Here is a 57,671-nt window from a genome sequence, read left to right on the forward strand (position 1 = left end):
CCACTTTAAAATTTCAGAGACTTCTTTATTTTAGTAATCGCAACATAATCTTATTTATCTGACTTCTTAATATATCAAATTCTCCTTCTTTTGTTTTGTTAGACTGGATGACTATAATAGTTTTACCATCATCTGAGCTACGCAAAAACGTATAATAGCCTGCTCCTCCACCATTAGCTTTTTTTATATTATGGGACTTGTCGTTATAAAAGCCACCATTGTAATAAGCTGGTGGAGCAGCTTGATAAAGAAAATTACAACTTGCTTTTGTAAGTAGTTTGCCCGCTAAAATATAATGGACCGTCTTAGCTAAATCATGATTGGACATCACTACTGATCCTGCCCCCAGTTCGTCATGTGCATTATGCAAGGCCTTTTTAAATTTAAAAGTATTATATTGACCATTACGATAAACCATTCCTGGAACTAAGCCACTAGCAACAATTTTGTCCGGCTTTGACCACAAAAATTCCGTTTGTTGCAACTTTAATGGTCTGACATAGGTGTCACGGAATAGCTGCTCATAGCTTTGGCCCGTTATTTTACTCATAATGCCACATAAATAAATATAGTTTAGTGAACGGTAATGCCATTTACCGAGCATTTTAGCATTAAAAACCGTTTTTTTAGCATCACATTGAACATTATCATTATCTGAAATGAAATGTTTTCGCCCTAATCTTGCCCCTGGCTTAAGATCAAGACCTGCCGTCATGTCTAACAGATTTTTCAACTTAACCTTCTTCGCCCCAGCAATTTGCGGATAAAATTTACTCAATTTATCCTGCAGACTTAGCTTGCCCTCCTGCACTAGGTGCATGATAATTGCAGCAGTCATTGATTTTTGTACAGAATTAATTAAATAACTAGTGTTCGTATTATTCTCAGTAGCGTAATCAAGCCAAGTCTTACCATTTTTAATGACTAGAATTGAGCCCTTGATTCCTAAAGCATCAATTTGCTGGCGCACTATTTTCCTTTTTAGTGAATCTGATTTGCTAAAATCATGTAGCTTTTGGTTTATAGTTCTGATTGCGTATGGCTTTTTTTGCCACTTTTTACTATAAAAATAGTTATGAATATTATAGTTATGCGGCACATTTGCTTGCGCCATAAACGGTTTTACTGCCCGGTCGACTGCTACCCAGCCGCGCCAACCTAGGTGAATCGTATCTTCCATGAAGTACTGCTCACCGCCGCGCTTAGACAAATCGGTGACGTTATCAAAGCCCTGGCTGGCCAGCTGGTACTTAATCTTGGAAACGGCCTTTTGGTACATCGTTTGTGACAAGCCCGTATAATTAGACCATTTTTCATTAATCGGCGGGATAATGAACAACACATTGGTATGCTGCTTGGCAAACTGGTGCAACATCAGTTCAAAATCACTGTATTCTACTGATTTAGTGTAGTTAAAGTGTCGTTGACTGCCCTTCAATTTAACCAATAAACGTTTATTCAAACGCCGCTTAAAAAAGCGGTTATTAATGCCAAAGCTATTCGAATTAGTGTTAAGTTCAGCCTGCTCACTTGCCACTTGGTCTAAGGCCTTGACTGAATACGTATTCGGCAATAACTTGGCCTGTTTGTTAATCTTTTTAATGCGATCGCGCAATTGGAAAGTGCTGAAGAACTTATCTTCATTGTTAAGTATGCGCCGCTGGTTCTCCAAGTAGAAACGCTGAAAACCGGTCAGCTTTTCCCCGCGGGCAACTCTTTTCATTCCCAGCTTAATAACGCCTTTTACTTCCGGCATCTGCAAGAAGCGTTTAGCCGCATAGCGGTTTGTCGGTGTATCTTTTTTAATCCCTAACAGAAAATTGCAGGCTTGCAGCGGGGAATAATACAGTGCGAAGGCATCAGGATTTTGCCCCTTCTTGGTAAACCATTGCGGTGAAACAATCACCACGGCTTTTTTGCCCTTAAGCTGTTTTGAGGTGCCCTGCATCTCTAAGAAGTGTGCCAAAGACTGGCTACCTGGCCCACCTAATAAAAACGGCCGGTAATTGCGGTGATATTTTTGCGCAATTACACTCGGGTGCAGCGGGTCAAGCCGTGACAGTTCACTTGAGCCATAAAAAGGCACATAGTCATCTTTAAAGGCATCCTGTTTCATCAAAGAGCCTTTAAAAATAGTCGTGGTCTGGGAATTAGCTGCTTGGTAAATGGCATCTTGAGAAAAAGTTCGCTCCCACGGCAGTAAAAAGATGACCAGTAACAAGATAGCGGCGCAGAGTACTGGGCCAAAAATCTGCCACAGCCGGCCTTTGTTACTCATTTTTACCCTCCTATCCATAATCAAAACTCCTTAGATAAAATTCTTGCTTACTTCCAGCCAAACCATAGTTGACTGAGAAAACCTGAGAATATCAGGAAACTAAAACACACTACATTAAAAGTAACAAAAATTGCCAGCCATTTTGTGTATTTATTAGATGGCAATTTGTCTTTGTGCTTCTTCTTAAACCGCAGCCAGCAATCATTGATGATGATGGCCACAGCATGAAACAACCCATAAACAATATAATACCAGGTTAGTCCATGCCAGAAGCCCATCACTAAGAATAATAACAGATAAGCTGCTTGAGATAGTCTGACCGGATTCTTGAACAGCTTTTTCTTCATTGCAAAGAAGGTAAACCGCATATAGATGTAGTCGCGAAACCAAAAGGACAAAGTCATGTGCCAGCGGTTCCAGAATTCTTTAATATTTTGGGAAATAAACGGCTTATTAAAGTTCATTGGGGTGTGAATACCCATAAAGTAGGAAATTGACACGGCAAATAAAGAATAGCCGGCAAAGTCAAAGAACAAATACATGCTGTAGCAGTACATATAAGCCACTAACCACCAGGAAAGTTTTAAACCGCCATTAGCCGTACCTGTTATCATTGCTGCTCGGGTAATTCGCGGCAGCCAGTAGGTACCAAAGAACCAGCCCAGAACAAATTTATATAAGAATCCTTGAAATAAATAGCGGGTTGCCAGCTCTAAATCGTTTAAATATTGCTCACGCTTTGGCACCGTGTCACATTCTTTGGCAAATCTGCGGTAGCGATCAATTGGCCCCGATGAAATTGTGGGAAAGAACAAGAGAAAGCGCAAATACGTTCCCAGATTAAGTTCTTTAATAGCGCCATCGCGCACTTCCATCACAACCTGAACGGTCTTGAACGTAAGATAGGAAATACCCAGAAAGGCCAAGACCCCCGGAATTTTAGCTTGCGGAAAAGCAGTCTGCACTTTCACTAAAATCAGAGGCACAATTGCTAAAATCACCGCTAGGTAAAAGACCCAGGTTTTATTCTGACTATTTTTACGCCTGCGATAATAGAGATAGCCATAGGAAACCAGGAGCTGAAACAGAATATAGATGATCAGGCTAACGCCCTGTTGCCATTTTTCACCATCAAAAATGAGAAATAAAAAAACTAACGAGAACACAACCTCATATATTTTTAAACGGTGACCCCAATACAGCCCGATGATAATGGGGATTAAGCCAATCATCAAATACACAAAGTAATGCGGATTAGAGTATGGCTGTAAGTTAATGAAATTAGCGTTCACTACTCGTTGACCTCCTTAATTTTGGTTTTACATTAAAGTTAATTTGATACTTGTGCTGTTTTATAACTAAATAGTTTTTAAAAATTAAATCTTGTTATTTCAATAAAGTGCTTGATTAATTTCTTTCATTTGCGTAGCCCATTTAGAATTCATTATAGATAAAATGAACAGATGTTAATCCACTATAGTGATACAAGTAAATCAAGGCTCCAAAAATGGCGCAATAGACAATTGTCATAAAAATAAAACTTACTATTTTCTTCATTTATTACTGTCCATCTCCTAAAAAATCTAATATCATATATTGTATAATATGACTGAAGACAGTATAATACATTTAATAATAAATAAGCAAAATTTTTATTATCAAAAAATTTAAAATCTATTTCATACTATTGTAATCAATATAGCTGAAATTCTGAGCATCAGCTCGTTTAAATTAATGGGGGGGTAACTTTATAATGAAAAAGATTTTTAAAATAATCATTTTTTGCGGCATTGTCGGTCTTCTCGTATTAGCAGGTATCAAAATGAACTATGCTTTACAAAAGCCCCAATTAACAGAAGCTCAAACCAATCAAACTACCAAAAAAGTTTACACAGTTAAAAAATTTGATAAAATCAAATTTTCTTCTTACAGGCCTAATACTGACGTTACTTTAGGTAACAAATACCAAGTCAAAATTAAGGCTAAACGAGGTGGAAATGCACAAAAAATCAAAACCAAAGTTAAAAATAAGCAACTGACTATTTATGATGAACCAGAAAAGCATTTTAATGATGGCTATTATGAAGTCACTGTTACTGTACCAAGTAAAAACGCTTTGAAAAAGGTATCAGGCTATTTACGAGGAGGCTCCGTGTACTTAGAAAAGTTAAATATTCCCGATATTAATCTCAAATCAAACATTGCTTATTTTGCCTTTGATCATGTCTCTTCTCAAAATGTTAAGTTAAAAATAAAACATGAAGTTTCAGACATAATGGATTCTAATTTAAAGAATTGCTCTATTAATATCGGTAAAGGTAATATGACTATTGATGACAGTAAAATCAAAGCTAAAGTGCACATTGATAAGGGTGGCATGACAGTTGTTGATAGCACTTTCCTGGGTGATAGTTCCTTCACTCTTAATAAAGGATTATTTTTGATGACAGATGCTCCTAAAATAAGTTATGACCTGCGCGTTGATCCTAAGCATAAAATTGAAACTGACAATAAAGATTATCATAAACGTCTATCTATTATCGTACCAAACAAGCCAACCGTTAAAGTAACTAGCAAGAATGCAAATATAGAATTTTATAGATAGATTCAGTATGTTTTAATTAGAAATGAAGAAATTAACTATGAAAAGATTATATAAATTAGGCAGCTTTTTAGGAATCGCTGGATTATTGGTACTCATTGGCGCTAAGGCAAATAATTTCCTACAAAATCCTCAGTATCAAGATGACAAAGTCGTTTTTGCCAAAAAGTCAAGATCTCAAAATAAAGTCAACAAAAGTTTTAATGTTAAAGATTTTGATCAAGTCAAACTTAACACTAATAGGCCTGATATCAAATTCGTTGTAGGTAAGACTTTTAGTGTACAAGCCAACGGAACTAACAGAGCTCATATTGAGCTTACCAGAGTCAGCGTTAAAAACAGAAAACTAACTATCTATGACAAACCTACCGGTCATCATAATTATGGCGGATATACAGTTACCATAACGGTTCCTAATAAGAACTCTATAAAAAAGGTTACCGGAAATTGTGATATCAGTGATATCTACTTCAAGGGTTTGAATATTCCAAGTATTGCTGTCAAAACAGGCTATGGCGATGTTATCTTTAATCACGTCAACTCTGAAAATGTTAGTGTCAAGCAAACAAATGGTGACTTAAAAGTCTTAAATTCAACAATTAAAAACAGTACAGTTAAATTAAGCGTTGGAGATTTAACAATTAAAAATAGTAAGTTCAAAACAAAGGCCAATTTAGCTTTAGCACCTGACTTCAAATATAGTAGTGTCAAAATTCAAAATTCCAGCCTTTTAGGAAATAGTTCAATTAATTTGGCTATAGGTGACTTTGTTATGACGGGTGCTCCGAAAATCAGTTATGATTTGACAACTAAACCAAAAGGTAAAATCAAATTTCAAAGCAGACATTACACTCATCAATTTTCTAAGACTGTTCCTAATCAACCACTTCTTAAAGTTAACAGCAGAGGAAATATTAAAATAGATTAATTAAAATGAAGGTAAATTAGAAATGAAAAAGTTTTATCAAATATGTGGCAGTATCGCTACTTTAGCAGCTCTTCTTTTTGTAGTTGGCAAAGCAAACAACAATTTTTCGAAAACTGGAATCGTTGATGCAAAAGCCAGTCAAACTACAAAAACAAATAGCTACAAAGCAGTTGTCACAAAAACAAAGAAAGGCAAAGTCAAGAAAACTTATACTGTTCCCAAATTTAGCCAAATCAAACTTGCTTGTTACAGACCAGATGTGGTCATTGACTTAGGTAAAAAATTTAAAATCACTGTTATAGGAGAAAAAGGAGCCGATGTTAATAAAATTAATACAAAAGTGGACAACAATCAGCTTACTGTTTATGATGAACCCGAATATAAATTCAACGATGGTGACTATCAAATAAATATTACCGTTCCCCACAAAAATAGCGTAAAAGAAATAACTGGTTTCAATTATGAATATGGTGTCATAATAGATAAATTGAATATTCCCAGTATTAATTTAAGCTCAACTGCAGGATCCCTTTTTATTTCAGACGTTAAAGCAAATAATGTGACCTTTACAGTTAAAAACTATGACGCCAAACAAAATCATGACGATGATAATGAATGCATAGATGTCTTTGATTCTAAATTAAAAAGCAGTAATTTCAATGTAAATAAAGGAAACATTTATATTTATAGTAGTAAGCTAAAAACTAATACTTTTATCAATCATGGCAATTTTAATTTTGGCAGCAGTAAAGCTATTGGCCAAAGCACAATCGATCTAAATACCGGTAATTTTAGTATGTTCGATATGTTTGATTTGCCAAAAATCAATTGTGACCTTACAACTGATTCTACACAAAAAATAAAAGTTGGTAAAAAATACTATCCTCATCATTTTTCTACTTCTTCCCAAGCAAACCCATTGCTTAAAGTTACCAGTAAAACTGGCAAAATTTCAATATCTAAGGATTAAGCTATATAGTCTAGCGTCAAAACTCACACAGTAAAATTAGTCAACATAATTTGATATTCTTTGCACCTATTTACAAATTAAATATAAAATAGAATAAAATCATTATTTAGGAGTCCAAATTGATCATAGACACTAAGAAACTGCAAAAAGCAGTCATGGAAAATAAGAAAAAACACGGTTTCAATACCACAGATATTGAGTTTGAATTATTGCGCTTACATGGAGAAGCTAATGAGTTATTTGATGCCTGGCGCAAGAATAATAAGGAAAATATCAATGAAGAATTAGCCGATGTAGGGATATTCTTACTGGGCATTGCAGAAATGCTTGGCAGTGATTTGGGTGAAGACATTGTTAATAAAATGAAAATAAACGAAAAAAGAATATACAAAAATGGCGTTAAACTTGATCCTGCTGATAAAGATAAATAGACCGATAGCTTTAGTTTAATAACAGCATGGTCAAGCTATCAGCTATTTATTCAATTCTTACAAAAGTTTAGGAATAGGCAGATATTTTTTACCTGCGTAGGTTTGGTTTTGCTTTTTACAGCTTTAGTGGAACTTATAGATAACCCGAGAAGTGGTTCAGGTCTTGTTTCTATGGAAGCGGGTCTGTTATGCGTACTATTCCCCCAATGAACATTTAGAAATAGTTATTTCTGAAAAGTGTAATCTTAATTTGACAAAGGTTCCGAAATTTTCTTAATTTCGGGACCTTTTTATAATACAAAAAATGCACCCAATAGCTAACTTTTACTATTAGGTGCATTTAAATTATTTATTTAGTTCTCTTAAAGTAATTTATTTGGCCGTCTTTGGCTTAGCATTTTGCTGTGCTTCTTCTGCAGTATTAATTGGACTTAATTTCACCCCTGCAATAAATCTAACATCACTTGCTTTTACATAGCCGTCACCAACATCAATTGAATCTGGTCCTTTACCACCTGGTAGGTCAGAGGCATAAAACTCATGACCTTTTAAATGGTAAAACAGTTCTGCTTTATTTTCAGCTGGCACCCAAATGTAAAGCAATTTATCTACCTTTAAATTTCCGCCTTGTTTCCTAATTCTTTGTCCTTTGTGATCTTGCTTGGTGCCATCGGCATTATAGACATCTGTATCTTGATAAAATCTAATATAAGAATAGTGCTCATAATCATAGTAATGAGAAGGCAAATCTTTCTTAACTTTAACGTCTAAGCAATACAGCCAATTATTCGTCCCTTTAATACGATAAATAACTGCATTTGGTATAGCCAATTGGCTAATTTCTTCAGCGTATCCTTGTTCTTCAGCACGATCGACTATGAAGGTAGTGCCTTTTTTTGCCTTTTTAATAGTTTTAAGACCATTATTGATCTCATAAATTGGAGCACCACCATCTCTTGTTACTGTTGCGATCGTTTCTTCGGTGTTTGAAGCAGTGATTTTGCCCAAGTTGCTGGCTCTCACATATTGCTTTGAGGGACCACCAATGCGGTAGTAGCGCAAACCATTCTTAAACTTAACGGTACCACCATAAGTTGTAATGGAAGTTCCTTTTCTAATTAAACGATAGTCAGCCCTGCGTGAACTGGTAGCGTAAACATAGGAATTATGCTTAACTTCACGTTTAACACCGTCAATGTTATTAGCTTTGATAAATTGTTTTTTACCGCTAATTCTATAATATGGTGCGTATGGCTCAAAATCTAAGATAACAGGTTTTTTATCAACTTCAATCCGGCGAAAAGCTGGATACTTAGCATCTGCCTTTTGTCCGTTCTCATCATATGCTTGTGACGTATACATAACGGTTCTTATAGTGCTGGGAATCTTTGCTTGAACAGTATGGGATTGCTGATTAAATGTCCAAATTGCAGTAAGTCCTAAAAAACCAGCTGCTAAATAATGAGTAATTTTTTTATTCATATGTTTTAACCTCTCTTCTTCAAAAAATGCTATCTTTATTTTTGATTCTCTAATTTCTGCAATCAAAACAAGAAATTATATAATTTCATTCTGTGCTTTTCTTAACGATTAATGAAGTTAAAAAATGATGGACTTAATTAGCCAAATATCTTAATACAAATAGGAAATAAGTATGTTATGACTTTAACTAATTCCCTGCTCTTTTCTTAGCAGCTTCAATTACTTCTTTGGTCGTTTTTTGCTTAGCAGCTTGACTTGCTTCTTCAGCTGTGTTGATCGGGCTTAGTTTTACGCCGTCAATAAATCTAACATCACTCGCTTTGACATAGCTATCACCAAAATCCACTTCACTACCGCCACTTCCATCTGGCTTATTAGTGGCATAAAACCAATGACCTTTCATATGGTAAAATAGTTCAGCTTTATTTTCGGCTGGCACCCAAATATAAAGCAATTTATCTACCTTTATATTACCTCCCTGTTTCCTGATTCTTTGTCCATTATTATCTTGCTTTGTGCCATCAGCATTATAGACGTCTGTATCTTGATAAAATCTAATATAAGAATAATGCTCAGAGTTATAAAAATGATGCGGAAGCTCTTTTTTAACTTTAACGTCTAGGCAATTGAGCCAATTATTCGTCCCTTTAATGCGATAAATAACTGCATTTGGAATAGCCATATTGGTTATATCGTCAGCATATCCTTCTTCTTGAGCTCGGTCGACTATAAAAGTAGTACCTTTTTTAGCCTTTTTAGTAGTTTTGAGACCGTTATTGATCTCATAAATTGGAGTCCCACCGTCTTTTGTCACTGTTGCGATAGTTTCTTCAGTGTTTGAAGCAGTGATTTTGCCCAAGTTGCCGGCTCTCACATATTGTTTTGCAGGACCACCAATGCGGTAGTAGCGCAAACCATTCTTAAACTTGACGGTACCACCATAAGTTGTAATTGAGGTTCCTTTCCGAATTAGGCGGTAGTCAGCCCTGCGTGAACTGGTAGCGTAAACATAGGAATTATGTTTAACTTCACGTTTAACGCCATCGATGTTATTAGCCTTGATATATTGCTTTTTACCGCTAATTTTATAGTATGGGGCATAGGGCTTGAAAGTTAGGATTAATGGCTTTTTATCAACTTCAATCCGGCGAAAAGCTGGATATTTAGCGTCTACCTTTTGTCCATCCTCATCATATGCTTGTGACGTATACATAACGGTTCTTATAGTGCTGGGAATCTTTGCTTGAACAGTATGGGATTGCTGATTAAATGTCCAAATTGCAGTAAGTCCTAAAAAACCAGCTGCTAAATAATGAGTAATTTTTTTATTCATATGTTTTAACCTCTCTTCTTCAAAAAATGCTATCTTTATTTTTGATTCTCTAATTTCTGCAATCAAAACAAGAAATTATATAATTTCATTCTGTACCTTTCTTAGTGATTAATGAAGGTAAAAAATGGTGAATTAAATTAGGCAAATATCTTAATAAAAAATGCATCCAATAGCTGGCTTTTACTATTAGGTGCATTTTATTGTAAATTTAATTTCTAAAAAATTATTTATTTGACAGTTTTTTGCTTGGCGTTTTGCTGTGCTTCTTCAGCTGTATTGATCGGGCTTAGTTTTACGCCATCAATAAATCTAACATCTTTTTGCTTAACATAGCCATCACCAACATCTATTACAGAGGTTCCTCCTTCTCGTGAGGCAGAGGCGTAAAATTCATGGCCCTTCAAGTGGTAAAATAATTCCGCTTTCTTTTCAGCTGGTACCCAAATATAAAGCAATTTATTTACTTTTAAAAACCCACCTTGTTTTCTGATCTTTTGTCCGTGATGATCTTGCATAGTACCGTCTGCATTGTAAACATCTGTATTTTTATAAAACTTAATGTAAGAATAATGTTCAGAATCATAGTAATGTACAGGCATTTTCTTTTTGGCTTTAACTTCACTGCTCAGTAACCAATATTTTGTACCCTTAATATGATAAGTAAATATTTGGGGATCATCTTCATCCCCTCCATTATTTTCAGCATAGTCTACCGTAAATTTTGTACCCCTTTTGGCTTTCTTGGAATAAGTATCGTCTTTAATAAAATCATAAAGTCCAGCTCCTTCTTTTGCAGTTACTTTTACAGTTGTTTCTTCTGTATTAGAACTAATAATCTTACTTAAGTTGCTGGCTTTCACATATTGCTTTTTTGGTCCACCAATGCGGTAGTAACGTTGCCCGTTCTTAAATTTGAAGGAATTGCCATAAGTTGTTATTGTCTTGCCCTTTTTAAGCAAACGGGAGTCAGCCCTCCGAGAGCTTGTAGCGTAAACATAAGAGTTTCGTTTGACCTTGCGTTTAACACCGTCAATGTTACTTGCCTTGATATATTGCTTTTTACCTTTAATTTGATATGCGGGTGCAAACGGCTTAAAAGAAAATGGAATTGGTTGATCATCTAACTTAACCTGAGTGTAAGCTGCATATTTTCCTTTTACTTTATCACCGTATAAATCATAAGCCTGGGCATCGTGCATTACGGTCGTAACAATACTTTTAGCTTCTACAGTATTGACTTTTTGGTTCATAACAAAAATTGCACAAACGCTTAAAATAGTAGCTGCAACATAATGTAGAAACTGCTTATTCATATATTTTCTCCCTTCTAGACATATTTCAAAAATTATTCAGCTTTCTTATTTGTATCCTGTTTTGCAGCTTGACGCGCTTCTTCTGGTGTATTACTTGGACTTAATTTAAGGCCATCAATAAATTTAACATCTTTTTTCTTAACATAGCCTTGACCGACATTTATTACATCCGAACCACTGCTTCCATCTGGTAAATCTGTAGCATAAAATTGATGGCCTGCTAAATGATAAAACAATTCAGCCTTATTTTTGGATTTTATCCAAATATAAAGCAATTTGTTTACCTTTATAAAACCTCCTTGTTTGATAATTTTTTGCCCATGATGATCTTGCTTTGTACCGTCAGCATTATAAACATCAGTATCTTTATAAAACATTATATAAGTATAATGTTCAAATTTATAATCATGTATTGGTATTTTCTTATCTGCTTTGACATCACGGTACCATATCCAAAAGTCTGTACCTTTTATATGATATTCATATCCATCAGGATCGTCTATATCCATGGAAGAATATTGCGCATAATCAACTTTGAATTTGGTTCCTTTCTTGACTCTCTTTACAATGTCTTCATCGTCACTATCAATATAAGCATAATCAGTAATATCAGCTCCCTTGGTTTTTACAGTTACAGTTGTTTCTTCTGTATTAGAACTAATAATCTTACTTAAGTTGCTGGCTTTCACATATTGCTTTTTTGGTCCACCAATGCGGTAGTACCATAAACCGTTCTTAAATTTGAAGGAATTGCCATAAGTTGTTATTGTCTTGCCTTTTTTAAGCAAGCGAGAATCAGCCCTCCGCGAGCTCGTAGCGTAAACAAAGGAATTATGTTTGACTTTACGTTTAACACCATCTATGTTGCTGGCCTTGATATATTTATTTTTACCGCTAATTTTGTATGCTGGTGCAAACGGTTTAAATCTGAATGAAATTGGGTCATCGTCCACCTTAACTTGAGTATAAGCTGCATATTTTCCTTTGACTTTATCACCATATAAATCACAAGCTTGAGCATCGTGCATTACGGTTTTAATAATACTTTTGGCTTCTACAGTATTAGTTTGTTGGTTAAGCACCAGACTTGCAGAAATGCCCAATATAGCAACTGCTAAATAACGAAAAGGCTTTTTAGTCATATAATTTTTACTCCTTTCTCTTAAGACAGGCACTGTTGTTACTGCATCGCCCTTATTTCATAAAAATGCAAAACAAATGATAGCGCAAACATACTGGCTATAATTAATTCTGAACCTTTTTCAGTAATTAATGAAGGTAAAAAATGGTGGGCTTAATCAGGCAAATATCTTAATATATAGGGGGATACTTAATTCTAAACTTTCTTCGTTGAATTTATATGTATTTATACGTATAATAAGAAACATGGAAGGTTTACTTTGTGGCGAAGACGCCAAGAGAAATTATCAAGATTTTAAAAAAGCAAGGCTTTATGAAAAAGTCTCAAAACGGATCCCATCTGAAATGTATAACCCCATTACAAATGTTACTATTCCTGTTCCCATTCATCCGAAAGAAATGAAAAAAGGACTAGAACAGAGAATTCTAAAAGAAGCTGGATTAAAATGAATTTTTCAGCTAATTTTTACATGTTAGGAGGAATTAATATGTCTAAACTTTTAGTATACCCTGTTATACTTCACCCTGAAGACACTGGCTATACTGTCGAAGTTCCAGATATTACAGGTGGTTTTACTCAGGGCGAAGATTTAACTAATGCTTTGGAAATGGCTTCTGATATGATTGGATTAATGTTGGAAGACACGACTAATTATCCTAAACCATCTAAGTTAGAAAGTATCCATGTTGCTGACAATGATATTAAAACTATTGTTGCCATTGATATGGATGATTATAGACGCAATAATTCCAAGACAATCCGCAAAACAGTAACTGTACCAGAATATCTGGTAAAAATGGGCAAAGAGAAAAATTTAAATTTTTCTACTGTATTAACTAAAGCATTAAAAACAGAATTAAATTTATAACTAGAAAAAATAAATCCTGGAAGTTAATTAACTTTCGGGACCTTTTTACAATTTTTGGACTAATTATTAAATAGCATAATACAAAATAATGCACCTAATAGCTGATTTTTACTATTAGGTTGCATTAAATTATGAATTTTTTCTCTTGATCGTTCTTACTCAGTAGTTATAAACAGATTTATGCTGTACTACTGGGCTAATTAACAAAAAATTCTAAAAGTTAGCTTTCTTTACATATCGCTTCAATCCGGTGATGTAATAATAACGACCTTTCCGTTTTGCTGCACCACCAAATGTTCTAACTTTGCGTCCACGCTTCAGACTGGCATGTCTTATTTTCTTTACTTTTTGATTATAGATCAGAGCCTTGTGCTTTAACTTACGCTTTTGGCCTGTAATATTAGTAGCCTTCACAAACGTATTATTACCTAAAAGATAATACTTCTTACCTTTTATGTTTTCGGTACCATAAGTAATAATTATCTGGCCTGACATAAATTCGCCTGGTTTCCGCTTACCATTAATATCATAAAGATAAGAATTATGCATTACCGTTCTTTCAGTCCCGTTAAAGTTAGCTTTCTTCACGTAGCGGTTCAATCCGATGATATAGTAATAGCGACCTTTTCGCTTTACTGCACCGCCATATGTTGTAACTTTGCGTCCACGTTTCAGAATGGCATGTCTTATTTTCTTTACTTTTTGATTATAGATCAGAGCCCTGTGCTTTAACTTACGCTTTTGGCCTGTAATATTATTGGCCTTCACAAACGTATTATTACCTAAAAAATAATACTTCTTACCGTTTATGTTTTCGGTATCATAGGTAGTAATTATCTGGCCTGACATAAATTCGCCTGGTAACCGCTTACCATCAATATCATAGAGATACGAATTATGCATTACCATTCTTTCAGTCCCTTTAAGGTAAGTAAAAGTTACAGTCTGAGGCTCATAGCTGAAGAAGCCTGTCGCATTATAAGGTCTTGCCTTTAATAGATAACCAGCAAATTTCAGTTCTTGGGTAATGTAGCCATCGCCAACATTACCATTCAAGATTGTATCAGGTGCCAGTTTAAGGCCATTTTTATCTTCATAATGGACTCTGACATCAGCTCCTGCAATCGGCTCTATAGTACCAGATGAATGACTTGGTGGCGTTGGTGTTGGCGTCGGTGGTGTTGGCGGATTGACTGGTGGCTTATCCTCATCAAAGTGTGTACCCTCGCGAACATAAGTATCGGCATCATTAGCTGGATCATAATTTGCTATTAACTCTTTTGAGCTCCACCTATTCTTGCCCTGAGGGTCATTAAGTGTACCACCAGCAACATTGCGCCAAGTGCCATCAGCATCAAATCCTGTACCCTTGACAATATTATCTTTTCCTAGTTTTAACAAGTTTAAACTTTGCAAATCATTTAGCATATCGGAAATGTATATAATTTTGCTCATATCAAAACCGCTAATATCAAGCCTTTGCAACCGAATATCATACTGAAACATGCCGCTCATATTAAAAACATTCGCGGTTTTAAAATTACTGAGATCAAGCTCTGTGATATTCTCACAGTCATTAAACATGTCATTCATTACAGTTACTTTATCAGTATTAAATTTGCTAACATCAATTTTTGTTAATAACTTACATGAAGCAAACATTCCTGACATAGTCGAAACGTTAGCAGTTGAAAAGCCGCTAACATCTAGGTCAGTTAAGACAAAGCAATTGTTAAACATCCCGTTCATATCAGTGACATTATCAGTTTTGAAATCTTTACCAAACTTAATACTTTTTAGTGACCAGCAATTCTGGAACATAGTACTGGTATTAGTCACCTTACTAGTTTTAAAGTTGCTTAAATCAATTGCATTTAAACTTCTGCATTCTTCAAACATGCCACTTAATTCCGAAACATTTTCGGTATTAAAGGAACTGACATCAATATTTTTAAGACTTACGCAAGAATAAAACATGCTTGACATTGTGGTAACATTGGCAGTATTAAAGTTTTTTAGATTAACATCGCTCAAACGATAACATGATGAAAACATGCTTGTCATATCAGTAATTTTACTAGTATCAAGCTTGTCCAAGCCGTCTATATTAGTTAGATAAGTAAAGCCTTTAAATAGATACCTGACTGACCCACTAAGTGTCAAGGGACCCTGAATAACAATATGGTTAACATTTTCAGGATCAAGCCTTACATTATATAAAGCATTTGCCAGCGGTTTCGGGTCATTAAAAGCTGTGGAGTTACCAGGAATAGTTAATGTTTTACTGGTCGAATCATAGCTAAGTGACAGTTCACTATTATCATCAATATCAGTACTGACCCATGGAACTGTCTTAGTTTCTCTTGTTGCAATTTTCGTTTCTTTTGCTGAATTTGCAGGAGGTGAAGCCGATGCAAATATTGTTTGCGGTTTAATAATACTTAAACCTACCACAGTCATAGCAATAATAGCTAAGTACGTTGTAAGTTTAATCCTAAAATGGTGTTTATTCATTATTTGTCTCCTTTAAGCAATATACTTCTACTTAACCAAAGTGTAGCATAAATAACCTTTAATATAAAATATATTTTTAGAAATATATAAATATATATAATTTTTCTTATTGCTTTTTATATACAAAAGCACTAATATTATATAGTAATAAATAAATTATACATATAGCATAAAAGAGCTTAAAAATAAATTTTAGTCTCAAATTTTTACCATAAAGTGACATGCTTTTTCTATGGTCATTCCCTTTCACTACTTTTTGATGATTACTGAAGAAGCCGAATTGAAGTGGCTAAAGAAATTCATGCACCACTTATGCGGTAATCAAAGAGATAGTATCGGAGTAATTCCAACGGATACTTAGAAAGCTTCTATCGCAAAATTAAATAAAGTGAGCATACTGCATTTGGCTGCGCCAACTTCCACAATCTGTTAACTAAAATCAGATTGTCAGAAAATAAGGCAAAATAAAAAGAATCAAGTAGCTAATAAACTGCTTGATTCTTTTTATTTACATCAACGACAATGAGCAATTATTTATTTAATTGTCATTTCTAATTTTGCCAGTTGTCGAACACTTTTATAATTAACAAAGTTATAACCATAGTTAAAATTAACGGAATAATCATTTCCCAAGCCGTCAGAGTTTGTACTTGACTGCTAATCGTAGCTTCCCAAAAAGTGATTAATCTTATTTGCCACGCCCAAGGAATCACGGGCCAGATAAAATCAAAAAGACTGGTAATGCTTAAGCCTGAGATTACAACACCAAAAAAGCCCAGAATCATGGCACCACCAACATTAAGCTTTAATACTATCCATTGTTCTAGTTCGTATTGAATAAGACCGAAAAGTGCAAAAATAAAACTGGTTAGTAAAATTTTAATAAAGGATATATTATTTATCTGAAAAGCAAATCTTAAAATAAAGAAATAAATTAAACTCATTCCGATAATTTCAAAGAAATATAATAACCAATAATAAAATAGCTGCAGCCCAATAGTTAAGCCTTTTTTGCCAGGATTAGCCAACCAATTTTTACAATGACCAGCTTTTTCTTCCCGATCAAAAACCAGACCGATAACAATGCTAATAACTAGCGGAGAAATAAGCGCCAGCAATTCGTAAAAAGTTATTATCATAACGGATGAGTTTACAATGCTTTTTCTTGTACCATAATAAAATCCCATTAATAATGGATAAGCAATTAAAGTTAACAAATGTAAATATAATAAAAAACTCCGCTTAAGTTTAACGTTTTCTGACCGAAAAATATTTTTAAGCATTTTTAATTACCTGCTTCTTAAATGATCTGGCAGCGAGATAACTGAGCAAAATGAAAAGCAGAATAGCTGCTGCTATAATCAAATAATTATTTGAACCTGCCACATTATGACTTAGAGGTAATCCGTTAATATTCATTTTTATTAGCGGTACTGGGAAAAGTTCAGACCAGGTAAATGGCCAAATTTTGCCAAGGAAATAACTATTTACTTCTATGCCGCTAAAAATTCCGGCAAAGGCCAATACAATAGTTACATATATATTAGTAAGGCGACTAAGCCAAATATATAATGGAATTTGCCAAAGATTAACTAACCAAATACCCAAAATTGCTAAAAAACAAGAGATCAACGAGACACTGATTTCAGAAATAACATAAAGCAAACTTACAAAAAGAACTAAGAATAAAGAAGAAACTAATGTTAAAAGTGCAACGTGTAGAATTCTACCTAATTCATAATCAAATAAATTGTAAGGTGAGCTCAAAATCAACTTATAATTCGTGCTATTTTTCTCGTGTCGGTCAATCAGCCCAACAACCAAAGCAAGCAATAAGGGAAACCAAATGGTACTCCACTGATTAATGACACTTTGAATAGCATAACCAGTAGTGGCAAAAAGCACTGTCACTACAATTATTACTAAAAGAGGATAAAGCCACAACAACTGTCTGACTAAAGTTCTTTTTGTTTTTATTATTTCAATAGACAATGAATTAAGCATTCGTTACACCAGCATTCATTAAAGTATCATTAAATAATTGTTCCAGATTTTCTGTATGATCTATAGTTTTTTCAAGCAAAAGCTGGCCTTTACCGATAATACCAATTTTATCGGCTAGACGCTCGACTTCAGAAAGCATATGACTAGAAATGATAATAGTAATGCCTTCTTTCTTAAAGCTAGTAATTAAATTCCGCAATTGCTGAATGCCCAGTGGATCAAGTCCATTTGTCGGTTCATCCAAAATTAACAACTTGGGTTGACCAACTATAGCTAATCCAATTCCAAGTCTTTCTTTCATTCCCAGAGAAAAATTTTTTGTCAGTTTTTTCCCCGTATCGTTAATGCCTACTTTTTCCAGAATTGGTTGTATTTTATTTTCTTCGACCCCTCTTAAACGACAAACTACCTGGAGATTTTCAGCAGCCGTTAAATTTCCATAAAGAGGTGCATTTTCAATCAGGGAACCAATAGCAGATAAATCCGCTCTAGACCAATCGTGACCAGCAAACGTAATAGTACCGCTAGTAGCGGGTATGGTTCCTGTTAAAATCTTCATTAAGGTAGTCTTACCTGCGCCATTAGGTCCTAGCAGACAATAAACCTGATTTTCTGGGACGTGTAGGCTTATTTGATTGAGTACAACTTGATCTTTAAACTTTTTTGTTAGTTTATTTGTTACTATTAAGTCAGACATGTTTTCCCTCTTTTATAATAATTTTTGTTGTTAAAATATACTCAAATAGTTTTTAATGCTAAACTATATAAAAGCAATTTAGCAATATTAAAATTAACTTGTATAACATAATAAAGATGATTATATTATATATAAAAAAGCAGGTCAATATATTTTGTAATAGTAGATATCAACCTCAGTTTTTATAGCAGGTTTGAATTATGTCTCCTTTTGATGATTATATTAAGATCAAAATATTGTTTTTGAAAATTGTTTCTTTTTCGTGAATAACATAGGATCATTCCAACGGATGTTTGGAAAGTTTCAATCTAAAAATTAAACAAATTGGGCACACATCTTTTGGCCACGCCAATTTCAAAAATCTTCTGATGAGGATCAGATTGGAAGAAAAAATGAAAAGAGCCTAGCGATTTATTATATATTTTATTCTTTTCATTTACTCTTTATAAACAAAATTTGACAAAGAACTGTTTTTGCCTTTTCTTTCGGATTTTAAAGCAATAGCAAAAGTTGCAATTTCATTTTGATCTCACATACTTAAATGAACACTTTCCTTTCTCAAATGATATTCTATTTGCACTATTATTTGAGTACTACTTATACTTCTTAGGTTCTTTTTAAATGATTTACTTGGCCGTATTTTACTCATAAATTATCAGCAAATTTGATATTTAGTGAAATTTGCAAAGTCAATTTATACGGTCATAATTTTTTTGTTGTTTTATAAGTTTTAATATATAAACGAATTAGCTATACTAGTGCATCTTTGTATAACTAATCCATTTCTTGTGTTACCATAGAATACAACGAAAGTGCTACAAGCGCTTTCAGATATTGATAAAAAGGGGATTTTCTCAATGAATCAAAAAGTAGTCATCATTGGTGCTTCTCATCCAGGTCATGAAGCAGCCATCGAGTTATTAGACAGATATCAAGATCTTGATGTCACTATTTATGAAGCAAGTGATTTTGTTTCATTTATGTCTTGTGGAATGAAGCTCTTTTTAGAAGAAAAAACTACCGGACAAGACAATGTACGCAATTTTTCACCTTCTGATTTAGAAAAATTAGGTGGTAAAATTGTCAATAATTCGCAAGCAGTTGCCTTAAATCCGGCGAATAAGGAAGTTACAATTAAAAATACCCAAACTGGTCAGACTGAAGAAGTTAATTATGACAAATTAATTTTGTGTCCAGGAGTTGATCCACTCCAATTACCTGTTCCAGGGGCAGATTTAGACTACGTTTATTTAATGCGGGGCTATAGTTGGGCTAAAAAGATCAATGAAGCTCTTCATAATGATGAAGTCAAAAATATAGTTGTTGTAGGTGCTGGTAACGGAATTGCTGCCGTTGAAGCTGGTGTTTTAGCTGGTAAACACATGACTTTGGTTGATGCCAGCAACCATATTTTGGCTAATTATTTTTCAAAAGACTTTACCGATGTTTTTGAACAAGAAATGCGAGACAAGGGTGTCGATTTAAAGCTTGATACAAAAGTTACTGGTTTTACCAATGATCACCTAGTCCAAACTGATCATGGTGACATTAAAGCTGATTTAGTCATTGTTGCTGCAGGCATTGTTGCTAATACAGACTGGCTTAAAGATACTATTAATTTAAACCAACGGGGTTATATTGAAACAGACGAATATTTAAGGACTAATCAAAAAGATGTTTATGCTTTGGGTGATGCTATTTGGCCACTGTCAATCCCGGCTAATAAAAGGATGCCAATTCCATCAGCAGTCGCTGCTCGCCACGAAGCAAATTACTTAGTACAACATTTGTTTGAAGAAAAACCAAGCCGTCCATTCCCAGGCTTAGTTGGCGGACAATTACTAGAATTTGGTGATGTACATGCAGTAGTTAGCGGTCTCCCACAAAAATCTGCTGAATTTGCCGGCATTAATGCTGCAACTAGCATCTACATCGATCATTTGCGTCCAGACTTTATTCCTGCAAATGATAATCCGTTAGGATATATTTCCTTAACTTATAATAAGGACACTCATCAGATTCTTGGAGGTGCAGTTATGTCCAAGCATGATATCACCGCTCAAGGCAATGTCTTAAGTTTAGCAATTGGTCATAAATTAACATTAGAAGATTTAGCTGAGCAAGACTTCTTCTTCTCACCAAGTTTTGATCGGCAATGGAATATTTTAAACTTAGCCGCACAACATGCGCTAGGTTTACACAAGTTTTAATTAATTTTAATAGGTGCCAAACCTTGTGAAATACCCCATTTTAGTGTCTTACTATGTTTAGTAAATTTAATAAAAAAAAGAAGTTTTGTAACTCTTTAAAAATAATTAGCCGCTTGATGTGTGGTTAGTTGATGAAGAAATAAAAGACTGTCCTTAACTACGAAATGAGTCCCGAAAGTTTTCTAACTCTCGGGACTCATTTTAATGATTTTCTTCTTTTTTCTTAACTTGGACTATTTATCATATCACATATTTTTGTAAAAAAAGCTTTGATACAACCCTCTATTTTTAAATAGCCACTTAATTATTTTTTCCCATAACTAAATTATCAGCATTAGCAATCAAAATCCGGTATAATTTTATTCCTGTACTTTTAACTAATTGGGATTAGCTGCTTATCTTCTAATTTGTAAGTATGGGTGAACTTACTTTGCAAATCCTCTGGAATATGGTGATCAATCTCAACCACTGTCAAGTCGGAAGATAAAATCATTTCATGAATTTCATGAGCAGTTTGTGGGTCTAATGATGCGGTACCCTCATCAATCAATAAAAAGTTACGATTATATAAAAGGGCACGCGCAATTTCTATACGTTTCTTTTCCCCACCTGACAAGTTAGTTCCGTCTTCTTGAATTACGGCGTCAAGGCCAATCTTTTGCATTAATGGCGTTAAACCCGCTTCTTGAATGGCATGCTCAATCTCTTGGTCTGAAAAGTCCCGTCCCAAAGTCAGGTTAAAGCGCAAGGTATCATGAAAAATATTCGAATCCTGATTGACTTCTCCAAAGTAATCAGGCTGAGGAGAAACAGCTTTACCATTTGGTTCAACTAATTCCACTGTTCCCTTATTTGGTTGGATAATATTTGCCATTAATCTGAGCAAAGTGCTCTTACCCTGGCCACTGCGACCAGTCAGCAGAATTTTATCACCGCGATTAACCGTCAAGCTGGCATTTTGAATAATAGTCTTATCCTGATAGCCAAAAGTCACATCATTAAGTTGCAAGTCTTTGAAATTTATTGTCGTCATCTCGTCACTGAGAGTAGACTGTGGTAATTCCTTGATATTAGTCAGTTTCGTTAACAAGGGCTTAGCTGAGTTAATCGTTGTCATTGACCTGTTGATGGCCAAGATAGAATTCACGATCCAAGAACTGGAATACTGAACCATAATAAAGGAAGAAAGAGGCAAGCGCTTGTCTAAAACAAATAAAATACCAATCCCAATGGGCAGAAATGATAAGGTATAAGCCAAAATACCAGCCAGTAAATTGCTCATGGCAATCGTATTTTCCCGTTTCTGCTTCGCTTCAGCTGTTTCAGTAATTGCCTTCTTACCTTTCAGTAAAAAGAAAGGCATCGCATTATAATCCAAGATTAGGTCAATGTGCTTGAGATAATCCGACATAAATCCTGTGTATTTGCCAACACTAGCACTCCAGGCTTTAGAACTTTCCATAACCCGTTTGGCCATAATTTTTGGAGCAATTGCTGAAATAACTGAGAAAAGCATAAAAACAAGAGTCAGGATAAAGTTCGCATTGATAGCCATAGCCAAACATAGCAGCAGGTTAACAATAGAAGTGATTAAATTAAATACTTCTTTGACGTAATTATTTTCTACCAACTCTAAATCATTGGTGACAAATGATAACTTATCAGAAACTGGTCCTTGCTGTTTAACAAAATCTGAAGATAGCAGATCACTGCGCACGTTTTTATTGAAGAGGTAGATGTTCCGATTTAGTGTCCTCTCGTAAAAGTAGCGGGCAACAGTTAATAAGAAAATAATCAGAACAATCAAACAGACTTCTAGAACTACTCGTCTTTTATCACCAGCTTCAACCATGGCAAAGATTTGCGAATAAGACCACGTATTAAAAGGAGTAGCAAGACCTACGATCAGGGTCAACAAAAAACATAGGATTATGCTTTTGTTATCAAAATATTTTTTCATAATTATTTTTACCTTTCACTTATATTTAACATATTTTGCTAAAATGGTCTTGTTCCATAGAAGCAATATGATTTATCTTGTTTAAATCTTTTCCGTTGCTGTTTGTTCTTTTAATTTAATCATAATTTTATTTTAAAGTATATATTTATTTTGTAAGAGGTATTTTTTTTAGACTAAGTGGTTATTACTAAAAACTAAAAAGCTTCCGTCATTAAAAATAAATTTAACTAGCAGAAGCAATTAGGAATTGTTTAGTTCAAAAATACTAACGTTTCTACCTTTAGAATTTAAATATTATATTAAAAATCTTGATTCTAATTACCGAGATAATTTAGGCAAAATAATACACTCAAATTTATTCTAAATTTGAGTGTATTATTAAGACCTATAATTCTTTTTTAGTTTAACTTGGTAATTTTTCTGCTACTTAGTTTATAAATATTATCATGTAATGCCGCAATTTTTTTGTCATGCGTGACTGTCAAAATTGCTTTTGCTCACCTGATAGTGTATTTGGTTTCCTTTTTAAAAGAGATTCTATGTTCAAATATTTGTTCAACTTATGCATTCTGCTTTTAATTTCATTCGCCATATTGTCGATCCAACTATTATTCGTATAAATTTCTCTTCTTTCGTACTTTCATCTAAATGATATATATAAAGAAGAGTAATGGCATTAACAAAAATTGGGATGAATATAACAAGGATATCGCTATCAAAAATCAGCTGCAAAATACCATGAATATCCTTCAGAACAAGATCATTTAAAACATATATTGCAATTACAAAGTTATTTAATAATTCAATCAAAAAGCTAAAACAAAAATCTGTTAATTTAAGAACATTTTTAGTCACTAATAAATCAAAACCTTACATATATTATAAATAACCCTAAAAAGAGAATACCGCATTTCATAAAATTAATAATATCCTTGCATTTGTCTCTTCATTAAATTATGACTAATTTTTTCACCTCCTTTAATTATTAGTAGCTGATTCTGCTTGAGCTTGGGCTTCGACTTCTGCTTTTGTGTTACTTGGCTTTAATTTGATACCATAACCATATTTAACATCACTAGCTCTAACATAGGCATCTCCCAGCTCCATTTTTTCGCTTTTATTGGAATAAATCTGATGAATGGTCAGATTGTAAAACAATTCTGCCTTTTGATCAGCTGGCACCCAAAGATATAGTAATTTTTCAACTCTTAAGTAATTGACTTTTTTAGAAATCTTTTGCCCATTATGGTCTTGCATGCTGCCATCTGCATTATAAACATCAATATCTTTATAGAGACTAACATAACTGAAATTTTCTGCATTATAGTCATGGACTGGCAATTTCTTTTTAGCTTTAACATTTGAAAACCATAACCAATGATCTGTTCCCTTAATACGGTAAATTTTAGGCTCAGGCACGAACTGCCCTCTTTGATTCATAATATATGCAGCGGGTGATCCAGTTTCTAAACGATCTACTTTAAATTTAGTACCAGCTTTCGCAATTTTTACTTTTTTAGTACCATAAATCGCTGTACCTAACTGTGCAATTGCCGTCACAGTAGTTTCTTCAGTTGGTGAGCCAATTACTGCTCCAACATTACCAGCCTTTAGGTATTGCTTTATTGGGCCCCCAATTCGGTAGTACCGTTTACCGTTTTTAAAACGTAAAGCACTCCCATAGGTAATTATTGTTCGGCCCTTTCTGATTAAATTTAAACTGGCTTTACGAGTACTAGTGGCATAAACATAGGAGTTATGTTTAACTTTGCGCTTAACCCCATCTATATTGGACGCTTTGAGGTAGCGATTTTTACCTTTAAGCTTGTAGTAAGGCTGTTTTTTAATTATTACCGGCTCATCTTCAACTTTGACAGTTGTAAAGGCACGGTATTTATTTTTAGTACGCTTGCCAGCTTCAGTATAAGCTACCGATTTATGCATAATAGTTTTGGTAAGAGTGTGATTAGCTGCTTGGACAGTTGGTGCTGCTTGACTAGTTATTGTAAAGATTATTGCTGTACTAAACAAGCCAGCGACCAGCAGAGCAGCTATTTTCGTCTTTACTTTCATTTATAAACTCCTTTCTAACTTACTTTTAATATTATTATATCTTCTTTTTGCTTTGTCTTCGGCTTTTGTGTTGCTTGGCTTTGATTTGATACTATGAACAAACTTGACATCATTTGTTTTCGCATAGCCATCGAGTACTTCAATTCATTAAGTATGCATGGTTACCTATAGATACTTTTAACTCTTTCTCTTGCTAATCCTGAGATGTCAACAACATAATTCTAGCCTACTACCAGCCAAATACTGAATAAATCAAAAAAGTACACGCAACAGCGACAATCATATACGAAATACGACAAATAATATATAATCTCTTTACTAATTTTGCCCGTTTTGCATTATAAATATAGGGAATACTTGTATAATGCTTTCTTGCTTTTTAGTTAAATCTGCATTCATATACATTTCTGCTAACACAGTAACAATGAAAATCAAATTTCCTATAAATAGAATAACAACTTCTGATGTAAAAAAAGCCCAGCTTAATAACAGAACAATAGCCGCAATAAACCGGCTGGCATTTATCATCACCACTTCTCTCTCAATTCCAGGCTTTGCTACAAACTCTACTGTAGAAGCTGCGACTTCTTTTCGTGATTCCAAATTAAGCTTATGCCAAGCTTTTAACTTGAGATAAATCATATATAGCGATGTTATAAATACAATAGTAACGAATATTAAAATAATAATCTCGTAAATCAAAACGTAAATCGTAGTATCCATAAAAAGCTCTCCTAGTTTATCATGTTTTGCAAATATTTAAAGGGTTGCGATGTTTTGATTATTTTAGCAGGTTAAATACTGTAAACTTTTTTATTTCATACACTATACACTGCCTTAAGCTTTAGCATATCATTTTTTATTGATATAACAAATACCCATTGAAATAAAATAATTACAAAAAGTCTAAGATCGCTAAAACTTCGAGAAATTTTTTGCTCTGCTACTTCTACAAAAGATAAGTAATATTACTATCTTTAGATTAGACCGTTCTTTAAAGGATTTTTATTCCATATAAAAAGAAGCATCCATGCGAATATATAGAAAGAAATTAATTTCTGCTCTACTTTTAAAATCCATAGAAATTCATTTATACTTTTATGATAGTCATGTAAACAATATTCTTAACTATCATAAGGAGGAAAAATGAATTTCAAAAGGAAAGTGATTAAATTAAATAGTAGCATTGCTTTATCCCTGGCATTACTTAGTTGCGTAGAAGTGGAAACAAACAGTCTTCATACTGTCCAAGCTTCTAGCTACCAGAAAGCAAAGCTTACTCATAATGCTTTTATTTACGATAGCAAAGGAAGAAGAAAAATTGGCTTTATTTTTAAAAAGGGCAAATTAATAAAAGTCTATAATAGGAAAAAAATAAAAGGAAAAAGCTTTGTTAGAATTGGTAAGAATAAGTACATAAAAAAGGTCAATATTAGAAAAATAAAAAAGTGCCTATTTACTATTAACCTCGAAAATTATGTTAGTGCGCACGTTATACCGCAAAAAGACAGTGCATTTGGAAATGATTTTATTGGCAATCAGAAAATATATAAAACACAAAAGGATTCAGATGGTAATCAATGGCTGGCAGTAAATAAGGATAATTGGCTATTAAAAACTGACGTTGAAAATTCAAATAAAAAAGATAAGGATGTTGCGGACCAAGAAAATAGACCTATATTATCAAATAGTCCAAAAAAAACTATTGCTGAAATTACAAATAATAAATACGTAAAAGCTATTGAAGACAGCTTTCTCAACCAGTTAAATACCTTGCGAGAAAGTAAAGGCATTAGACCTTTTAGCTACGATGAGACTTTACACTCATATGCCAAATTACGTGCTAAGGAAACTCTTCGAAACTATAGCCATGTTCGACCTAACGGCGAAAAAACAAAGTTTGGTGAAGTTTTAGCTGGTGGCACAGCGAGTGCTTATGGTTCACCTGAAATAACTGCAAAAGAAATTTTAGATTGTTTTATTTATTATGATGCTGCTTCTAACTGGCAACACCGTGATTTATTGCTTAATCCCAATTATACAAAAATGGGTGTAGGCATAGCATGGGATAAAAACACAGATTATGCTGATGCGGCTGTGGGTTTCAATCTTATCGCAAATTTTTATTAAGTACATTAAGCAGCTGCTATAAATTATTAATGGACAATAAATTTTGAAATTGATTTTAATCATTTGTTTCCATATCAAAATTATTGTTTTAGCCACAGACACATGATCTGCTTTATTCCGTCTTATAAGATTGCCCGCTATTCTATAAATCAGAATGCTATTCTATAAATCAGAATATAGTTTAATAACTTAAGCTGATAATATATAATAAAGGAATACAAAAGATTTTAAACTTATTTTATTCTAATATTTTGGCTATTAAAAAGTATCTATGGGGGTATGTGAGTGAAATATATTTTAAAAAAAGACTCAAAAAGAGTAATAGTTTACTTTATTTTAACAATTATTTTGGCGCTATTAATGGTTTCGAACTCGCTTGTATTAAAGTACATTATGGATGTAGCTTCAAGCAAAGGTTTGAATAAATATGTGTCTTTGGTTATAAATGTATTGTTATTTATTTTGGTTCAGTCTCTGGCATATTATTTGCAGCAGCTAAATTCACAATTTTTAGCAAAAGAAGCTGTTTCGGTCTATCGTAATGTGGTTTTTGAACGTTTGTCAAAGCAAAGACTGCTAACACTTAATTCAAATGAATCCGGTCAATACATTTCATTATTAACTAGCCAAATGGACAATTTAGGACAAAACTACTTTTATACATTTTTTTGGGGTTTATATTTACTACTACAATTTCTTGCTGCTAGTTTGCTATCTTGGATAATAAATCCTGTTATGGCGATTTTTGCTATTATTTTAAGTATTCCTAATATCCTTATCCCGTTAATTTTTAAAACAAAATTACAAATTAAAAAAAGTAAAACAATAGAGGCAACTAATAATTATATCAATGAAACAAATGACTTATTTTCTGGTTTGACAGATTGGAAAGTGAATCGTTCTGAAGCCGCGGTGGTTTCAGAAGAAAAAATGATTAACAAAAAATTGTTACATTGTGAAAAAGACGAGCTAAAGACTGAAAATACAGTGACGGTTTTCAATAAAACTTTTTCTGACTTTTTATATTTTGGTACGTGGTTAATTGGAACTTTTTTCATCATAAAGAGCAATTTATCAATTGGTCAAATTGTGGCGTTTACCCAACTAGTTACGAATATTTCTTTTCCTATTTATAGTTTTTCTGATCTTTTTTCTCAATGGATTGGTGGAAAAAAAGTATTTGATTCAATTGAAAATGAAACAAATAAAGAAACAATTACCTCGGACAATGAAAAAAACATTGATGCTTTTTCTAGTATAGAATTAAAGGATGTAAGTGTTTCTTTTGAAGAAAAAAATGTTATTGATTCACTGAATCTTAAAATTAAAGCTGGGAAAAAATATCTAATTGTTGGTAAAAGTGGCAGTGGTAAATCTACTTTCATCAAGCTTATTACCAAACAATTAGATAATTATGGAGGAGAGATTCTGTTAAATGGAATAAATATTTCAAAACTCACAGATAATCAAATTTATCAAAATTTCAGTTACTTACCACAAGATGGCCATGTTTTTGCAACCACATTGCGTAATAATCTGACTTTATATAAAAGTTATCCGGATGAAATTATAATTAAAGCATTAAAGTTTGTAGAATTGGATAAGTGGGCCAATGCTGAATCGTTGAGTATGAAACTAGGAAATTCAGATACAAAAGTATCTGGTGGAGAGGCTAAAAGAATTGAATTAGCAAGATTACTACTTAGGGAAAAAAGTGTGTTAATTTTGGATGAATTTTCTTCTGGAATAGATAAGGCTACTTTACAAAAAATTGAAAGCAAGCTTTTAAGTTTACCTATTACGTTATTATACGTAACCCATACTTATAATAACGACTTGATAGCTAAAGCAGATGAAGTTATTAAGTTTTAAAACTTTTGCGGCATTAGTTATTGTCAACTGACGGTTATCTGAATATTATAATTTTTGTTCAAGAGGAGTTCTATTGATAGTAGAGCTTCTTTTTATATTAATTCATAATAATATCCAAAGTTTAACCCACTGTTTAGCTGAAAAACATTAAAAATAGAAATAACTAATTTAGTTTCCTGGCTTTATGCATAATTTTGGTTTAAATACTTTCAAAACATCTTTACTTGATTTATATTTTTGAAAGCCTATTCAAAGACAGCTTATTATTATATACTGTATGTAAAGTATTTAATCAATTTTTGAGGTGATTACATGAAATTAAATAAAAAGTTTGTTTATGCTTCCATAGCAAGCATTCTTGCTATTAGTCCTATGCTACCCGCAGTAATGCCAAGCAATACAGAAGTATTAGCTGCTAAGACTGATACTCTCACGTTGAATCATAATTCTTATGTTTATACGGCTCAGGGCAAGCGCACCTATTATAACGGTAAAGGGACATTGCGTATGGGCACCACTGTAAACGGTAGTGCCAAAACAACTTCAATTAATGGTAAAAGCTACTATCCTTTAACCGGTGGTGCCTACGTTAAGGCGGCTAATGTTGGTGTTGTCAACAAACAGGTACAAGATGGCAACTTGGAGCTCAATTACAATTCTTATGTTTACGATAAGAATGGTAAACGGCTATACAAATTCCGTGGCAGTAAAAAGAATACGCATTTGCGCAAAGGCACCCCTTTGAAATACTCTGGCTCTGTAGAAAAAATTGACCGGAATAGCAAACAGTATTTCCTAGTCAATGATGACAACTATAATCAGTCATGGCTCCCCTATGAAAAAATTGGCGGCAAATACTACTACAATATTGGGGCTGGCGGCTATGTTAATGCGGCAAATGTTGGGCAGATAGATAATAAACCACTTTACACAACTGATGTAAGTGTGAAAGTTAATACAACTAGTGCTATACGGGTTGGCACCGGTAAAGAGCGTACAAGTATTAAACCTGGAGAAAAGGTCAAAGTTGATCGCGTCTCTCAAGTATTGTCTGGACCATCATACAGAGCTAGTTATCGCATAAGCGGAACAAAGACAGGCTTTTTCGCCACATCAATAGTAAACAAAAAGCCCAGACAGCAGCTTCTAAACTATACATATTTTACTTATGTTTCTGCCAGCAAGAATACTGATGCTTATGATGCCAACGGACAGGTTCGTTCAAACCTAACGGCAACAAATAGTGCAACTACTTCTTTTGCTAAAGGCACTTTCATACCCGTTGATGAAGAACTATACATTTGGAATAACAATGAAAACAAGGCTGAGTTATATTACCACCTTGCTCCAAATACAACTGTGAGTGACATTTTTTTCCAGAGAATTAACAAAGACAGTATGACTTTTGTTAAAGCAGCTGACAGCAAATTTGTTTCTGGACCATTGTTAAAGCCTGTTAATACAGTAGATGAAGCCAAAACAGATGCCAAGGCAGCTACTGAAACTGATAAACAAGACTTGCAAAAAGCAATCAATCAAGATGAAAAAGTTAAAGCAAGTGAGAATTATCAGCAATACAGACATGAAACATATGATGCAGCTTTAGCATATGCAAAGCAAATTAATAGTTCAAATACAGCCAGCCTGCAAGAGGTTAAACAAATTACACTCACCTTAAAGAATCAACAGAATAGTTGGTTTCTTCCAGCTGATGAATTAAAAGTTAATAGTGAGTTGGCTTTAACGAAACCATTCTAAATACTTTTTACCCAGTTTGATAAGCAAAATTATCAAAAATTTAGTTAGATGAGCCATAGAACAAGTTCACATTTTATTAAAAGGAATAATTCTTTGATAGTGTGCTGTAATTTGGGACTGTTTATTAGATTCCAATTGAGGATTAATTTCCGATATTTAACGAAGTTAGTCCTTGAAGTGACCTCCAAATTTAGGACAAATTTGGGGGTTATTTTTTAAGCTTTTTAAAAAATTTGCGACATTCATTTTTGAGCGAAAAAGGAAATGAGTTTGGCAGCTAGATCATACAGCTTATCGCCAAGAAGTTGCCCATTTGATAGGGAATCAGGTGTAAATAAAATATACCCGAGGACAATAAAAAGGTTTACAAGGATCAAATCAGGCAAGCTGATGTTAGTAGGCTAAAAGAGAATAAAAAATAAATATATAAAAAGCGATCCTCGTGGACCGTCTTAGACGTCTTACAAGTGACTGAACTTGCTTACACGTTTAGTTAAACATGTCTGACGTTATCTAATTCTCTTGTATCATGTAATTACCACAATTCGAGATGTGTTTAATATCGTCAAAGATATTTTTAACGAACTACTTAAGTAGTATAAAAGTGAGACCTAAGATTTTATCTTAGGCTACTTTTATAGGTGTAAATAATTGAGCAAAATTAATTAAAGATATATAATCTCTATATTAAAATATTAATTTATTAAAATGTTATATTATTATAACATTTTAATATACATTATAGGAGAATTAATTATGAAATTTAAGTATATTGTTGGATTAAGTGTTGCTGCTGCAACCTTTGCGACAGTTGCAACTCCATTAGCAGTAACAAGTGTCAAAGCTGAGGCAACAAGTGATAGTGTAAGCAATAATTATGTACCTGTTAAGGCAGCTGACGTAAGTGATACAAACACTCTAGTTAATAATCAGGATGTGTCTGATAAAACATGGTCTAACAAATTAGCCAAGGCTGGCTATGTTTTCAAGTTAGCTAAAAATGTAGCTACTGCTGATGGCGGATTGTATCAAAGAAAAAATGGCTTACTTAAAAAATATAGTTTGAGGTATGCTAAAAAAATTTTTGCTAAAAACATGTTATTCAAAATAGATCGTGTTGAATCGGAAAAAAATGGTTCCTTAGTTCATATTGTGTCGCAAAATGGCAAATATAAGTTTTGGACTAACTTTTTAACCGGGACATACAATGTAAATGGTCTTAGAAAATCGCTTAAACCATTAATAAAAACCGAAGCAGAAATAATCACTAATACTCCTAAAGAGAAAATAGCAAAAAAGCTAGTTACTGCCGAAAAATTGGCTGATAAATTAAAGGGTTTAGATAAAAAATTGGCTCAAGAATCAATTACTCAACTGAAGCAATGGACTAATAACGAAGTTTATGCTAATATACCTGTTCTTCTAATTGGTAGCCTGTAAGATAAGTGAACAAGTTTTTTATTTACTGCTGCTATCAAAGTGATTTCTTATTAATTTTCGAAGCACATGGAGCAGCTTAAAGTTGAAGGACTAAAAGTAGCAAATAGGCTAATTGGTCTAATTGTGAAATTACCAGGTAACGAAAAAAGGGAAGACTGATTTAACAGCCTTCCCTTTTGCTATACGGCTTCAAATTCACAAACATTTATTTGCTGCAGTTTTAAACCTTGTAGCTCTATGTTTCGTAGCAACCTCACTAAATGTATATTATGTCAACTAGTGATTGGTCTAATTAGGCTTTTAACTTTTTAATTATAGGTTGGAAAGAATAACATATGTTGAAATAAATGGGAATTAGCAGACATTAAAGAAAATAACTATTAAAATTTTAACAGAGAGGTAATTAAAATGAGAAAAAAGAAATTATTTATTAGCATAGCAGCTGGAATATTGGCAGCTACTTCTATATCTACTTTAACAATAGATGGATACCAAGCTCATGCAGCACAAGCTACTAACCAAGATGAAAATAATGAGCAAGGCACTTTAGTCTTAAATCATAAGACACGTGTCTATAATAAAAAAGGGCAAAAAGTATATTCATATCTTAAAACCAAAGGCTTGCTACAAAAAGGCAGCTCAATTCAGTATGCTGGCAAGGTTCAAACGACAACTGATGCAATGGCTGAACGTTATTCATTTCATGATATTAACTGGAATTGGTTTTATTTACCTTATGTAACCATTAAAGGTAAAGAGTATTATAATATCGGTCATGGTGGTTATATCAAAGTTGTCAATGTTGCAAAAATAAATGGCAATGATTTATATACTAATGAAGCTTCTGCGACTACTAAGCTCTGGTCAACACAAACTAAAATACCTCTTTACGATAATCAAGGTAAACAGCTTGATAAATATTTAAGTGGTGGGCAAAAGATAATTCTAGATAAAGAAACTAATTCAGAAGAGTTTGGTCCAAAACGTATTAATACCCCACCTGCTATACAAAAATTATACCGGATTAAGGGTACAGATGAATTTATTGGTAATGTCTATATTAAGATCACTCCAAGACAGCTATTACCTTTCTATAGTGTTTTTACACAAGTATATGCTGTAAACGATGCAAAATATTATGATAAAGATGGCAAAGCATTTACGGGTACACTCCTTCGAAAAGGAAAAAGCATATCAGTAAGTACGGCTATTAAAATAATTAATCCAGATAGCAAAAAAGAGGAGCTATATTATCAGCAGGCAGATAATCCTAGATGTTTCTTTAAAGCGTCAGATATCAAGTATCTAGCTGGGCCTAAGTTATCGGAGCCGAATAAATAGTTTTAAAGTTTTAACTTTTAATAAAAGGCAAGAAATTTCATGAAAATTTCTTGCCTTTTTGCTTGCTTAATTGTGGATCTATGATCAACAGGAATTTAAGTAAATCTCCACCAATGAACTTATATGGTTCAGGTGCTTATAATGCTGGTGGACATACTCAAACTTAGGAATATACAAATAGATCAAGATCATGGCTGGTAAGTACTAAACCTAAAGACAGTTGGTAATCACAAATTGCTAGAGTTCAATTTCCTTCTTCTAGCAGAGTAAGTCATTATTATAATACTGAAATGCCAAGATTATCTTAGCTTAATCGTGCTAGTCGAGAATTTGGTATTAGTTATCAAGACTTGCTTATTGTGTTATCAATGCAAATAAAATACCTTGATTGCCAATGAGGATAATCAGGGTATGAAAGAAAGCTAATCTCTAACTTTTGCAGGGTCATAGATTAGCTTTATCAAATAAATCAAGTATAACAAAGATACTAAAAATTCAAGTAATGAAGTTAAAAGACCTACTTATCACCTATAATTGATGTGTGTACCCAAGAGATTATTTCCTATACTATTTCTTTTAATCATAATCTTAAGCAAACAATGGACATGTTAAACTAGGCTTGGTACAAATATCCGGTCTAGATTGGTTTAATCTTCCACACCGATCAAGGCTAGCAAAACCAAAATGCCTAGTTTCAAGCCTGCCTGAAAAACTATGGCATTAGCCAGTCAATGTCACGTAAGGGCAATTCGCTTGATGATGGGCTAATGGAAAGCTTCTTCGGGATACTCAAACGAGAAATGTTTTATGATTTTGAAAAGCAGTTTAAAAATCTCACTGAACCGGAAGATGCAATCAGAGACTACATTGAGTATTACAATTAGAAAAGAATCAAAATCAAACTAAAAGGACTAACTCCGCTTGAATATTGAAAGTTAGTCCTTACTTAGCAGTTAATAAAATGTCCTAATTTTAGGGTTCAAATTACCTTTTTGTTTTGTTCGAGTTCATTTTAACTGAGACTTTTTATAACTATCATTTGCTATTTACAATAAAAACAGAAATTAGCCTGATGATCTGATTATAGATTGTGATCTCCAAAATTAGAAGAAGTTTATATCCATCTAAATAGGTTATTTGTTTAATTTTAGGTTGGTTTTCAGATTATTTTGACTTTTAATTATTTATCTGCCTATAATTTATCTATTAATCACAGGCTAGTTATATTATATGTAATTTTATTTGTAAGGACTTACTTATGGCAAATAATCAGAATAACGAAAAAAATGAGAAGACAAAACAATTTTATGATTTTTTAAAATATACAATAGTCTTATTTGCGATTTTTATTTTAATTAATTTTTTACTGACAAAATATTTAATAGTTAAATGTTCCGTGTCTGGCATCTCGATGCAACCAACCTTTGAAAATCAAGAAAGAGTTATAGCTAATCGCAATAGCAAATTGAAACGAAATGAAATTGTCATTTTAAAGGCTCCGGATGAACGTAATTCCTTTTATATAAAAAGAATTATAGGATTACCAGGTGAAACTGTTACTGGAAAAAATAATAAGATTTATGTTAATGGCAAAAAAATAAATCAAGACTATTTAAAACCAGGATTTAAGCTGACGGATAATGAAGACGGTTTTTATGGTACTAAATATTCTTATACTGCTGACTTTTCAATTCGTTCTTTAGCAAGAACAAAAGAATATAAAAGTATTTATTCCCCTTCTCAATTAAAAGAAATGAAAAGTACCAACAAAGTTCCCAAAGGTTCATATTTTGTAATGGGTGATCATAGGAGCGTTTCAAAAGATAGTCGTTATATAGGCGCAATCCCTAGAAGTAAAATTGAAGGCGTTGTTAAATATCGCTATTGGCCACTTAACAGAATCAAAGCATATTAAAAAGGATTAAGTCCAAATTTAGGACTTAATCCTTTTTCCTTTCACTTTTTATAACTCTGCTAATCGTTTTTCATCCAAATGAAACATAATCATACAATAAAGTAATAATATTGCAGTCATAAACACCACCACATAGATGTTAGTCATAATTCCAGGGAGTTCACGTAAGAAATCAGCAGGTGAATAACTTATGAAATATGGCAAACGGATAGTTGCATTCATTAATAATAAAACTATTTGCAAAACTAAACCTGTACACATGGCAGCAAACTTATTTTTAATCCATAAAGAAGTAACCATTGCGAATACAGAGAACAATCCACCCCAAAGAGAAGAAAATATAATTGACAAAATAGCGTGGACAAATGGATGGGAATAATAAAGGGAGACAAACAGCATAGTAAAATTTCTAGCACCAATATTAATATTAAGTAAGTTATCGGGCTTAATATTAGGTAATATCATAAACCAAGATAAGAAGTTAAACAGCAAAGGAACAGCGATCACAATAAAACCTGTCATAAATGCGATTTTTAGGTATCCTAACAAGATTTGTTTAATGGACTTCCCCATCTTTAATTTATAAAAATAGCCGTTGGTAAAATCTTCTTTTAACAATGTACTGGCAGGTAAACTCGCTATTAAAGGTAACAAGATAAAAAATATAGTAGGTACAAAAGTAAATTGATCTATTGATATCCACATAGTATAAGGTGAGTTTGTCGCAGGAATATTTTTAGACGCAGAAATGCCACATTGTACAACGCTAATACTTATTCCTATAACCAATGCCAAAAACAACCATAATTTATTCAAACGTGACCACAAAAATTTCATTTTATTCTCCCTATTCTAGCAGAAGCGAATATTTAACATAGTGCTTTTTAGCTGGTACCAAGAAACTGAAACGTAACTTTTGATTGCGCATGTCATATGAATAGCGCGGAATAGTAAAGTCCATTGTAAAAGGCTGCTTGCCGTGTGCTAATGCTTTATAAGGATTAATACTGTGGTGACTTTTGTCATACAACTTTACTGAGGGATTGCTTGTACCATAAGAATTATTTAGATACATATTTTCTATAAACTTAGGATTGTTTTTTCTCTCGCCATAGAATGGCCGGCCAGTTTGACGTATATGAAATTTGACTTTGGCTTGTACAACATCCTTACTTTTCTTAACTGCAGCTTCATGAACAATAAAGTTAACATGATAGGCTTTTACCAATTCATTTTTGTGAAAAAGCTGTTCTTTAGTCACACCATACTGCTGAGGATGGGCGTTTACCTGGCGGTAGCGATAAAAGCCCACGCAGCCAACTACAATTATTATCGCAATGAAGAAACTCCATAATAATTTTTTATTTTTCATGATTAATTGTTCCTTCTTGTACATATAGCTTTTGCGTGGCGACTTTGTTTACAAATTCATGATCATGCGAAGCAATAACAAAGGTTGAACCTTTATGGTTATATCCATCAATCAATCTGATTAATTTACCAATACTTTCATGATCCAGCGCATTGGTGGGTTCATCCAGAACAATTAACGGATAGGCTCCAAGAAAAGCCTGTGCAATTCCTAATTTCTGCTTCATCCCCAGTGAAAATTTCTTAACTTTTTGTTTAGGAAACCTGGTTAAATCAAAGTACGCCAATAAATCATTAATCTGCTTTTCTTGAATATCTGGGTCTAATTTCGCTAATAGTTCTAAGTTTTTATAAGCAGTAAATTCTTCTATTAAACTGGGATTTTCAATTAAAATTCCCGCTTTAATTGGATAAGGCTCTTGGACCTTCATCTTCTTACCATTAACTATGACTTCCCCACTGGTATTTATTAAACCTAAAATTGCTTTTAAGATTAACGTTTTACCAGAACCATTTATTCCTTCTAAAACAGTGATACTACCTTCTGGAATATCTGCACTAACATCATGCAATAGTGGCCGTCTTTTCACTATTTTTCCTACTTGCTTTAATTCAATAAAACCCATTTTTTACTCCTTAATCTACACTAAAGAAATGGTCAATAATCCCATAAACAATCACCATAATCAAAGTTGCCAGCAATAATAATAAAAAACCAGGGAAATTAAATCTCATAATTATCAAGTTATTTAAAGGATTTAATTGCCATTTTAAAAGAGAGGTCATTATCAAAAATGAAGCTGGAATAATCAGACCCAATGCCGAATTAAACTTTCCAATTGTACCTTGCAAAAGAAGCGTCAGATATATTCCAAAAAAATTGTTGATGAAAAGTAGTGGGATCGCCTGCCAGTCAGTTAAATTAAAAAAAGACAAAGAGGGCAATTTAAGTAAAGCCGTAACAAGCAACATAACTAAAAGTGTAACAAACACATAGGCAAAAGCTATTACTCCCATTAACAACATAGTGACAACAGTAAAATTTTTCGGTGGAATTTGTAATCCTCTTAGGTGCATAATGGTAGTTTGCCAAAGCTGTTTAAAGCTATTTAGCACAATAAGCAGTGGTATTAAGAAATAGACAAGCCACAAAATAAAATTAAAAGATGCACCTTGACTGGTATCGGCAAAGAAAAGATTAAATATAGAAGTATGTGAACTATTAATTAGCTGCGTACTGAGAAAAATAATTGAAAAGCAGATCAAACATAGCCAGCAAATAAAACGGAAGCGGATTATTTGCCATAAATATAGTAATTGATTCCAAAACAAACGTTTCATAAAGACCTTCTTTTTAAGAGTGAGGACAGCCGCAACAATAAAGATAAATTAATTTGACTATTATAAATAGCCAGTTTTTGTTTCTTATTTTTTAATTATCGTTTAATTCTATACGTTCATAGTACCATTTTAGAATTATTAAAAATAGTAGAATTAGACTTTTAATAATCCGGTTCACTGTAACGGTCAGTAATTAAATAGACAATTAGCATTAATAGCGTTGTAGCTAATAACAGCAGAATATTGTTCTTATTGACACGCAGAAGCATTAAACTATTGAGCAGATTATATTTCCAAGTGGTGTAAACAGTCATTATAAGCCAACTAAAAGGAATAATTATGCCCAGTGGAGCATTGAAGCGACCGATAGTTGTCTGAACTATCAACAACAGAAATATTCCTAAAAAATTATTAATGACCAGTACTAATAAAGCTGATAATCCGTAAAATTGCATTAGTTTAAAACGTCTTAGCCAGGAAAAATCAGTCACTAAAGCCATAATTCCTTCTGTTAGTACCACATAAATGAGGGAGATCAATCCCATTAACCCAACATTAACTACAGCAAAACTTAATGGTGAATATCGCAGCCCTCGCAATTGCATTCCCCTTACTTGCCACAATTGTTTAAAACCGCTTAAGACTATTAATAGCGGTACTACAAAATAAACAAACCAAAAAACAGGCAAAATAACTTGGCCTGATTTAACAGCGTTAAAATCAACACCCATGAAAAAAATAGGAACTATAGCAGAATTCGGCATTAATTTCAACATCAGTATTACAAAGCTTATTAAGCCTAACCAAAAAAGAAAGCGCGATTTTATTAGTTGCCACAAAAATAAAAATTGGTCCCAAAATAAATTTACAAGAGATGCTTTTGAGTCTACCGCTTTAGAATGCAATTGTTCTCTCCTTATTTGTTTACACTCGCACTAGTCAAAAATGAAAAAGCTTATACTAATGATACCACTTGTTCAGAATTAAAAAAACACTATTAAATTTGGCAGTACAACTTTAATAGTGCTTTTATTATGTCTAGACATACAAAAGAGCTTCCTAATTATTATTGAGAGCGCTAAAATAACTTTAACTCATAAAGCAATAAATATAAGAAAGGAATTTTCATGATTAGAAAATGTGAAGTTGCTGACAGTCCAGCTATTCAAAAAATCAATCAAATTGAACTAGGTTATGATTATCCTGTAGAAAAAACGGCTGCCAACATTAAAAGGTTGCTAAATGATCCTGCGCATCATTATCTCTGGGTCTTTGAAGATGATAGTACCAAAAAAGTTGAAGGTTATTTGCATGCAGAAGTTTTTGAAGAAACCTATTTTGACCCCATGTTCAACGTTTTAGCTTTAGCCGTAGATTCTTCTGTGCAAAAGAAAGGCATTGGCAGTCAACTTATGCACACTTTGGAAAAACAAGCTAAAAATTTAGGCATGAAAGAAATTAGGTTAAATTCAGGAGAATCACGTTTAGGTGCTCATAAATTTTACGAAAAACTGGGCTATACTAGCAATAAAATGCAAAAACGATTTGGTAAAAAGTTGGATTAACAACTTAATAATATAGCACTTTAATTTAAAATATTTTCCAAACAAAAACCCGCCTTATCCACATGATCAAAGACGGGTTTTTATAACATGAATTTTTATTAATTATATTAGCATTTGCGTGATTTCCAAAACTACTGGTACAACTATTACGAATAAAACTGTTGAGGTGGTCACAACGTTGGTAGCGTATTGCACATCCCCGTGCGATTCACCCACTAAGATTGGCAAAACTGCCAAAGCAGGAGTAGCTGATTGCACAACTAAGGTTTGTTTAGCTAGACCTGTCAAGGATGGCAGCCAATTTGCACCAACAACAATTAAAATCATCATTAAAGCAGGTACTAAGATAAAACGGCCAAGCAATGCCCAAATGGTATCGCGGTCAAGGTGGATTGACTTCAAACCGGCATCTGCCAATATAATACCAATATAAATCAATGACATCGGCGTGACGATGCCGCCAACCATACTTAACACAGCCGTAATCCAACTAGGAATTGGTACTTCAACTAATAAGCAAATTAAGGCAATTAGAAAACCAACTAATGGTGCTGGCAACAATTTTTTCCAGTTGAATTTTTGTTGTTTTCCTTTTTGTTCAGTTGGGTCATCGCTAGAAATGAAGAAGACACCAATTGCCCATGTAGAAACCGTATTTAACACATAATAAATTAAAAAGTACGGCATACTTTTTTGTCCAAATAAGGCAATATTTAATGGTAAACCAATAAAAATGGTATTGGCATTCGTAATGGCGTTAATAAAAGTACCTCGGCGACCTTTGCGGATCCGCAGAAGCTTACATAATATCCATGCGAACAAATAGCTGAGAGCAAAACAGATAATGGCATAGATCAATCCACCTGTTAAGCCAAATAATTTTTGCCTGTTTAAATATTTTAAGACGGAAACAAAAATTGAAGCTGGTAAAGCAATATTCATAATTAAATAAGAAATATTGCCCTTAAACTGATCGCCTAGTTTGCCACTGGTTCGCAGCCAATACCCTAAAGCAATTACAAGCAACAGTTCAACAACGCTAGTTAATGAAGTAATAAAGGCTTGCATTTATTCTCACTCCTGCTCATCTTTATATTCAGGCGCCCAGCGAAGTGCAGCCACTGCCTTGTCACCATCTTGAAAATCATTTTGATTGAGGTGATCGGCAATTGCCTTGTTAGCCACAGCTTTTGCTACAGTTTGAGAAAAGACATTTAGTTTTTCAACTGGTGGCAAAACTGCTGCGCCTGGTTTACTTGAATCAACAATGCCGCCAAGTGAGTGGGCCGCTACACTAATCATTTCATCACTTAAAATCTTAGCATTAACTGCCAGAGCGCCAAGACCAAGTCCCGGGTAGACCAAAGCATTGTTGGCTTGTCCGATTTCATACTTAGTGCCGTTATAATCAACTGGATCAGCGGGAATACCAGTTGCTACTAAAGCCTTGCCTTTAGTCCAATGAATTAAATCTTCTGCTTTTGCCTCTGCTAATTGAGTTGGGTTTGACAATGGGAAAATGATTGGTCGCTCGGTATGAGTTGCCATTTCCGTCACAATATCTTGAGTGAAAGCACCTGAACGAGTTGAAGTTCCCACTAAAATATCAGGATGAACTGCTTGCACAACGCTCTTTAAATCTTTAAGCTGGTCAGCATTGCTGAATTCAGAACGTTTCCTGACAAATGGTTTCTGCGCTGGTGTTAGTTCAGGCGTATCTTCAAAGAGCAGACCTTGTTTATCTACCAAGTAAAAATGCTTGCGTGCTTCTTCAGGTTGTAAGCCTGCTTGCAGCATCTCGGCATAGACTTGCTCCACGATTCCTGTGCCAGCTGTTCCTGCACCAAAACAGACATACTTTTGATCTGTTAATTTCTGACCACTAATCTTCAATGCTCCCAAGATACCTGCCAAAACAATGACACCGGTACCTTGAATATCATCATTAAAGGTTAAAATGTGATCACGATAGTGTTTTAAAATATTATCAGCATTATCCCGACCAAAATCTTCAAAATGTAAATATAGTCCCGGAAATAATTTTTCTACAGCTTGCACAAAGAGATCAACAAATTGATAATATGGTTCACCATTTACGCGACGCTGATGGTTGCCTAGGTAGAGGAAATCATTAAGTAATTTGTCATTATTAGTGCCAACATCCAGCACTACTGGCAATACACACGCCGGGTCAATACCAGCTGCAGCAGTATAAACCATCAACTTGCCAACAGAAATGTCAACTCCCTGTGTACCCCAGTCACCAATTCCTAAAATTTCTTCACCGTCAGTAACCACTATTAGTTTTATATCACGGCCATCAGCCGCATTTTTCAAACTATCTTCAATTTGATCAGGTTCATTAATTGACAAAAATGCGGCATATTGCGGATTTACAAACAAATGACTGTAATTTTCGATAGTTTCAGCTATCGTGGGATCATACACAATCGGCATAAATTCTGTGACATGCTCACTGAAGACCTTAAAAAACAGCACCCGATTAGTATTAAAAACGGTCATCAAAAAAATTCGCTTTTCCAAATTAGTTGATTTTTCTTGATACTGCAGGTAAACTTCCCGCGCCTGCTCTTCTAATGACTGCACCTTAGGAGGTAACATCCCTGCCAGTTGATACTTTTCTCGCTGCTCTTCTGTAAAAGCAGTACCTTTGTTTAAAAATGGGTCATTCAACCTATCTTGTCCTGTTTTAGCCATTTTTTCACTCTCCGTCTATTTAATTATTATTAGCACGTACTATATGATTAGACTATAACCAGTATGTAAAAAGTGCAATAAATTAAGCTTATATCAATAGTGTATAGTATATAGTAAATAATTTAATATAGTTTTTATAAAAAATTGTGCAAATAAAAAACCAGTTCAAGTTAATGAATTGGCTTTTTATTCTATATAATAATTAATAAACTGCTTTATGCCTGGTAGCGTGACTCACCATTTAAATAAGTTTCACTTAAAGTCATGTCAGGGTTTAATACTAAGAAATCAGCGTCCTTATCAGGTGCAATTGAACCACATTTATCGAGTACGTGCGCACTCTTAGCCGGAACATAAGAAGCCATCATAACAGCTTCTTCAGGAGTAGCAACGTTCCAGTCAACAACATTCTTGACTGCAGTCTTTAATTGCAAAATACTACCGGCTAAATTATTGCCACCTTTCAAACGAGCCATGCCCTCTTTAACATAAACAGGCAACTCACCTAACATATAGTCACCGTCAGGCATCATACCGGCTTCCATGCAATCTGTGATTAAGCAAATATGTTCGGCACCTTTAAGCTGAACCAATGCCCGTACCATTTCCTTTTGAACATGGTGACCGTCACAGATTAGCTCATCTGTCACATTATGCAGAGCCATCGCAGCGTTGGAAATTGATGTATCGTGGTGTGAAGGATCAGGCATCCCGTTAAAAGTATGAGTAAACATAGTTGCACCAGCTTCAACACCGGCTTTAGCTTCGTCAAAGTTAGCACTGGAGTGTCCCAAAGAAACAACTACACCCTCTTTAACAGCAGCACGGATAAATTCCCGGGCACCTTTTCTCTCAGGCGCAAGAGATATTTTATTCAGCAGCCCTTTAGATTCTTCGCGCCACTCATTAAATTGATTAATATCAGGATCAAGCAAATATTTAGGGTTTTCTGCACCAGCATGTTCAGCGGTAAAGTATGGTCCTTCAAAATGCAACCCTTGAATTTTAGCACCAGTTTCTTCACCTTTATGGGCGCCAAACATTTGGCAAATTTTGCTTAATGTATCTGCACCAGCAGTATAAGTCGTTGGCAGCCAGCTGGTAACGCCAGACTGTAAAAAGCCTTCTGACAGGCGGTTAATCCCCGCCCAATCACTTTTCATCACGTCTTCTTTTAGTGAACCGTGTACATGCGTGTCAACCAGTCCTGGTGCAATCCATTTGCCTTTATAGTCTACGATTTTGCCTGCAGGTTTCTGATCTTCAGTATAGTAAAAGCCAAACTTGCCGTCATCTTGAACTTCTAAGTAACCACCTTGTTCTGTCACATTTTCAAGAAAGAATTTATCTGCATGAATATAATAAGTCATAATATTTTTGCCTTTCTTTTTAAAATAACCTCGTATTTATAGCTTAATTTTAGCTTAATCAACTGGTATTTACCAGTTCAATTTCAAATAGTACGGAAACTTTTTATTTTTTAGTTATAATAGTGGTATAGGTAACTAATTAGGAAACAAGAAATATGATTCAAAATACGCAAATAAATCAACATCAACTAGGAGCACTTACTGGTGCCAGCAAGTGTGACCACTATTACGAATTACATTTTGCCACGGGCGAAATTGCGCGCTTTTACGTCTTAGCTGACGGCATTTTTCGTCTTTTAATTGATCCGGAGCAAAATTTTACTGAAAATCGAACGGAAACTATTCAATTAACCCAGTTTGATAATTCTGCCTTTGCAAAGTCGCAGGTCAGAGCCACCAATGATTCCTTAATTATTCATACTGGCAATTACCAAATTATTTTTGGGCAAAATCCAGCTGTTATAAGTATTTTTGATGAATCATTGCACCACAACAGGATGCACCAATCTCAACCTCTTGAACTTAGTTCAACCAAAACCCGTGAGTTTTTAACAGAAAATAAAAATGAATTTTTTTATGGTGGCGGCTTGCAAAATGGCTACTTTAGTCACAGAGGACACAAAATCGCAATTAAGCATGACCAAATAACCGGTAAAGGCGGGGTCATTATGCCTGTTCCTTTTTTCTGGTCGAATGCTGGTTATGGCGAATTAAGAAACACTACTGCAGCAGGAACTTATGATTTTGGCAAAACCAAGAGAGGAGTCACTGTTCTCACCCACCAAGATGCAGTCTTTGATGCATTTTACCTTCTTGGTACTAATCCTCAGGAAATTTTGCAGCGCTACTATACTTTGACTGGCAAACCGATGTTATTGCCAAAATATGCCTTAGGTCTGGGTCATATCGGCAATTTCTGTACAACCTTATGGCAGCCAAGTCAGGCTAAAGAGCGTAATGCCAGTAAAATTGGCAATAATTATTATACTCGTACAAAAGATGAAAAAGCCGCATCGGGCAAGGCTTCGCTTAACGGTGAAGAAAACTACCAGTTTTCCGCGCGGGCACTAATTGATCGCTATCACGCCATGCATTTTCCTTTGAGCTGGTTTGTGCCCAATTATGGTGTTCAAGCCAACAATCAACAAGCTCTTAGTTTCTTTAATGAATATGCGTTAAACCAAGACGTTCATCCCGGATTTTGGCACCAAAGCGAAGTCGAATTACCGGAAAAAACTGCTTTTACTTTTACTACTAATGAAATAGCGACTAAAGATAAAGCACAGCTTCAAAGCGATTCACAAACAAAGCGTTCACTAGTGCTTGCTGATAGCGGCAGTACAGGCATGCAAAAAAACGCCGCACTGATCTTCGGTGATGTTGGCGGCAACTGGGGCAATGTTGCTACACAAGTAGCTGGTATGCTCGGAGCAAATCTTTCAGGTCAGCCTTTAGTTGGTGCAGCGGTTGATGGACTAGAAGGCGGTGGCAATGCACAAATCAATGTCCGTGATTTTGAATGGAAATGTTTTACCCCACTGCTCTTTAACTTCGATGATCAGGGCAACTTCAGTAAAAACTCGTTTGCTTATAATAGGAAAATAACCGACATTAATTTGGCTTACCTCAAATTGCGCCAGCATTTGACTAACTACCTATATACACTAAATGAACAGGCAAAAAATGGCGCATTAATCATGCGTCCCCTTTTCAGCGACTTTCCAGACGAGCCGGCTAATTACACAGCACAGTTTGGCAATGAATTCATGTTAGGTTCCGATCTGTTAATTGCACCAATTACTAATGGCCGCGAAGATGAAAACGGAGATTCACGCAAAGATAATCTGTATTTACCTGGGAAGAAGACAATGTGGATTGATCTTTTTACAGGTAAAAAATATGCCGGTGGCAAGGTCTACAACAATTTATCTTTTCCATTATGGCACCTGCCAGTCTTTGTTCGGGGTGGGAGTATTTTTGACTGGGGTAAGCGTGATTTTCTGTTTTACCCACAGGACCAAAGTGAGACAGCTATTTACAACGATAACTCTCAAGTCGCTGAATCCAATAATTCCACCACAAAAATTTTCAGTAAAACTGAAAATGAAACGTTGCTGGTAACTATTCCACCAGTTGCAGGCAACTGGGAAAGCCAAGATGTTGAACAGCCTACTAAGCTGACTATTATGTGTGATTCTTACCCTGATCGCATCACTATTAAAATTAACGATCAAGTTGTCCCAGTGGAAGAATACGGATCGCTTGACGCTTTCAATCATGCTCGTGAAGGCATTTTTTACAATACTAATTATGGCTTGGATGAATTTAAACAATATCACAAGAACACGCAAACTGCCCTGCAAATAAAATTAGCAAGTCGAGACATTACCACAACTAAAATCGAAATTACAGTGCACAATTTTAATTATGGCAAGAAAGTTTTAGTACATGAAATTACCAGTGGCGTATTGCCTTCACCTAAATTGCCGGCAGTTGATTCAAGCAAAATTTCAGCTCATTCGTTCGAGCTTGCCTGGCCTCATGAAAGTGCAGTTCAGATAGAAGTTAATAATCTCCTTTATGTAGGTATTACCGGTAAAAATTTCACTTTTCACGAATTAACCCCTAATACTCGCTATATCATTAGAATGCGGTATGTAATAGGAAATAAAGTTTCTGAATGGTCTGATCTTTTCGGCGTTATTACCAAGCACGCTGCTAAAGATTATGCTATTGAAAACATTGATGTGACTTGCAACTATACCAGCAAAGAAAATCATCCCCTGCCTTATTTAACTGATCTTAAACTGGCAAGCGAATGGCAAACGGATCAATCAATTTCACCTGAACAACCACTGGAACTAACCTTTACTTTTGAAAAAGTTGAGAAATTAAGCAGAATGGTCTATGTGCCACGAAATATTGATCATAATGGTGATCCTCTTGTCGTTTCAATTGCTGTTTCAACGGATGGCGAGCAATATACTACCTATGCAGACCACTTGCAGTGGAAAGCTGACACGAAAAACAAGGTGGTTGGTCTGCGAGATGTCCGTGCAAAAAAAGTGCATTTGACTATCTATCAATCATCTGGTCCGATTATTGCTGCAAGAGAAATTATCTTTTTCAGAGCAAAAAGATAATAAATATAAGCGCAAAGTTAATATATACTGAGCCTTTAAAAGTTGTCATAACTTGGGGCTCTTTTATTTAAAAATTATATTAGACATATAATTAAGCTTTTGACTCATGATTTGTCTATATATTTTAGTCTTAAGGCTTTATCGCATTGAAAATATGATTATGACTTCTATTATTTATGCTAAATAGCTGTTAAGACTATATTGCTGCTTAAAATCGAAATCGCCTAAATTATGGAGAGACATAATCGAAATCTCATCGGGTGCGGTGTATACTTGTACTAACATAAATTAGGGAGCTAATATTAATGAAAAAGAAACTGGGTAACTTTGTTGCTAGAAAAGTTAGTAATTCTATAGCACTCACGGTCCCGAGTAAGGCTGGAGTTAAACCTGGACAACGATTTGAATTGATTCAGGAAGATAATAGCACTTTAATCTATAAGGCTATTGACTCTAATCCGTGGTTTAATGGAGAATATGATGATATTGACTTTAAAAAAGAAACTGAAAAAGTAGGTAACCCTGATACTATGCAGTTTGGTAAGGAGAATATTCCGTGGTAGCACCCAAACAAGGAGACATTATTCGGATAGATGCTGAACCACATGCAGGACGAGAAGAAGGCGGTCATAATCCCCAATCTGGCAATATTCAAAGACCAGCGATAGTTATATCAAATAATGCATATAATCAAAAAACAGGACTCGTTATCTGCATGCCTCTTACGCATGATCTTAAAAAAGATAATCGTGGTCTATACTATCGTCTTCCAGATATCAGCAGTGGGTTATCTGGTAGTGTAGTTACTTTTCAAATGCCTAATTATGATTTTTCCGGTCGAAATGGTAAAATTGTTGGACATGTTAGTGATAAAGATTTGGATAACTTGCTATCTAAAGCATATCAAATTTTAGATAAGCGTTAATTTTTATCAAAATGTTGCTTAATTCAAACCACTCAAATAATAAAAATAGTTTCACTTTAAAAGCACCTCAGGTTTAACCTGAGGTGCTTATGTTTTTTTTACTTATCCGTATTATTTTTTGAAAAACCAGTGATACATTTTCCCATTGAGAAAGTCACCAATCACAAATATCAGCGTCCACAAAACAATTCCAATAAAGCGCACAAACAAGGATGTTACATAATTATTCCAGCTATTATCATATGGCAGAAGAAATAAAACAATAGGAACTACAAGGAAGAAGTACTTAACTTTAGTCCACCGTAAATGTTGGTGCTGATAAAATTGTATAAGTTTAGAATTCTGCGGTGTTTTGTGTGTTAATCTGACGCAAACTAGATATATTAAGTAAATAGCATCAACTATTAGCAAAATCAAAACAATATCATTAAGCATAAATAATCCCCTCCTATTTACAATTTAAGTCAAAAAAATTTTTAAACAGATGATATTTTATTATTTACTGTTTAACATGATTTTAAAGACAAACCTATACTTTTACAATATTAAGTAAAAATAAATTTGCTATGCAAAATATAATAAACTGCTTTTTCAAAGCAGTTTTTAAAATCATAAAAAAACCAGCTTATAGCACAAAAAGCTGGTTTATGATTTAAAACTTTTTCTGGTTTTTAAACGAATCTGTCCTTTTTAATTACCCGGTAAACTGAAATAACTAAAACTAAAATTGCGCAAAGCATTGCCACATAGGCCATAGGTCCGACACTAACAGCAGCCTGTGCCTGACTGCTGGCCATACGATTTTCGACAGCGTATTCTACGATCCACTTACTCAATAAACGAGGAGTTAAAACAAAGCTGATAGTAGCTATGATTGAAGCTACCAAGGCCGTATTGCGCGAATATGGTTCACGGAAAAATTGTGCTAAAACGCAAAATGCTGGTGCAATCATTAAGAGCAGAACCCACATGATAATTAGTCGTCCTGCGCCACTGCTCATCATTTGGGCACTGTTAGTCGCATAACGATATTTACCCCACAGCTGTCCACCAGTTAGGGTATTCAATAAACTCAAGAAGTATGATCCCTGTTGACCATAGACGCCACCACGATTAGACAAGATGCCCTGAACGACTTGCAAGCCATCAGTCGAACCAGCTGTGGAAAAATTAACTGTTACCACTTTTTTCATATAAGTGGCCAGAAACATGATAATCGAGCCACCAAATTGCAAAGCTCGTAACATGCTTAATTTCCGGGATGACTTCATTTTAAATTCGAGACTAAGTACCCGGTTAGGATGATGACTGCGACCAATCACAAAGATGCCAATTGCGACCACAATTGCTAGTGCAGCAAGAAGCCACCAGAGTTTAGCCATAACTAAGAAAATTGCCAAAACAACAATGGCCACTGCAACATATGGTCGATCTGCAAAAATATCCCAGAAATTTAGTTTTAAATGGCGGTAGTCAGCACGAGTCTGAGAGATGTCATGCCCCCTGAGTGCTGTTTTAGTCATTCCTTTATTTTGAAGCTGGGATTTTTGGCTGTATTTTTCACGATATTCCTGCCTGGTCAAGTGTGAATTTCTTTCCATACCAGCACCCCTTCCTTTCAGAAATAATATCCTAACATGATTAATATGAAAATATCAGCTATTTAGCAAATTCTTAGCAAATTTATTGTGCTAAAATAGAAAAGATATCATATTTTTTAGAAAAATATTAAAAAAGAAAGCGAGGACGTTTTGACAGTTTCCGAAAAATTTCCGGCTGGCTGGCATAAAGCTTTTGTCACTTTATGGCTAGGCTGCTTTATCACAGGTATGGGTTATTCCATGACAATGCCCTTTATCTCACTATTTATCGCTGATCTGGGCCACTACAGCAAGTTGCAGATTAGCATGTATTCCGGTCTTGCATTTGCCATGACATTTATTGCTCAGGCAATTGTTTCACCTTATTGGGGCAACTTGGCTGACCGCAAGGGTCGTAAATTAATGTGCATGCGGGCATCTGGGGTCATGGCTTTAACTATTACTGCTACCGGTTTTGCTCCTAACGCTATTTACATAATTGTCATGCGTTTTATTCAGGGTGCTTTTTCCGGCTACATTAACAATGCTACCGCCCTGATCGCAGGAGAAACTCCCCACAGAAAAAGTGGCTGGGTAATGAGTCAAATGATGACTGCCGGTACTGCTGGAAACTTAGTCGGACCACTTTTAGGTGGTGTTTTGTCAAATTTCTTCGGTAATTGGCTTGGTGGCGTCTGGGGCTACCGGATTCCATTCTTCATCACCGGCTTTTTGATGGTGCTCGTCTTTTTAGGGTCGACTTTCCTAGTTCATGAAAACTTTACCCCAATTTCCCGCGAAGAAATGAAGCCAATGAAAGAAATCATGCGTTCTCTACCCAACGTTAAACTGATTGTGGTAATGTTCGTGACTACTCTCTTAGTGCAAGCCGCTAATATGTCAATTGACCCAATTGTTTCTTTGTATGTCAAGTCAATGATGCCTAACAGTAAAAACATTGCATTTGTAGCGGGGATTGTGGCCGCAACCCCAGGTCTCGGAACGCTGCTGGCTGCTTCCAAAATCGGACACAAAATGGATGAAATTGGACCACTAAAAATTTTACGCCTAGGTTTAATAGTAGGAGCTGTTCTCTTTATTCCTATGGCCTTAACTCATTCGCCTTGGGTGCTGGCAGGATTGCGTTTTCTGCTGGGAATTGCCAGTGCTGCCATGTTACCGGCTGCACAGACTGTTTTGACACTGAATACTCCAGCCGAAAGCTTTGGCCGTATCTTTAGCTACAATCAATCTTTCCAAGCAGTTGGCTCTGTGTTTGGTTCACTAATGGGCTCTACTATCTCGGGACTGTTCAACTATGCTACAGTTTTCTGGACTACAGGCTTCACTCTACTGATTAACTTTATTCTGATTATCTTTTTCAGTTTGAGAAAAAGTCCTAATAAATAAAAACTAACTTACAACTAATAAAGTATCCTAATTTTGGTGGTCACATCATATTTCGTTCAGGATGCTTTTTTGTTTTGCTTGATCTCCGTAGATAAACATTGTATAATTTTATTACATTTCAGGATATACATTGTTTATTTTTTATAGGGGGAAAATTATGATTCGGGCTACTATATCTAAATGGGGTAATTCTAAAGGCATCCGATTAAACCAAGCAGTCTTGCAAGCATTAAACGCTACTATAGGAGATCAGTTAAACTTTAAAATTGAGGACAACAAAGTAATAATGTCAAAGCAAGATGATACACCTGATTTAACTTTTGAAGAACTTTTTAAAGATTATTCAGGTGAAAAATTTGATACTGAAATTAAGTTACCAGATGAGAGAAAAGGAAATGAAAAATGGTAATTAAGCAAGGATCTATTCTATTAATGAATTTAAGTCCTAAACAGGGGCATGAACAATCTGGCAAACGACCTTATTTATATTTAAGCTATAAAGGGGTTGAAAAATACGCTCATATTGCTGTGTTTGCTCCTATATCTACTACTAAAAGACGCTACCCATTATATCAAGAATTACCTGCTGCATCTCAAACAAAAGGCGTAGTCATGCTAGACCAGCTAGTTACAATCGATTATCATAACCGACCATTTCATTATTTAGAGCAACTACCTGATGATTATATGGAAAAGATACTCAAAATTGTAAAAGTAGTTTTTCAGAAAGATTAGCCAAGCGGTTTTTCTGTAGATAATTCCATGATATGTTGTGAAGCTAAGATTGGTCCTTTTTTTAACACGGTTTTAATAGTTCCTATATCTTCACCAAAGAAATATAGAGTAGCAGAAAAGTTTGTTAAATCACCTTTATTTATTAGATGAAATCTATGCTGCAGCCTTACTACAGCATGTTAGGGCAATAGATCCAACTGTGAGAATGAAAGGTAATATCAAAGTAAGATTAGACGAAGCTAATATGAAAAAATCAGAAAAATTTAAGTTCAATTTTTTTAAAAAGCAAAAACTGTACTGAACCCCAAACATTATCCAACTTTTGGGGCTTTTTTATGTCTAAATTATCTAAACAAGATAAAATTATAATCTATCAGCTTTGGCATAATTATCAAATTAAGACCAAACTAAAAGAACTAACTCCGATCAAATAACGGCAATTAGTTCTCAGTTAACAACCATAAAGTATCCTAATTTGGTGATTCACACCATTATCTTGGTGGCTTTTTATATCTGGCTTAGAAAAATGCTGGCAAAAAGCAACTGCAAGTTTACCAGCTAAATGGCTATTTATTGCGCTTTTTGTGCGGATTTTCTCATCACCAATACGGTAATTGCAAAGAGCAAAATACTGACGATTAATAATCCTAGAAGAGAATATTGCACGTTTGTCACAGCTGATAGAGTAGTAAAGGCAGTTGTCATTAAGGGACTGGCAATTAATAAAATCGTATTAATCAGACCAACAGAGGACGCCAAAATTTTACGATCAACTGCACCTACCATCCATTGGGTTAATTTTGGAGTAGCAGTACCTGCAAAGAAGCCTAGGATACAATAAGTTATTAAACAGAACCAAATTTGTTTGCTTAAAATAGCAATTATGACACTGGCACCAGCAATATTGGCAAATATAATGATGATATAAAGGCTAACATTTTTAAATAGATTAGTACCAAAAATGCTACCTAAGGCAGCGCCTATTCCTGCCATAGCGCCAATTAACGCGATTGTAAAACTATAGGTTCCGATGACCATCTCCTGACGATTGCCCGCAATTACAATAGAAATCAGGGGTTCGATCGTGCTGAGAACTCCGTTTAAAACGGCGATTACCAGTACTGTAGTAATTAGGCCACTAGCCTTTTTCACTTGCTTTAATGCTAAAACCAAGGTAGCCCAAAAACCGCGATCATCGACTTCTTGTGTAACAGTTGCAATACCTTTTTTACGCTGACTTCCAGCAATATTGTAATAAATCAACCCAGCCACAATGAAAGTCAGACCGTTAATCACAGCCAGTGCAGAATATGACATAAATAGCAAAAGTCCTGACCCAACAAACTGACTAACCAAAGTAATTACCTGTGAGACACCGCTGGTAAAGCCTTCGGCTTCAGCAATCTCATCTTTTTTAACCAGACTGATAACTAAAGGCGTTGTTAAACCACCAGAATAAGTTCCGGCCGTATCAGAAATAAAGTTGATGATAATCACCATTATTACTAAATTCCAACCGGCAATATTTTGGCTAAAAAGAAAGCCGACTAGCAAATAGAGCGCTCCTCTAATCATGGCCATCCAGACTATTTTTTGAAATTTATTCTGTGTCCGGTCAGCTAGATAGCCACCAACACTGGAAAACAGCCGGGGAACTGACTCTGAAATGGCGATTAATGATAAGGCCAGCGAATAATTTTTAAGCCGACTAGCGTAAGTCATCAGCGCTAAATAGAATAAAATATCTCCAGCACTGGATAAAATACTGGCAATTGAAAACTTGCGATATTCTTTATTTTTAAAAAAGATAGTCATAATTTTTTCTCCTTTTTAGCTTTCTTTATTTTCAATTGTACTTGAGCTAAAATTGAGAAAAGAAAAGTGTCATATATGAAACAAAAAAATTTAATGAGGTTAAATTATGACTATCGGTGCATTACTTAGACAATACCGTTTAGAAGCTGGCAAAACTCAACGCGCATGGATTGGCGACGTTATCAGCCCTTCTTTTTACTCCAAAGTAGAAAAAGATCTGACGCGCATTTCAGCGGCAGACCTAATTGAATTATTACGGCAAAATCACGTTAAAATTGCTGATTTTTTTAAACAACTTGATTACCAGTCTGAAAGTGAAGATAATCTCAAAAAGAAGATTGTTGCCCAAATGACGGACGCTTATTATAATTTTGATACTAAGCGTTTAAAAGAAATTAAGCAGGCCATTGCGGGTAGCGAGCTTACCAGTAAAAATGATTTAATGCTAAGTGTGAACTCAATCTTAGCTATTATAGATGGTAATAGAGAAAGATTGAGTGCTGCAGAAATCCAACAACTTAAAAATAAATTCTTTAATGAAGAGAATTTTGACTGGAAAACTATCAAAATTTTCCTGAACTGCATGGTTTTTTATGATTTTGCCAGTGATATGATCATTACTAACAAAATTTTTCAACAATTTAAAGATAGCGATAATGACAATATACAATTTATAGTGTTGGGAATATTAATCAATATGATTAGTATGTGTCTGGAAAAAGACAAGTACCAGGAAGCAAAGCAGTTGGTGGAAAAATCCCATGAGATTCACACCCAGCCACTAACCTTCTTTAATAAGATGGTTCTGTTATTTTTGGAGAACATTATTAACTATCATTTTGATCCCCAACAGGTTTATCTGGATAATTGCGCAAGGCAAATAGAAGAGTTTGCCTTAATCGGCATGACTGAATTTAGTAAGCAGTTGCAAAAAACTGTGCAAGAAAACAAATGATGGAAAGCACTAGAGTCAAATACTATTGTTACTTCTTCGCTTCTTCCTTTACGACCTAATGTTAATTTAACCTTTTTTCCAATTAGCTTATTGAATTCACTTGCAGCAACTTGTAAAAGATCTTGCCCTCTCCTGTGTATGTACATCTATCTTAGATATTTCTTTCAAAAAAATAGGAACTCCTTTAAAGAGTTCCTTTATTATTTGCAACAATGAATGTTTTACTATTGGCTCGAGGTGTTCACACAATCCTATCAAGACTCCTTGAGTGAGTGCAACTAAGTCCAATCTACCCATCTCAAATCAACATCTAGCAGATACTTTAGTTACCCGCTTTCATATATTATGAAACATTGCCTTAATTTAATAGTCAACCTTTAAATCAAGTCATTTACCCTAAATCAGCACCGTTAGTGGAAATAACCTTCTTGTACCATTCAAAAGACTTTTTCTTGTAACGGTTAAAGTTGCCGTTGCCTTCATCGTCTTCATCAACATAGATAAAGCCATAACGTTTCGACATTTCACCAGTTGAAGCACTGACCAAGTCAATACAGCCCCAAGGAGTATAGCCCATAACATCAACGCCATCGTCTATTGCCTGGGAAATAGCTTCGATATGTTCACGCAAGTAGTCAATCCGGTAATCATCAGCCACATAATGGTTTTCATCTGGCTTATCTACCGCGCCCAGACCATTTTCAACAATGAAAACAGGTTTTTGGTAGCGATCGGACAATTGGTTTAAGGCAATTCTTAATCCAGTCGGATCAATTTGCCAGCCCCAGTCACTGCTCTTTAAAAATGGGTTCTTAACGCCGCCTATCATATTGCCGTCAGCAGTTTCTTGGTTTTCATGGGTAACATCAACTACAGATGACATATAATAGCTAAAACCAATATAGTCAACTGGATATTGAGCTAACAATGCTAATTCATCATCAGTATAATCAATGTCAGCTAATTGCACGCCTTGACGAGCTAATAAACTCTTAGTATAGGCAGGATAATGTCCTCTGACTTGAACATCAGCACAGAAAAAGTTATTAGCCTGATTATCTTGCAGGGTAGCCAACTGGTTCTTAGGATTTGAGTCATAGCTGTAAGTGGTAGCGTATAAAATCATGCAGCCAATTTTCATATCAGGATTGAGTTCATGACCAATTTTAACCGCTTTTGCACTAGCAACAAATTGGTTATGCCATGACTGGTAAATATTTTTCTTATCGTCAGCGCCATTACTTGTCGTTAAGCCTTGACTCATAATTGGAAAGTGAGCGGCACTGTTAATTTCGTTGAAAGTCATCCAATATTTAACCTTGTCTTGGTAGCGAGTTAAAACGGTGCGGGCAAAACGCTCGTAGAAGTCAATCAGCTTCTTGTTCTTCCAGCTGCCATATTCAGTAATTAAATGAAGAGGTAATTCATAGTGAGAAATAGTAATTACAGGCTCAATATCATGCTTTAAACATTCATCAATTAGTGAGTCATAAAACTTAAGTCCCTCTTCGTTAGGAGTTTCTTCATCCCCATTAGGAAAAATTCTGGACCAGGCAATTGAAAAGCGGTAGCACTTAAAGCCCATTTCGGCAAAAAGTGCAATGTCTTCTTTATAATGATGATAGTGATCAATACCAATGTGGTTAGGATAAACGTAATCTGAATTAATCTTAAAATCAAAATCAGGTGAAGCAATGATTTTCATTCGGTCCTTACCGCCAGGCATAACATCTGGTAAAGATAAACCTTTACCTCCCTCTTGGTAAGCACCCTCTAATTGATTGGCGGCAGTAGCACCGCCCCATAAAAATCCTTTAGGAAAATTATTTGTGGTCATTATTGTCTCCTTTCGTTATTTCAAGTCTAATAATGCATCCCCAATGGTTATTGTACCATTCGCAACTACATTAACTTCATGGTAATTATTAGAATTAGTAACAATTACAGGTGTTGTAGTTTCAAAGCCAGCTTTTTTAATAGCTTCAAGGTCAAATTTAATAAGAGGCTCACCCTTTTTAATACTCTGACCCTTTTTAACTAAAGTAGTAAAGCCTTTGCCATCAAGCTCAACAGTATCCATACCAATATGAATCATTACTTCTGCGCCACTAGTCGATTTAAGTCCGATTGCGTGACCGGTAGGGAAAACCATTACCACTTCACCATCAAGAGGTGAACAAACTTTGCCTTCTTGTGGTGCAATCGCAACGCCTTTGCCCATTGAACCACTGGAAAAGACTTCATCTTTAACCTCGCTTAATGGCACAACCTGTCCGTTTAAGGGAGCTACTAATTTTTCTTCTTTATTATTTGAAACTTCTGGTTTTACAATTGCGGAACTTGCAGAATTGTTTGTTGCGGCATCATCTGTACCTGCATTTGTAGCTGTCGCTAAAGCAGCTTGTGCGGTTATAGGCGCATCAACACTGTTTTTACCAAATAGCATTTGGAAAGCAAAGCCTAAAATTGTTGCTATAACCATTGCTAAAATTAAGCCATAAACACCAGTATCAAAGCCGTTTTTACCAATTGCATCTGGAATTGAGAAGATTCCCATTCCGGCCATCTGGAATACTTTTACTTGGAAGAAACCAATGATACCGGCACCAATTGCAGAGGCAATACAACTTAAAATAAACGGCTTCTTTCTTTCGAGGGTGACACCATAAATAGCTGGCTCAGTAACCCCGAAAATACCAGAAACAAAGGCTGGAATTGCAATACTGCGGGTTTTTTCATCTTTAGTTTGGAAAATAATTGCTAAAACAACGCCTGTTTGAGCAAATGAAGCTGCTAAAGATAAGCCTAAGATTGGATCATAACCTAAAGCAGCAATATTGGTCATCATGACTGCCACAAAGCCCCAGTGAACGCCAAAGATAACAAATACTTGCCAGAATGCGCCCATTAAAATGCCGGCTATAACAGGACTAAAGTTGTAAACTCCACTAACAGCAGCTGCAATAGCATTACCAAGCCAGGTAGCAACAGGGCCAATGACAATAAAGGTAACAGGAATAGTAATTAGTAAAACCATAAATGGCACTAAGAAAGTTTTGACAACATCAGGGATAATCTTTTTAGCCAATTTTTGCACTTTAGATGCAAACCAAATTGACAGGATAATCGGAATGACTGATGAAGTGTAGTTCATCGAAATTACCGGAATTCCCAAAAAAGTCATGTGAATCGGTGCTTGGAGAATAGTACCTTTAAATACAGTAAACAGAGTGGTTTTACTGCTGGCCATTGCGACAATTGAAGGATAGCAAAGTGCAGCACCAATTGTTGCACCTAGATAGCCATTCATGCCGAATTTTTTAGCTGCTGAAATTCCTAAAATAACTGGCAGGAAGTAGAATAAACTGTCACCAATGGCATTCAAAATAATGTAAGTACCAGAAGTTTGCGCTTCCCAGCCAAAAGCTAAAAACATAGCATTAAAGCCCTTGATCATACCGGCAGCGCACATTGGCCCTAAAA

General features: G+C 34.7%; 49 protein-coding genes and 2 pseudogenes (1 of these 51 cut by a window edge). 24 read left to right on the plus strand and 27 right to left on the minus strand.

The window, feature by feature from the left end:
* Positions 1 to 25: 25 nt before the first annotated feature.
* The 3 genes from dltD to JF76_RS10150 all read right to left on the minus strand — a co-directional run bounded on the left by dltD (position 26) and on the right by JF76_RS10150 (position 3,835).
* Positions 26 to 2,278 carry a D-alanyl-lipoteichoic acid biosynthesis protein DltD gene (gene dltD, locus JF76_RS10145; protein ID WP_084600360.1) on the minus strand — a complete coding sequence of 751 codons (2,253 nt, stop codon included), beginning with the start codon at positions 2,276 to 2,278 and terminating at the stop codon, positions 26 to 28.
* A gap of 47 nt (positions 2,279 to 2,325) precedes the next feature.
* A complete protein-coding gene (dltB, locus tag JF76_RS08755; protein WP_045928688.1) occupies positions 2,326 to 3,570 on the minus strand; it encodes a D-alanyl-lipoteichoic acid biosynthesis protein DltB in 1,245 nt (414 codons plus the stop codon).
* A gap of 142 nt (positions 3,571 to 3,712) precedes the next feature.
* Positions 3,713 to 3,835 carry a teichoic acid D-Ala incorporation-associated protein DltX gene (locus tag JF76_RS10150; protein WP_084600361.1) on the minus strand — a complete coding sequence of 41 codons (123 nt, stop codon included), beginning with the start codon at positions 3,833 to 3,835 and terminating at the stop codon, positions 3,713 to 3,715.
* Positions 3,836 to 4,031: 196 nt separating this feature from the next.
* Here JF76_RS10150 and JF76_RS08760 point away from each other — a divergent pair, with 196 nt between their 5' ends.
* The 4 genes from JF76_RS08760 (at position 4,032) to JF76_RS08775 (ending at position 7,209) form a co-directional block, all read left to right on the plus strand.
* Positions 4,032 to 4,883, plus strand: a complete 852-nt coding sequence (locus tag JF76_RS08760; protein WP_045928689.1) for a DUF4097 family beta strand repeat-containing protein — start codon at positions 4,032 to 4,034, stop codon at positions 4,881 to 4,883.
* Positions 4,884 to 4,920: 37 nt separating this feature from the next.
* Positions 4,921 to 5,808 carry a DUF4097 family beta strand repeat-containing protein gene (locus tag JF76_RS08765; protein ID WP_045928690.1) on the plus strand — a complete coding sequence of 296 codons (888 nt, stop codon included), beginning with the start codon at positions 4,921 to 4,923 and terminating at the stop codon, positions 5,806 to 5,808.
* A 22-nt stretch (positions 5,809 to 5,830) separates the two neighbouring features.
* Positions 5,831 to 6,778: a GIN domain-containing protein gene (locus JF76_RS08770; RefSeq protein WP_045928691.1), complete on the plus strand. Its 948-nt coding sequence runs from the start codon at positions 5,831 to 5,833 to the stop codon at positions 6,776 to 6,778.
* Between the two features lie 119 nt (positions 6,779 to 6,897).
* Positions 6,898 to 7,209 carry a MazG-like family protein gene (locus tag JF76_RS08775; RefSeq protein WP_045928692.1) on the plus strand — a complete coding sequence of 104 codons (312 nt, stop codon included), beginning with the start codon at positions 6,898 to 6,900 and terminating at the stop codon, positions 7,207 to 7,209.
* 372 nt (positions 7,210 to 7,581) lie between these two features.
* Here the strand turns inward: JF76_RS08775 and JF76_RS08780 are convergent, their stop codons facing one another.
* From JF76_RS08780 to JF76_RS08795, 4 genes are all read right to left on the minus strand, one after another.
* Positions 7,582 to 8,691, minus strand: coding sequence for an SLAP domain-containing protein (locus JF76_RS08780; protein ID WP_045928693.1), 1,110 nt, complete (start codon positions 8,689 to 8,691; stop codon positions 7,582 to 7,584).
* 187 nt (positions 8,692 to 8,878) lie between these two features.
* A complete protein-coding gene (locus JF76_RS08785) occupies positions 8,879 to 10,024 on the minus strand; it encodes an SLAP domain-containing protein (RefSeq protein ID WP_045928694.1) in 1,146 nt (381 codons plus the stop codon).
* Between the two features lie 227 nt (positions 10,025 to 10,251).
* The gene (locus tag JF76_RS08790; protein WP_045928695.1) at positions 10,252 to 11,337 is read right to left on the minus strand and encodes an SLAP domain-containing protein; all 1,086 of its coding nucleotides are present in this window, start codon (positions 11,335 to 11,337) and stop codon (positions 10,252 to 10,254) included.
* A gap of 32 nt (positions 11,338 to 11,369) precedes the next feature.
* Complete coding sequence (locus tag JF76_RS08795; RefSeq protein WP_045928696.1) at positions 11,370 to 12,479, minus strand: SLAP domain-containing protein; 1,110 nt, start codon at positions 12,477 to 12,479, stop codon at positions 11,370 to 11,372.
* Between the two features lie 130 nt (positions 12,480 to 12,609).
* On the opposite strand from JF76_RS08795, the gene JF76_RS10560 reads away from it, so the two are divergent.
* Entirely contained in the window at positions 12,610 to 12,927 is a 318-nt protein-coding gene (locus tag JF76_RS10560) for a type II toxin-antitoxin system HicA family toxin (RefSeq protein WP_379854172.1), read from the plus strand.
* 38 nt (positions 12,928 to 12,965) lie between these two features.
* The gene (locus JF76_RS08805) at positions 12,966 to 13,346 is read left to right on the plus strand and encodes a type II toxin-antitoxin system HicB family antitoxin (protein WP_045928698.1); all 381 of its coding nucleotides are present in this window, start codon (positions 12,966 to 12,968) and stop codon (positions 13,344 to 13,346) included.
* Between the two features lie 213 nt (positions 13,347 to 13,559).
* Here JF76_RS08805 and JF76_RS10010 read toward each other — a convergent pair whose 3' ends face one another.
* Complete coding sequence (locus tag JF76_RS10010; protein ID WP_052697110.1) at positions 13,560 to 15,860, minus strand: SLAP domain-containing protein; 2,301 nt, start codon at positions 15,858 to 15,860, stop codon at positions 13,560 to 13,562.
* A gap of 232 nt (positions 15,861 to 16,092) precedes the next feature.
* Here JF76_RS10010 and JF76_RS10520 point away from each other — a divergent pair, with 232 nt between their 5' ends.
* The gene (locus JF76_RS10520; protein WP_261982743.1) at positions 16,093 to 16,221 is read left to right on the plus strand and encodes a hypothetical protein; all 129 of its coding nucleotides are present in this window, start codon (positions 16,093 to 16,095) and stop codon (positions 16,219 to 16,221) included.
* 190 nt (positions 16,222 to 16,411) lie between these two features.
* Here JF76_RS10520 and JF76_RS08815 read toward each other — a convergent pair whose 3' ends face one another.
* Genes JF76_RS08815 through JF76_RS08825 form a run of 3 tightly spaced genes read right to left on the minus strand, consistent with a single transcriptional unit; the run spans position 16,412 to position 18,561 of the window.
* On the minus strand, positions 16,412 to 17,143 hold the full coding sequence (locus JF76_RS08815; RefSeq protein WP_045928699.1) for an ABC-2 family transporter permease: 732 nt from the start codon (positions 17,141 to 17,143) through the stop codon (positions 16,412 to 16,414).
* Entirely contained in the window at positions 17,136 to 17,864 is a 729-nt protein-coding gene (locus tag JF76_RS08820; protein WP_045928700.1) for a lantibiotic immunity ABC transporter MutE/EpiE family permease subunit, read from the minus strand. Before JF76_RS08820 ends, JF76_RS08815 begins: the two co-directional genes overlap by 8 nt.
* Positions 17,857 to 18,561 (minus strand): lantibiotic protection ABC transporter ATP-binding subunit, encoded by a 705-nt coding sequence (locus JF76_RS08825; protein ID WP_045928701.1) that lies wholly within the window; start codon positions 18,559 to 18,561, stop codon positions 17,857 to 17,859. Before JF76_RS08825 ends, JF76_RS08820 begins: the two co-directional genes overlap by 8 nt.
* A 290-nt stretch (positions 18,562 to 18,851) precedes the next feature.
* On the opposite strand from JF76_RS08825, the pseudogene JF76_RS10270 reads away from it, so the two are divergent.
* Together JF76_RS10270 and JF76_RS08830 are read left to right on the plus strand one after the other, a co-directional pair.
* Positions 18,852 to 18,968, plus strand: a pseudogene (locus JF76_RS10270) (hypothetical protein); the annotation flags it as partial.
* A 450-nt stretch (positions 18,969 to 19,418) separates the two neighbouring features.
* Complete coding sequence (locus tag JF76_RS08830; RefSeq protein ID WP_045928702.1) at positions 19,419 to 20,771, plus strand: FAD-dependent oxidoreductase; 1,353 nt, start codon at positions 19,419 to 19,421, stop codon at positions 20,769 to 20,771.
* Between the two features lie 373 nt (positions 20,772 to 21,144).
* Here the strand turns inward: JF76_RS08830 and JF76_RS08835 are convergent, their stop codons facing one another.
* From JF76_RS08835 to JF76_RS08850, 3 genes are all read right to left on the minus strand, one after another.
* Positions 21,145 to 22,731 carry an ATP-binding cassette domain-containing protein gene (locus JF76_RS08835; RefSeq protein ID WP_045928703.1) on the minus strand — a complete coding sequence of 529 codons (1,587 nt, stop codon included), beginning with the start codon at positions 22,729 to 22,731 and terminating at the stop codon, positions 21,145 to 21,147.
* Between the two features lie 978 nt (positions 22,732 to 23,709).
* A complete protein-coding gene (locus tag JF76_RS08845; protein ID WP_045928705.1) occupies positions 23,710 to 24,804 on the minus strand; it encodes an SLAP domain-containing protein in 1,095 nt (364 codons plus the stop codon).
* Between the two features lie 318 nt (positions 24,805 to 25,122).
* Positions 25,123 to 25,527: a hypothetical protein gene (locus JF76_RS08850; protein ID WP_045928706.1), complete on the minus strand. Its 405-nt coding sequence runs from the start codon at positions 25,525 to 25,527 to the stop codon at positions 25,123 to 25,125.
* Positions 25,528 to 25,950: 423 nt separating this feature from the next.
* Between JF76_RS08850 and JF76_RS10015 the strand changes: the two genes are divergently transcribed.
* The 7 genes and pseudogenes from JF76_RS10015 to lepB all read left to right on the plus strand — a co-directional run bounded on the left by JF76_RS10015 (position 25,951) and on the right by lepB (position 35,260).
* Positions 25,951 to 26,934 carry a CAP domain-containing protein gene (locus tag JF76_RS10015; RefSeq protein ID WP_052697111.1) on the plus strand — a complete coding sequence of 328 codons (984 nt, stop codon included), beginning with the start codon at positions 25,951 to 25,953 and terminating at the stop codon, positions 26,932 to 26,934.
* Positions 26,935 to 27,219: 285 nt separating this feature from the next.
* A complete protein-coding gene (locus tag JF76_RS08860) occupies positions 27,220 to 28,806 on the plus strand; it encodes an ATP-binding cassette domain-containing protein (protein WP_045928707.1) in 1,587 nt (528 codons plus the stop codon).
* A 312-nt stretch (positions 28,807 to 29,118) separates the two neighbouring features.
* The gene (locus JF76_RS08865) at positions 29,119 to 30,564 is read left to right on the plus strand and encodes an SLAP domain-containing protein (RefSeq protein WP_045928708.1); all 1,446 of its coding nucleotides are present in this window, start codon (positions 29,119 to 29,121) and stop codon (positions 30,562 to 30,564) included.
* Between the two features lie 756 nt (positions 30,565 to 31,320).
* Positions 31,321 to 32,004 carry a hypothetical protein gene (locus JF76_RS08870; RefSeq protein ID WP_045928709.1) on the plus strand — a complete coding sequence of 228 codons (684 nt, stop codon included), beginning with the start codon at positions 31,321 to 31,323 and terminating at the stop codon, positions 32,002 to 32,004.
* A 408-nt stretch (positions 32,005 to 32,412) separates the two neighbouring features.
* Entirely contained in the window at positions 32,413 to 33,345 is a 933-nt protein-coding gene (locus JF76_RS08875; protein ID WP_045928710.1) for an SLAP domain-containing protein, read from the plus strand.
* Positions 33,346 to 33,857: 512 nt separating this feature from the next.
* Positions 33,858 to 34,226: pseudogene (locus tag JF76_RS10450) on the plus strand (transposase); the annotation flags it as partial.
* Between the two features lie 377 nt (positions 34,227 to 34,603).
* Positions 34,604 to 35,260 carry a signal peptidase I gene (gene lepB, locus JF76_RS08880; protein ID WP_034981125.1) on the plus strand — a complete coding sequence of 219 codons (657 nt, stop codon included), beginning with the start codon at positions 34,604 to 34,606 and terminating at the stop codon, positions 35,258 to 35,260.
* Between the two features lie 48 nt (positions 35,261 to 35,308).
* Here the strand turns inward: lepB and JF76_RS08885 are convergent, their stop codons facing one another.
* The 5 genes from JF76_RS08885 to JF76_RS08905 form a co-directional block, all read right to left on the minus strand.
* On the minus strand, positions 35,309 to 36,097 hold the full coding sequence (locus JF76_RS08885; protein ID WP_045928711.1) for a membrane protein: 789 nt from the start codon (positions 36,095 to 36,097) through the stop codon (positions 35,309 to 35,311).
* A 10-nt stretch (positions 36,098 to 36,107) separates the two neighbouring features.
* Positions 36,108 to 36,632, minus strand: coding sequence for a hypothetical protein (locus JF76_RS08890; protein ID WP_045928712.1), 525 nt, complete (start codon positions 36,630 to 36,632; stop codon positions 36,108 to 36,110).
* Positions 36,622 to 37,257, minus strand: coding sequence for an ATP-binding cassette domain-containing protein (locus tag JF76_RS08895; RefSeq protein ID WP_045928713.1), 636 nt, complete (start codon positions 37,255 to 37,257; stop codon positions 36,622 to 36,624). Before JF76_RS08895 ends, JF76_RS08890 begins: the two co-directional genes overlap by 11 nt.
* A gap of 10 nt (positions 37,258 to 37,267) precedes the next feature.
* On the minus strand, positions 37,268 to 37,972 hold the full coding sequence (locus JF76_RS08900; RefSeq protein ID WP_052697112.1) for a hypothetical protein: 705 nt from the start codon (positions 37,970 to 37,972) through the stop codon (positions 37,268 to 37,270).
* Between the two features lie 161 nt (positions 37,973 to 38,133).
* Positions 38,134 to 38,736, minus strand: coding sequence for a rhodopsin (locus JF76_RS08905; RefSeq protein ID WP_167594943.1), 603 nt, complete (start codon positions 38,734 to 38,736; stop codon positions 38,134 to 38,136).
* Positions 38,737 to 39,099: 363 nt separating this feature from the next.
* Here JF76_RS08905 and JF76_RS08910 point away from each other — a divergent pair, with 363 nt between their 5' ends.
* Positions 39,100 to 39,537: a GNAT family N-acetyltransferase gene (locus JF76_RS08910; RefSeq protein WP_045928715.1), complete on the plus strand. Its 438-nt coding sequence runs from the start codon at positions 39,100 to 39,102 to the stop codon at positions 39,535 to 39,537.
* 102 nt (positions 39,538 to 39,639) lie between these two features.
* On the opposite strand, the gene JF76_RS08915 is transcribed toward JF76_RS08910, so the two are convergent.
* The 3 genes from JF76_RS08915 to nagA all read right to left on the minus strand — a co-directional run bounded on the left by JF76_RS08915 (position 39,640) and on the right by nagA (position 43,625).
* Positions 39,640 to 40,605 (minus strand): AEC family transporter, encoded by a 966-nt coding sequence (locus JF76_RS08915; protein ID WP_045928716.1) that lies wholly within the window; start codon positions 40,603 to 40,605, stop codon positions 39,640 to 39,642.
* A gap of 6 nt (positions 40,606 to 40,611) precedes the next feature.
* Entirely contained in the window at positions 40,612 to 42,255 is a 1,644-nt protein-coding gene (locus JF76_RS08920) for a malolactic enzyme (RefSeq protein ID WP_045928717.1), read from the minus strand.
* 215 nt (positions 42,256 to 42,470) lie between these two features.
* Positions 42,471 to 43,625 (minus strand): N-acetylglucosamine-6-phosphate deacetylase, encoded by a 1,155-nt coding sequence (nagA, locus tag JF76_RS08925; protein ID WP_045928718.1) that lies wholly within the window; start codon positions 43,623 to 43,625, stop codon positions 42,471 to 42,473.
* A gap of 155 nt (positions 43,626 to 43,780) precedes the next feature.
* Between nagA and JF76_RS08930 the strand changes: the two genes are divergently transcribed.
* From JF76_RS08930 to JF76_RS08940, 3 genes are all read left to right on the plus strand, one after another.
* Positions 43,781 to 46,768, plus strand: coding sequence for a TIM-barrel domain-containing protein (locus JF76_RS08930; RefSeq protein ID WP_045928719.1), 2,988 nt, complete (start codon positions 43,781 to 43,783; stop codon positions 46,766 to 46,768).
* Between the two features lie 305 nt (positions 46,769 to 47,073).
* A complete protein-coding gene (locus tag JF76_RS08935) occupies positions 47,074 to 47,331 on the plus strand; it encodes an AbrB/MazE/SpoVT family DNA-binding domain-containing protein (RefSeq protein WP_045928720.1) in 258 nt (85 codons plus the stop codon).
* Complete coding sequence (locus tag JF76_RS08940; RefSeq protein ID WP_045928721.1) at positions 47,325 to 47,693, plus strand: type II toxin-antitoxin system PemK/MazF family toxin; 369 nt, start codon at positions 47,325 to 47,327, stop codon at positions 47,691 to 47,693. The genes JF76_RS08935 and JF76_RS08940 overlap by 7 nt, the downstream gene beginning before the upstream one ends.
* A 111-nt stretch (positions 47,694 to 47,804) precedes the next feature.
* Here the strand turns inward: JF76_RS08940 and JF76_RS08945 are convergent, their stop codons facing one another.
* Positions 47,805 to 48,128: a hypothetical protein gene (locus tag JF76_RS08945; protein ID WP_045928722.1), complete on the minus strand. Its 324-nt coding sequence runs from the start codon at positions 48,126 to 48,128 to the stop codon at positions 47,805 to 47,807.
* Positions 48,129 to 48,364: 236 nt separating this feature from the next.
* Positions 48,365 to 49,294 (minus strand): hypothetical protein, encoded by a 930-nt coding sequence (locus tag JF76_RS08950; RefSeq protein WP_045928723.1) that lies wholly within the window; start codon positions 49,292 to 49,294, stop codon positions 48,365 to 48,367.
* A gap of 150 nt (positions 49,295 to 49,444) precedes the next feature.
* Between JF76_RS08950 and JF76_RS08955 the strand changes: the two genes are divergently transcribed.
* From JF76_RS08955 to JF76_RS08965, 3 genes are all read left to right on the plus strand, one after another.
* The gene (locus tag JF76_RS08955) at positions 49,445 to 50,683 is read left to right on the plus strand and encodes an MFS transporter (RefSeq protein WP_045928724.1); all 1,239 of its coding nucleotides are present in this window, start codon (positions 49,445 to 49,447) and stop codon (positions 50,681 to 50,683) included.
* Between the two features lie 157 nt (positions 50,684 to 50,840).
* Positions 50,841 to 51,092 carry an AbrB/MazE/SpoVT family DNA-binding domain-containing protein gene (locus tag JF76_RS08960; RefSeq protein ID WP_052697113.1) on the plus strand — a complete coding sequence of 84 codons (252 nt, stop codon included), beginning with the start codon at positions 50,841 to 50,843 and terminating at the stop codon, positions 51,090 to 51,092.
* Positions 51,086 to 51,418: a type II toxin-antitoxin system PemK/MazF family toxin gene (locus JF76_RS08965; RefSeq protein ID WP_045928725.1), complete on the plus strand. Its 333-nt coding sequence runs from the start codon at positions 51,086 to 51,088 to the stop codon at positions 51,416 to 51,418. The genes JF76_RS08960 and JF76_RS08965 overlap by 7 nt, the downstream gene beginning before the upstream one ends.
* A gap of 570 nt (positions 51,419 to 51,988) precedes the next feature.
* Here JF76_RS08965 and JF76_RS08975 read toward each other — a convergent pair.
* Positions 51,989 to 53,233: an MFS transporter gene (locus JF76_RS08975; protein ID WP_045928727.1), complete on the minus strand. Its 1,245-nt coding sequence runs from the start codon at positions 53,231 to 53,233 to the stop codon at positions 51,989 to 51,991.
* 106 nt (positions 53,234 to 53,339) lie between these two features.
* Between JF76_RS08975 and JF76_RS08980 the strand changes: the two genes are divergently transcribed.
* The gene (locus JF76_RS08980) at positions 53,340 to 54,188 is read left to right on the plus strand and encodes a helix-turn-helix domain-containing protein (protein WP_045928728.1); all 849 of its coding nucleotides are present in this window, start codon (positions 53,340 to 53,342) and stop codon (positions 54,186 to 54,188) included.
* A gap of 391 nt (positions 54,189 to 54,579) precedes the next feature.
* On the opposite strand, the gene JF76_RS08985 is transcribed toward JF76_RS08980, so the two are convergent.
* Both JF76_RS08985 and JF76_RS08990 read right to left on the minus strand, forming a co-directional pair.
* Complete coding sequence (locus JF76_RS08985) at positions 54,580 to 56,025, minus strand: glycoside hydrolase family 1 protein (RefSeq protein ID WP_045928729.1); 1,446 nt, start codon at positions 56,023 to 56,025, stop codon at positions 54,580 to 54,582.
* Between the two features lie 15 nt (positions 56,026 to 56,040).
* Positions 56,041 to 57,671: the 3' portion of a beta-glucoside-specific PTS transporter subunit IIABC gene (locus JF76_RS08990; RefSeq protein ID WP_045928730.1), read on the minus strand. It continues 343 nt past the right edge of the window; 1,631 of the gene's 1,974 nt are visible here — the last part of the coding sequence; the start codon falls outside the window, past its right edge; its stop codon occupies positions 56,041 to 56,043.

This window comes from Lactobacillus kullabergensis, from assembly GCF_000967195.1.
GTDB lineage: Bacteria > Bacillota > Bacilli > Lactobacillales > Lactobacillaceae > Lactobacillus > Lactobacillus kullabergensis.

Bases quoted from the DNA above. Each gene is read 5' to 3' on its own strand.
- JF76_RS10150 (WP_084600361.1), bottom strand. From the start codon at position 3,835: ATGAAGAAAATAGTAAGTTTTATTTTTATGACAATTGTCTATTGCGCC.
- JF76_RS08975 (WP_045928727.1), bottom strand. From the start codon at position 53,233: ATGACTATCTTTTTTAAAAATAAAGAATATCGCAAGTTTTCAATTGCC.
- JF76_RS08865 (WP_045928708.1), top strand. From the start codon at position 29,119: ATGAAATTAAATAAAAAGTTTGTTTATGCTTCCATAGCAAGCATTCTT.
- JF76_RS08910 (WP_045928715.1), top strand. From the start codon at position 39,100: ATGATTAGAAAATGTGAAGTTGCTGACAGTCCAGCTATTCAAAAAATC.
- lepB (WP_034981125.1), top strand. From the start codon at position 34,604: ATGGCAAATAATCAGAATAACGAAAAAAATGAGAAGACAAAACAATTT.
- JF76_RS08945 (WP_045928722.1), bottom strand. From the start codon at position 48,128: ATGCTTAATGATATTGTTTTGATTTTGCTAATAGTTGATGCTATTTAC.
- JF76_RS08930 (WP_045928719.1), top strand. From the start codon at position 43,781: ATGATTCAAAATACGCAAATAAATCAACATCAACTAGGAGCACTTACT.
- JF76_RS08890 (WP_045928712.1), bottom strand. From the start codon at position 36,632: ATGAAAAATAAAAAATTATTATGGAGTTTCTTCATTGCGATAATAATT.
- JF76_RS08935 (WP_045928720.1), top strand. From the start codon at position 47,074: ATGAAAAAGAAACTGGGTAACTTTGTTGCTAGAAAAGTTAGTAATTCT.
- JF76_RS08830 (WP_045928702.1), top strand. From the start codon at position 19,419: ATGAATCAAAAAGTAGTCATCATTGGTGCTTCTCATCCAGGTCATGAA.
- JF76_RS10560 (WP_379854172.1), top strand. From the start codon at position 12,610: ATGAAGGTAAAAAATGGTGGGCTTAATCAGGCAAATATCTTAATATAT.
- JF76_RS08895 (WP_045928713.1), bottom strand. From the start codon at position 37,257: ATGGGTTTTATTGAATTAAAGCAAGTAGGAAAAATAGTGAAAAGACGG.
- JF76_RS08825 (WP_045928701.1), bottom strand. From the start codon at position 18,561: ATGTCTGACTTAATAGTAACAAATAAACTAACAAAAAAGTTTAAAGAT.
- JF76_RS08905 (WP_167594943.1), bottom strand. From the start codon at position 38,736: ATGCCGAATTCTGCTATAGTTCCTATTTTTTTCATGGGTGTTGATTTT.
- JF76_RS08915 (WP_045928716.1), bottom strand. From the start codon at position 40,605: ATGCAAGCCTTTATTACTTCATTAACTAGCGTTGTTGAACTGTTGCTT.
- JF76_RS08920 (WP_045928717.1), bottom strand. From the start codon at position 42,255: ATGGCTAAAACAGGACAAGATAGGTTGAATGACCCATTTTTAAACAAA.
- JF76_RS08845 (WP_045928705.1), bottom strand. From the start codon at position 24,804: ATGAAAGTAAAGACGAAAATAGCTGCTCTGCTGGTCGCTGGCTTGTTT.
- JF76_RS08900 (WP_052697112.1), bottom strand. From the start codon at position 37,972: ATGAAACGTTTGTTTTGGAATCAATTACTATATTTATGGCAAATAATC.
- JF76_RS08870 (WP_045928709.1), top strand. From the start codon at position 31,321: ATGAAATTTAAGTATATTGTTGGATTAAGTGTTGCTGCTGCAACCTTT.
- JF76_RS10520 (WP_261982743.1), top strand. From the start codon at position 16,093: ATGGTCATTCCCTTTCACTACTTTTTGATGATTACTGAAGAAGCCGAA.
- JF76_RS08985 (WP_045928729.1), bottom strand. From the start codon at position 56,025: ATGACCACAAATAATTTTCCTAAAGGATTTTTATGGGGCGGTGCTACT.
- JF76_RS08765 (WP_045928690.1), top strand. From the start codon at position 4,921: ATGAAAAGATTATATAAATTAGGCAGCTTTTTAGGAATCGCTGGATTA.
- JF76_RS08770 (WP_045928691.1), top strand. From the start codon at position 5,831: ATGAAAAAGTTTTATCAAATATGTGGCAGTATCGCTACTTTAGCAGCT.
- JF76_RS08850 (WP_045928706.1), bottom strand. From the start codon at position 25,527: ATGGATACTACGATTTACGTTTTGATTTACGAGATTATTATTTTAATA.
- JF76_RS08950 (WP_045928723.1), bottom strand. From the start codon at position 49,294: ATGGAAAGAAATTCACACTTGACCAGGCAGGAATATCGTGAAAAATAC.
- nagA (WP_045928718.1), bottom strand. From the start codon at position 43,625: ATGACTTATTATATTCATGCAGATAAATTCTTTCTTGAAAATGTGACA.
- JF76_RS08815 (WP_045928699.1), bottom strand. From the start codon at position 17,143: ATGCTTAAAAATATTTTTCGGTCAGAAAACGTTAAACTTAAGCGGAGT.
- JF76_RS08960 (WP_052697113.1), top strand. From the start codon at position 50,841: ATGATTCGGGCTACTATATCTAAATGGGGTAATTCTAAAGGCATCCGA.
- JF76_RS10010 (WP_052697110.1), bottom strand. From the start codon at position 15,860: ATGAATAAACACCATTTTAGGATTAAACTTACAACGTACTTAGCTATT.
- JF76_RS08760 (WP_045928689.1), top strand. From the start codon at position 4,032: ATGAAAAAGATTTTTAAAATAATCATTTTTTGCGGCATTGTCGGTCTT.
- JF76_RS10015 (WP_052697111.1), top strand. From the start codon at position 25,951: ATGAATTTCAAAAGGAAAGTGATTAAATTAAATAGTAGCATTGCTTTA.
- JF76_RS08980 (WP_045928728.1), top strand. From the start codon at position 53,340: ATGACTATCGGTGCATTACTTAGACAATACCGTTTAGAAGCTGGCAAA.
- JF76_RS08965 (WP_045928725.1), top strand. From the start codon at position 51,086: ATGGTAATTAAGCAAGGATCTATTCTATTAATGAATTTAAGTCCTAAA.
- JF76_RS08885 (WP_045928711.1), bottom strand. From the start codon at position 36,097: ATGAAATTTTTGTGGTCACGTTTGAATAAATTATGGTTGTTTTTGGCA.
- dltD (WP_084600360.1), bottom strand. From the start codon at position 2,278: ATGAGTAACAAAGGCCGGCTGTGGCAGATTTTTGGCCCAGTACTCTGC.
- JF76_RS08820 (WP_045928700.1), bottom strand. From the start codon at position 17,864: ATGCTTAATTCATTGTCTATTGAAATAATAAAAACAAAAAGAACTTTA.
- JF76_RS08790 (WP_045928695.1), bottom strand. From the start codon at position 11,337: ATGAATAAGCAGTTTCTACATTATGTTGCAGCTACTATTTTAAGCGTT.
- JF76_RS08780 (WP_045928693.1), bottom strand. From the start codon at position 8,691: ATGAATAAAAAAATTACTCATTATTTAGCAGCTGGTTTTTTAGGACTT.
- JF76_RS08875 (WP_045928710.1), top strand. From the start codon at position 32,413: ATGAGAAAAAAGAAATTATTTATTAGCATAGCAGCTGGAATATTGGCA.
- JF76_RS08785 (WP_045928694.1), bottom strand. From the start codon at position 10,024: ATGAATAAAAAAATTACTCATTATTTAGCAGCTGGTTTTTTAGGACTT.
- JF76_RS08795 (WP_045928696.1), bottom strand. From the start codon at position 12,479: ATGACTAAAAAGCCTTTTCGTTATTTAGCAGTTGCTATATTGGGCATT.
- JF76_RS08835 (WP_045928703.1), bottom strand. From the start codon at position 22,731: ATGAAAAAATATTTTGATAACAAAAGCATAATCCTATGTTTTTTGTTG.
- JF76_RS08805 (WP_045928698.1), top strand. From the start codon at position 12,966: ATGTCTAAACTTTTAGTATACCCTGTTATACTTCACCCTGAAGACACT.